This is a genomic window from Pseudomonas azerbaijanoccidentalis, assembly GCF_019145495.1.
GTDB lineage: Bacteria > Pseudomonadota > Gammaproteobacteria > Pseudomonadales > Pseudomonadaceae > Aquipseudomonas > Aquipseudomonas azerbaijanoccidentalis.
Genome location: NZ_JAHSTU010000002.1, coordinates 1 through 56,975 on the forward strand (window position 1 = coordinate 1; position 56,975 = coordinate 56,975).

The window sequence follows — 56,975 nt, forward strand, 5'->3', positions numbered from 1 at the left end:
AAGATCGACGCCGGAATTGTCCGCCTTGACGCGAACCTTAACGTTGTAATCCACAACGCGTTTGACAGCTACAAGAACCTTCATGGATTCCTCGTTACTCTCCGGTGAAAAGAAAGTCGCCTAGGCGAACCTGGCGGTTGATGCTCATCGGGCGCAAGGGCACCTCCAAAAACGCCGGCAAACGTGTCAAGTGAGCGTCGCTCACGATGAAGATGACCGTTCGTCAGTGGTGACTGATGAGTCATTCAATATCGCGGCGTGTAAACTGCGCGCCAAATCCGCGCGGCGCATCACCTTCTACTGCCATCGCCCTGTCTTTAGAGGTGCTCTTGAAACCAACAGTCAGCCTACGGCGAGCGCAAAACCGACCGTATCTTGACCGGAACACCTATTCCGGTCAATACGGCAAAATAGCCGTTCATAAGCCGCGTGACTTTGATTTCTCTGGGTTTGAGCCAATTCAAACAAACGTTTGTATTGGACCCTGACAGTGGTGTAGATATAATGCGCCACCCAAAGAGAAAGGTGGTCACTCGATTGTCCTCTCCCGACCTTACGCCGGGATTCAAGGATGCGACACCTAACCTCCAAAATTAGAAAAAAACTGTTGAGCCTTGAGTAGGAGATAGCCTGTGGAACGCGAATACATGGAATTCGACGTGGTCATCGTCGGTGCCGGCCCCGCTGGTCTTTCCGCCGCCTGCCGCTTGAAGCAGAAGGCCGCTGAAGCCGGTAAGGAAATCAGCGTCTGCGTGGTCGAAAAAGGCTCCGAAGTCGGTGCTCACATCCTGTCCGGTGCCGTGTTTGAACCACGCGCCCTGAACGAACTGTTCCCGGACTGGAAAGAACTCGGCGCGCCGCTGAACACGCCCGTCACCCGCGACGATATCTTCGTTCTCAAGAACGCTGAAAGCGCGCAGAAAATCCCTGACTTCTTTGTGCCCAAGACCATGCACAACGAAGGCAACTACATCATTTCCCTGGGCAACCTGTGCCGCTGGCTGGCCCAACAGGCCGAGAACCTGGGCGTGGAAATCTACCCGGGCTTCGCCGCCCAGGAAGCGCTGTTCGACGAAAACGGCATCGTGCGCGGGATCATCACCGGCGACCTGGGCGTTGACCGCGAAGGCAATCCGAAAGAAGGCTTGTACACCCCAGGCATGGAACTGCGTGGCAAATACACGCTGTTCGCCGAAGGTTGCCGCGGCCACATCGGCAAGCAGCTGATCAAGCGCTTCAACCTCGACAACGATTCCGACGTGCAGCACTACGGCATCGGCCTGAAAGAAATCTGGGAAATCGACCCGGCCAAGCATCAGCCAGGCCTGGTGGTGCACACCGCCGGTTGGCCGATGGACATCATGGGCACCGAAAACACCGGTGGCTCGTTCCTCTACCACCTGGAGAACAACCAGGTTGTCGTCGGCCTGATCGTCGATCTGTCGTACAGCAACACGTACCTGTCGCCGTTCGATGAGTTCCAGCGCCTCAAGCATCACCCGGTGCTCAAGCAGTACCTGGAAGGCGGCAAGCGCATCAGCTACGGCGCACGCGCGATCTGCAAAGGTGGCCTCAATTCGCTGCCGAAAATGGTCTTCAAGGGCGGCGCACTGATCGGTTGCGACCTCGGCACCCTGAACTTCGCCAAGATCAAAGGCAGCCACACGGCAATGAAGTCCGGCATGCTCGCGGCGGAATCGGTGGCTGACGCGCTGTTCGCCGACAAGGATGGCAGCGAAGAACTGACCAGCTACGTCGACGCCTTCAAGAACAGCTGGCTGCACGAAGAACTGTTCGCCAGCCGTAACTTCGGCCCGGCGATCCACAAGTTCGGCGCCATCGTCGGCGGTGGTTTCAACTGGCTGGACCAGAACATCTTCGGCGGCAAACTGCCGTTCACCCTGCACGACACCAAGCCGGATTACGCTTGCCTGAAGCTCGCGGCCGACTGCAAGAAGATCGACTACCCGAAACCGGACGGCAAGATCAGCTTCGACAAATTGAGCTCGGTGTTCATCTCCGGCACCAACCACGAAGAAGAGCAGCCGTGCCACCTCAAGCTGACCGATCCGAGCATCCCGATCAGCAAGAACCTGCCGCTGTACGATGAGCCAGCCCAGCGCTACTGCCCGGCCGGCGTGTACGAAGTGATCACCAAGGAAGACGGCGAGAAGCGCTTCCAGATCAACGCCCAGAACTGCGTTCACTGCAAGACCTGCGACATCAAGGACCCTGCACAGAACATCACCTGGGTGACGCCGGAAGGCGCTGGCGGCCCGACTTACCCGAATATGTAAGCCGAACCGCTGAACATCAAGGCTCCCAAAACGGGGGCCTTTTTGTTGCCCGAAATTCAAGCGTCAACACAAGACTTTGTGGGAGCGGGCTTGCCCGCGATGACGGTCTATCATCCAACATTAAAGTCGACTGACCCACCGCAATCGCAGGCAAGCCCGCTCCCACAGGGATTGTGTTGTCTCAAGCAGCCCGCTCATCCCCGGGATTACGTTCAAAGTAGCGCTTGTACTCACGACTGAACTGCGACGTGCTCTGATACCCCACCCGATGCGCCACCTGCGCCACACCCAACCCCTCGCCCACCAACAACTGCTGCGCCCTGAGCAAACGCAATCGCTTCAGATACTGCACCGGCGACAACAAGGTGCTGCGCTTGAAATGTTCGTGGAACGTCGACGCACTCATGTTCGCGCAACTGGCCAGGGTCTCGACGTTCAGCGGCTCGGTGTAGTGCGCGTGCAGATGGCTGAGGGAAGCGGCGATCCGCGCGAATTGCCCTTGCTGCTCAACCAGCGCCCGCAACACATCGGCCTGCGGACCACGCAAGGCGACGAACAACAATTCGCGTAATCGCGCTTGCCCCATGATCTGGCACTCCAGCGGATCGTGCAGGCAACGCAGCAGCCGCTCGACACACCCACGCATAGCATCGTCGAGCACCGCCGAAGTCATGGACTCCGGCGTTTGTGCCGGAATATGACGGCCCGACGCCAACCCCATCGCCATCACCAACTCCCCCAGCATCACCCGATCGATGGCCACGGAAACACCCAACATCGGCCCGTCCGGTCCGGCAAAGGTTTCACATTCGAACGGCACCGGCAGTGCCTGTATCAGATAGTGCCCGGCGCCGTATTCCAGGGTGCGAGGCCCCAGATACGCGAGTTTGCTGCCTTGGGCGATGATCACCAGGCTCGGTTCGTAAATCTGCGGCCCACGGGCCACATCACGCGTGGCACGCAAAACCTGCACGCCTGGCAACGCGGTGGGGACGAAACCGTCGCGCGTCGACAACGGTTCGATCAGCGAAACCAGCGTGGCATTGGCATCAAGGTGACGGGTCAACAACATCGGAGTTCTTCACAAAAAAGTCGCGGAAAAAGGGATGAAAGCATCATCGCAGATCCACCGGCCAAAACGACGGCTGCCCCCCGCATGCCGGAGGATTAGGCATGACACCCGGAGGAATCGTCATTTTCGGCGCAGGTTTCGGCGCCCAGAATGCGCCACCTCACCCGTCACCGCTCTTGCGAGGTTCACCATGTACACCGCCATCGGATATGCCGCCCAGTCGGCCACCACGCCCCTCGCCCCCGTGAAATTCGAACGCCGCAGCCCACGACCCGACGACGTAGCGATCAAAATTCTCTACTGCGGCGTCTGCCACTCCGACATCCATCAGGCCCGCAACGAATGGGGCATTGCCGTTTACCCATTGATGCCCGGCCATGAGATCGTCGGAAAAGTTACCGCCATTGGTGCGAACGTCACCCAACACAAAGTCGGCGATCTGGTCGGCGTTGGCTGCATGGTCGACTCCTGCCGCAGTTGCGCAGCCTGCCAGGCGGATCTGGAGCAATACTGCCTCGAAGGTCCGACCATGACCTACGCGACCCATGACCGTGTGGATGGCAGCAACACCATGGGCGGTTACTCCGACAGCATCGTGGTCAGCGAGCACTTTGTGGTGCGCATCCCCGAAAAACTCGATCCGGCCAACGCCGCGCCGATTCTTTGCGCCGGCATCACCACCTACTCGCCGCTCAAGCACTACGGTGTGAAAGCCGGCGACAAGGTCGGGATTCTCGGCATGGGTGGACTGGGCCACATGGGCATCAAGTTTGCCAAGGCGATGGGCGCTGAAGTGACGCTGTTCACCCGCTCGGCGAGCAAGGCTGAGGAAGGCCGTCGTCAGGGCGCGGATCACGTCATCGTCTCCACCGATGCCGAACAGATGAAGGCAGCCGCAGGCCGTTTCGACTTCCTGCTCGACACCATTCCGGTGCAGCACGACCTCAACCCCTACCTCGACACCCTGCGCTTCGACGGCGTGCACATCCTGGTGGGCTTGATCGAACCGGTGGAGCCGCCCCTGCATGCCGGCAAACTGGTGTTGGGTCGCCGCGTGTTGGCAGGCTCGCTGATCGGCGGCATCGCCGAAACCCAGGAAGTGCTGGATTTCTGCGCCGAGCACAACATCACCTGCGACATCGAGATGCTCGACATCCGCCAGATCAACGAAGCTTACGCCCGCATGATTGCCGGTGACGTGAAGTACCGCTTCGTCATCGACATGGCGACCCTCAAGGTTTAAACCTTGAGGCCAAGCTCCGCCGACAGCCGGGCTGTGACCCCTTTGATCAGGGGAATCAGCTCGGCCATTTTTTCCAGCGGCATGTAGGGCACGGTGCTGGCGATGCTGATGCCGGCGACGATGCGTTTGCTGGCATCACGGATCGGCGCCGCCACGCAACGGATCGACGGTTCGTTGTCTTCCAGATCGAAGGCGTAACCGCCGGCCACGTACTCGATCATGCGCTGCTGAAACTGCTCCCAGGATTGCTCCGGGTGCTGCGGCCAGAACTGGTTTTTCCCACCCGCCGGCAGGCTGACTTCGTACAGTCGTTGCCACTCTTGCGGCGAGTCATCGAGCATCAGCGCCTTGCCGATCCCGGTGCGCGCCAACGGCATGCGATGGCCGACCCGCGAACGCATTTCCGGACCATTGCGCCCCGGATTCTTGTGCAGGTACAGCACCTCATCGCCTTCACGGATCGCCAAGTGAATGGTGTCGCCGGTCAACGCCGACAGCTCATCCAGATACGGCCCGGCCAGGGTCACCAGCGGCAGTTCTTCGCGCGCCTGAAACCCCAGCTCGATCAACTTCGGCCCCAACAGATAACCCACTTGCGGCACCACGCGCAGATAACGCTCATCCACCAGGCAACTGGCCAGACGATGGGTGGTGCTGCGCGTGGTGCCGATCAACCGGGCGATTTCCTTGAGATCGCGGGCACCGCTGGCCACAGCCTGAACCACACCCAGACCGCGAAGCAGTGTCTGAGTGCCGGTCGGTGCGGCGTCCTTGGCGACTTTTGGGGCGTCTTCCTGCATATCCAGCCTTTACCGTTGAGCGAGTGAACGGGCGGCATTATGGTCGCCCGGATGCCACGACTACAACTTGATACGCTCGACCTTGCCCACCAGCAAGATGTAGGACAGCGCACCGATCAACGCCAGCACCGAGATGTAGGTAATCGCCGGGGCGAAGGAATCACCGCTGGCGAGGAAGCCGATCACGATTGGCGTGGCGATGGCCGACAGGTTGCCGATGAAGTTGAACACCCCGCCGGTCAGCCCGAGCAACCGCGCCGGCGCCAGCGTCGACACCAGCGACCAAGTGATCGAGGCCAACCCGTTACCGAAAAACGCCAGCGCGAGGAATGCAATCACCAACGGCGTCGATTCAACAAAGTTGGCGCCGATGATCGATGTGGAAATCAGCAGTCCGCTGATGATCGGCAACTTGCGGGCGAACCCTACCGAGTAACCGCGACGGATCAAGAAGTCCGAGAAGAAACCGGAGCACAGCACGCCGACGAACGCCGCGAGAAACGGCAGCGACGCCAACAACCCGGACTTGATGAAGTCCATGCCGCGGTATTTCACCAGGTAGGTCGGGAACCACGTCAGGAAAAACCACAGCGTCGAGTTGAGGCAGAACTGGCCGAGGTAGATGCCCCAGAGTTTGCGCTTGGTGAGGACAATGCCCAGGTCGGTCCAGCTGAATTTGGCTTTGACCTTGGCCTGCTCAGACTGGATATCCACCAGCCCGCCGCCCTCGCGAATCAGCTCGATTTCAGCCTCGTTGGCGCCTTTGAAATCCCGTGGCTCGCGATACACCGCGTACCAGATTGCCGCCCAAATGATCCCCACCGCGCCCGTGGCGACGAACACCATGTGCCAGCCGAATTCGTGCTGCAGCCAGGCCAGTACCGGCGTCAGGAACGCCAGGCCGACAAACTGCCCGGACGTGTAGAAACCGATGGCCGTGGCCCGCTCGCGCTCAGGGAACCAGGTGGTGACCACGCGGCTGTTGATCGGATACGCCGGCGCTTCGAGGGCACCAACCGCCATGCGCAACACGAACAGCGCGATGAAACTGCCGGCGAAGCCGAGCATGACCGTGGCAATCGACCACAGGAGCAATGCAGCGGTATAGAGAATGCGCGGCGGCACCCGGTCCACCAGCCATCCACCGGGAATCTGCATGGCGGCGTAGGTCCAGCCGAAGGCCGAGAAAATCAGGCCGACGTGGATCGGATCGATGCCCAGGTCGCTGGTGAGTGCCGGGGCGGCAATCGACAGGTTGCTGCGGTCCAGATAGTTGATCACCACGGTGATGAACAGCAGCACCATGATGAAAAAACGCTTGCGGCTGGGCGCCGCCAACGACGCCTGCCCGGTGAGGGTTTGCGGTTGCATGGGGGAGTGCCTCTTTTTATGTTTATTGAGGTCAATTTAATAACTGGCGCCAACCCCTGTGGGAGCTGGCTTGCCAGCGATGACGGCGACACATTCAATAATGATGTGACTGACAGGACGCTATCGCTGGCAAGCCAGCTCCCACAGGGATTTGTGCAGGGTCAGACGGGTCTCACCACTCGGCAAAACTGCCATCGGCATGACGCCAGATCGGGTTGCGCCAGCGGTGGCCGACGGCGGCGCGTTCGATCACGTATTCCTCGTTGATCTCGATGCCCAGGCCCGGACCGTTGGGGATCTTCACGAAGCCTTTGTCGTAGTCGAACACCCGTGGATCTTTGACGTAGTCGAGCAAGTCGTTGCTCTCGTTGTAGTGGATACCCAGGCTCTGTTCCTGGATGAACGCGTTGTAGCAAACCGCGTCCAGTTGCAGACACGCCGCCAGCGCAATCGGGCCCAGCGGGCAATGCAGCGCCAGCGCCACGTCGTAGGCTTCGGCCATGTTGGCGATCTTGCGGGTTTCGGTGATGCCGCCCGCGTGGGACGCATCCGGCTGGATGATGTCGACGTAGCCTTCGCTGAGCACACGCTTGAAGTCCCAGCGCGAGAACAGCCGCTCACCCAGAGCAATCGGCGTGCTGGTCAGCGGCGCGAGTTCTTTCAGCGCTTCGTAGTTTTCGCTGAGCACCGGCTCTTCGATGAACATCAGCTTGTACGGGTCGAGTTCCTTCATCAGCACCTTGGCCATGGGCTTGTGCACCCGGCCATGGAAGTCCACGCCGATGCCGACGTTCGGGCCGACCGCGTCACGCACGGCGGCGACGTTAGCCAGGGCCAGGTCGACTTTTTCAAAGCTGTCGAGGAACTGCAGCTCTTCGGTGCCGTTCATTTTCACCGCCGTGAAACCACGGCTGACCGCTTCTTTCGCCGCCCGCGCAGTGTCTGCCGGACGGTCGCCGCCGATCCACGAATACACGCGAATCTTGTCCCGCACCTGACCACCCAACAGGTCGCTGACCGACACGCCCAGCGCCTTGCCCTTGATGTCCCACAAGGCCTGGTCGATACCGGCCAGGGCGCTCATGTGGATCGCACCGCCACGGTAGAAACCGCCGCGATAGAGCACAGTCCAGATGTCTTCGATGTTGCGCGGGTCTTTGCCGATCAGGTAGTCGGACAATTCTTCAACGGCAGCAGCCACGGTGTGGGCGCGGCCTTCAACGACGGGCTCGCCCCAACCGGTGACACCCTCGTCGGTTTCAACCTTGAGGAAGCACCAGCGCGGCGGAACGATGAAGGTGGTCAGTTTGGTGATTTTCATCTTTTGTCTCTCTTGTTAGATGCAGCGCTCGCAGCGCCAAAAAAGTCTTAGCGAAGGGCTTTCCAGGCAGCGACGTAGGCCTTGGCATTGGCCGCCACTTGCTCCGGTGTCATGCCCGGTTTGAACAGACCGGAGCCGAGGCCGAAACCTTTGACGCCCGCCTCGATAAACACCTGCATGTTGTCCGGGGTGATCCCGCCAACCGGCACCAGTACCGTTCCCGCCGGCAGTACCGCGAGCCAGGCTTTGACGACGGCCGGTCCCATCTGCTCGGCCGGAAACATCTTCAGCACATCGGCGCCTTCAGCCAGTGCCGCGAATGCTTCGGTCGGTGTCGCCACACCGGGTGACAAGTACAGCCCGGCGGCCTTCGCGGCGCGCAGGACTTTGGGGTCGCTGTGAGGCATGACGATCACCTGGCCGCCCGCCGCTTTCACCTGCTCGACCTGTTCCGGGGTCAGCACCGTACCCGCGCCGATCAGGCAATCGGCGGGCAAGGTATCGCGCAGGATGCGGATGCTTTCGTAGGGCACAGGAGAGTTGAGCGGGACTTCGATAACACGGAACCCGGCGGCGTACAGGACTTCCCCGATGGCGGCCGCTTCTTGCGGATGCAGGCCGCGCAGGATCGCGATCAGACCGTTTTGCGCCAGTGCTTGTTTGAGCATGTCAGGACTCCAGTCAGGTTTAACGGATGAGGTTGGGCCGGATCAGGCCGGCGGCCAGCGCCAGTTGCCACAACCCACGCTCGGTGGCTTGCTCGGCCAGGGTCACGCGGGCAAAGCCGCAAGCGTCGAGGGCTCGGCTGTAACGGGTGCAGAGTTGGGTATTGCCGATGAGGATGATCGCCGGCAGATGAACGCTGTTGCGCCGCCGACGCTGAACGGTGGCCAGGGCCGACAACTCATGGCCGATCAGCAGGCCGGACAGGTAGTCCGGTTGCGCCGTGCCGCTCAGCTCACCGGTCAACCCCAGGCTACGGGCGCTGAACAGGGTCGACAGCACGCCGATCTCACCGTCTGCCGACAACGCGACCTGGACGCCACGATCAAACGCCTCGCCATCAAACGAACCGCCGCGTTGCTGGGTACGCCCCAGAATGCTGTGTTCGCTGAGTACGGCGAAGACTTCGCCGGTCATGAAGGTATCGAAATGCACGATGCAGCCATCGGTCACTTCCACCCATTTCGAATGGCTGCCCGGCAGGCCGATCAGCAGGTCGGCGCCCGCCTCGGCCGGCAGGTTTTGCAGAACACCGAGCACCTGGGTTTCTTCGCCGCGCATCACGTTCGGCAAGCGCGAACGTTGGATCACACCCGGCACGATGTGTACATCGACGCCGCGCAGACTGCGCACGGTTTGGAGGGAAGTTCCGAGATTGGCGACGTTCGCCGGGGTATCGCAGTAGGCCGCTTCGCGCCAGCCCTGGGCGCTGCCGACCATGCCGCAGGCAATCACCGGCAAACCTGGCTGAGCGTCGAGCCAGTCGCCGCAGGCCTCGTCGAAAGCCAGTTCAAATCCGTCGGTGCATTCGCGACCGTTGATGATTCGCGGCGCCTTGGGCAACTGCATGATCCCCGACGACAGCGAGCGCTGTTCGAGAACCTGGCCACCTTCGGCAAGTTTGTAGGCACGTAATGAGGTTGTCCCCCAATCGAGCGCGATCAATTGCGCCAGCATCGCTTCACCTGTTTTGTTTTTTGGCAGTGAGTGAGCGGGACTATAAACCCTAGCGCTGGAATATCTCAATATATAAATATCAATCCCATATTATGAGATGACGTGAAAAAAAGATCGCAGCCTTCGGCAGCTCCTACAGGGAACGCTTTCCAATGTAGGAACTGCCGAAGGCTGCGATCTTTTAAGAAGCGTCAGTTACCCGCAGCAAAATCCCGAAGCACGGCGCCATCCATCCGATACCTCACCCATTCCTCCTGCGGCTGCGCACCCAAGGATTTGTAGAAGTCGATGGCCGAGGTGTTCCACTCCAGCACGCTCCACTCGAACCGCCCGCAGTCATTGGCGCAGGCGATTTTTGCCAGATGCCGCAGCAGGGTCTTGCCGGCACCCCCACCGCGCTGTTCCGGGGTGATGTACAGGTCTTCGAGGTACAGGCAATTGCTGCCCAGCCACGTCGAATAACTGAAGAAGAACACCGCGAAGCCGATCGGCAAGCCCTCGCGCAGGCAGATCAGGCCGTGGGCCGTTGCGCCTTCACTGAACAGGCTGCGCTCGATGTCGGCGACGCTGGCAATGACTTCATGGCGGGCACGTTCGTAGTCGGCCAGTTCAGTGATGAACGCGAGGATTTGCGGCGCATCACTGGGAGTCGCCGGGCGGATTTCGATCGTCATGGACGTGCCTTGTCAGAGGTTGAAAACGCCATACTAAGACGGCACGGGGCTTTAGTCATACCGAATATGTAGCTGCTGGCGAAGTCTGCGTTCGGCAGCGCAGCAGTCGTGAAACCGGCACTCGCGGTTTTCCTGACACACCGCATCGTCTGATTTCACGACTGCTGCGCAGCCGAATGCAGGCTTCGCCAGCTGCTACACGGTTTTACTCCGCTCGTTGCTGATCCTGGCATCGGTAACCTCGGACCTAACATCAAGGGCTTGCGTGGTTAGATAGATGAGCCGCTCATTTATCTGGTCAAGGAACCGCGTCATGTCTACCGCAACACCTCCCGTTTCAAGCAAGTTGTTCGGCCTGTTCTGTCTCGCCAGCTATTTGCTGTCGTTGTCGTATGGCTCGACTTTTTTACTGTCATTGTTGATCGGCTCAAGGGGCGGCAATGAGCACGATGCCGGCAGTGTGATTTCGGCGGCGATGCTCAGTACATTCGTGGCGGTCATTGTCTCAGGTCACTTGTCCGACCTGCTCGGCGCGGCGCGGTCGGTTGCGCTGTTCGGTGTCCTGCTGGTGGCAGCCAGCCTGGGCTTCGCCATGACGCCGGGCTTCGGCCACCTGTTGTTGTTTTTCGGCCTGTTGCTGGGTTTGGGTTGGGGTGTTTTCTACACCCTGGGGCCGATCATCGTGGCCAGCCTGGTTGCCCCCGCGCAACGTGCCAAATATTTTGCCTTGCTGTCGGGCAGCATGATGACCGGCATCGGCAGCGGTCCTTTACTGGGACGCGCAGCAAGTGCGTTGGGCTATCCGGTGACGGCGGCGTTTTATCTGGCGGCGCTGGCAAGTTTGCTGGGGGTATTGCTGTTCTGGCGACTGGATCGGCACTTGAAAAAAGCCGCCGTCGAGTCGACCGCCGTGTCGCGAATTTCCTGGGGCGCAGCGGCGCAAGTGCTGTCGTCCAAAGCTGCGTTTCCGATCGTCATGGTCGGCTTGGGCGGTTGCGTTTTCGGAGGTCTGTCGAGTTTTCAGACCAGTTATGCGGCCGCGCGCTCACTGGATTATTCGCTGTTCTTTCTCGGCTTCATGAGCGCTGCCATCAGCAGCCGCATGCTGATTGCCGGCTTCGTCGTCAAGCGCGATCCGCTGCGGGCGTCGTGCCTGCTGTCCGGGGTGATGATGGCCTCGATCGTGATGTTCGGTTTTGTCGTCGACGGCGGCTTCAGCTACGTCCTCGCGGCGGTGATGCTCGGCGTCGGTTACGGGCTGACCTATTCGGTTATCAACGGCCTGGCCGCCAACGAAGCACCGAGCGGCACCACCGCGCAATCGTTGCTGTTGTTCAGCCTTTCGTACTTCATCGGCGTATTCGGCTTTCCGCTGCTCGCCGGGAAAATCATTGTCGAGCATGGTATGGCGACATTGCTGCTGACGGTGCTGGCCGTCGCAGCGTTCAACTGGCTGATCACGGTCGGGCGTTTGCTCTGGCGTCGAATCACAGCCGCCAGGGCCTTGCAGCGAGCCTGAACCGTTCGTCGTTCATCAGGCACCAATTCGAAACGGGGGCGGACCAACATCAGGTAAGGACTCTAAATCAATGGAGACACCACCATGATCACGTCCAGGCTGACCGCCCTCGCCTTCGCTGCCCTCCTGTCCCCGCTCGCCCTCGCCGCGACCACCGCGTCCGGCACCGGCCCGACCAACCCGGTCGAAAGCCCTAAAGCCCCCGCCATTCAGAGCGCCCCCGGCATGAACACCAACGGCACAGGCGTCGATAGCAGCCTGCCGCCGTCAACCGGCACCGACCCTCGGACCCAGGGTAATGACATGGGCCGCCAGGGCGGTCTGAACATGCCCGACACCAAATCACCCGATAACGCCGGCCCCGGCGTCGGCTCGAAAACCACCACCGGTGGCTCAGGCTCCGAAGGTGGCGCGAGCCAGTAAGTTCGCCGCAAGACCTACCCATCGCCATGAAGAGGTAACCATGAACGTCGATAAAAACCTGGAAAAAGAAGTCCTGACCCGCCTGCTGCACGCCCATCCCAGTGGTTTGGGCAAGGAGGTCCTGGACAATTACCGGGGGGAGAAAGTCGTGGCCAGCACCCTCGCCACATTGCAGGAGCGCGGCTTGATTCAGCACGGCAATGTGCAGTGCAACGAAGCTGGCGAACACTCGCTGAACCTGCCGATCAAACTCAGCGCCGCCGGCGTTGAGGCTGCACGCAAACTGGATGCCTGACCCGTCGATGCGCAGGGCAGGCTAGCGCACAAATCCTTTATCGAATCTGAGGGCCTCATCGCGGGCAAGTCCGCTCCCACAAGGTGCAATGGTGAACACAAAAATTGTGAACACTCTAGGACCCTGTGGGAGCGGGCTTGCCCGCGATAGCGTCAGTTCATTGACTAAATGACTTGCTGATCAACTCATCCACCTCAGCGGTGCCCGGCGAAGTCGCCGGCCCCCACCGGGTCACCGCCAGTGCCGCGGCCGCATTGGCCCGGCGCGCGGCGTCAAACGCCGACAATCCCTGCGCCAACCCCGCCACGAACACACCGGCATGAGCATCGCCGGCACCGTTGCTGTCCACCGCGTCGACCTTGAACCCCGGCACATGCCTGCGCTCTGAACCCTGGCTGATCCAGCAACCCTGCGGCCCGTCGCGCACTACCATCAGCACCTCGCGCGGGAGATAACCGACCAGCCGATCCAGAGCCTCTGCAATATCGGTCGCACCGGTAATCTTCAGCGCTTCAACGCTGTTGCTGGTCCACACGTCGATGCGCGGCAGCAGCGCCTGCATCAGCGGTGCATCCGGCGAGTCCACCAGTGGCCCCGGATCGAACACCACCCTGACCGCTTCCGGTAGCGTCAGCACCCAGTCCACCAGCGGCTGCGCTTTACCGACGTGCAGCAGGCTGTAGCCGCTGACGTAAACATAATCCCCCGCCTCGGCCGGAACGCTGGCCAGGTCCTCGGCACTCAATTCACCCTCGGCGCCGATGTAGGAAACGAAGCTGCGCTCGGCCGAGGCGTCCGTGATCGCCACGCACAATCCGGTATCGCGTTCGGCACGCTCAGTGATGCCGATACGGATACCTTCCGCGTTCATCGCGTCGCGGGCCAGGTCGCCGAAACGCCCGGTGCCATGGCGACCGAGGTACACCACCGGCAAACCGTTGCGCTGGGCGGCAGCCATGACATTGAAGCCACCACCGGCTTCGAAACTGGCGGACTGCGCCAGTACGTCGCCCCCGGCTTGCGGCAATTTATCCACGGCCATGACCAGGTCGATGATGACCTGGCCGGTGTGCAACATCTTAGGCATGCGCATTCTCGCTCAACGCAGCGCGACGATCCTTCGCCCCGCCGAGTAACAAGTAAATCCCGCCAGCCACCACAAAGGTCACGATCCAGCCGAGGCCGTTATGCCCCAGCCACGAGTCGGACAGGAAGCCTTTGAACCAAACGTTTTCTGCCGTGGTGCCAATGGTAGTGAAGCTGAAACCCAACACGATGGCGATGGCCCACGCGCCGAATGCACGCCACTCCACGCCGCCGCGATACCAGTAGGCGCTGCTCGGGCTGACGTCCAGCAAGTCCTTGGGGCTGTAGTAGTGACGGTGAATCAAGTCGACCACGAAGATCCCGACCCACGCCGTGATCGGCACGGCCAGCAAGGAAATAAAGGTGATGAACGGGCCGTAAAAACTGTCGGCGATCAGCATGAAGTAGATCGAACCGGCGAAGATTGCAACGATGTCGACCACCACCGCGTAGACGCGCTTGACCTTGAGGCCGAGGGTCAACGTGGTCAAACCGGCGGAGTACACCGACAGGTTGTTCGACAGCAGCAAGCCACCAAACGCAGTGATCAGGTACGGCACGGCCATCCAGGTCGGCAGCATGTCGCGGATCGCGATGATCGGATCAGTCGCCTGGGCCAAGTCGTTATTGCCCACCGAAAGCAGGCCGCCGAGGGTGATCAGCAACACCAGCGGAATCCCCGCACCGAACGCCGCCGACGCCACCAGGCGTACGGCTTTGACGCTGCGATGCTGATAGCGCGACATGTCCGCACCGGCGTTGGCCCAGCCAATCCCGGTGCCGGCCGCTATGGTGCCGATGCCGATGATCATTGCACTCATCGGTGCCGGCGTGGCGTTGAACACCGCACTCCAGTCGATGGTGGCGCAGAGGAAACCGCCAACCAGAATGTTCAGCGCGCCGAACACGTAGGTCGCCCACTTCTGAATCACCAGCAACGTGGCATGGCCGAGGCCCGACACCGACAAGGTCAACAGCACGAAAATCGCGATGAACACCAGCGTCAGCAACGGCGCGCTTTTGGCTTCCACGGGCGAGCCGAACAGGATCGAACACAACGACAGCAGCACGAATGCGGCGGTGGTGGTGTTGACGGTTTCCCAGCCCAGACGCGACATCAACGACACCAGGGTCGGACCGATATTGCCGCGTACACCGAAAATGGCTCGCGACAGCGTCAGACTCGGTGCGCGGCCACGACGACCGGCAATGGAGATGATCCCGACCACCGCGAATGAACCGGCAGCCCCGAGGATCGCGACAATGATTGCCTGCCAGATCGCCAACCCGCGAAACGCCACGAGGGTCGCGCCCAGCGGCAGGCCGAGGATGGAAATGTTGGCGGCGAACCAGACCCAGAATAGTTGCAACGGATGACCATTGCACTCGGATTCCGGCACCGGTTCGATGCCGCGGGTTTCCAGTTGCCCGGCGTTCTGCCCGGCGTTCGATGAACTCATGAGGAATGCTCCTGTTGCCATTTTTGTGTTTGTGGGCGAGGTAGGAGCTGCCGAAGGCTGCGATCTTTTGATCTTGATTTTCAGCGATAACAAGGCCGCCAAGATCAAAAGATCGCAGCCTTCGGCAGCTCCTACACAGGTTGTATCCGTGTTTCAGCGCAGGTAGAGAAGCCCTGTCACCAACGGCTCAAGCTCCAGATCATTGACAGCCTTGACCGTGTCGATCATCTCCACAGGCCAGCTCTCAAGACCCAGGCAAGCCCCGAGCATCGCGCCGAGAATCGCCGCGATGGTGTCGGTGTCGCCGCCGAGGCTGGCGGCCATGCACAGTGCGTCGAAGGCGTTCATCTCACCGATGGCCACTTGCTGAGCCAAAGCAAAGGACACCACCACCGATTCCTGAGAGGCCACTGACGTGCCGATCACGTCGTACAGCAAATCGGCGAGCAGCTCGTTGTCACGGTCGACGCTGATGCTTCTTGCCCAACTGATGCGCGAGGCAATGCGTCCGCCGGCGACCCAGTGGCCGTGGCTTTCCGCTTGTTGGGCGATTTGCTGGCCGAGGTTCAACGCCTCGCCCAGGTCCATGCCGTTGATCCCGGCGGACACCACCGCCGCCACTGCCGCCGCACTGGATATCCCCAGTGTGGTGTTGTGCGTGACCTGGCAGGCCTGCACAACCGCTTCAATGAAACGCTGCGGGTCGGCGACATTCGCCGCAATCCCGACCGGCGTGATGCGCATCGCCGCGCCGTTGGTGGTGCCGTAGCGCCCGGCCTCTTCCGGTGAATGGCCGGCGAGGATCATTTCGATGGCGCGCTTGGTCGAAGGACCCAGCAGATCCTGCGAGCCCTTGGCCTGCATCTCGGCTTCCCATTCGATCAGGCGCTGGGCGAGCACCGCCGGTTCAATCTTGCCTTCGCCATCAATCAACAACTGGCCGACCAGAATGGCCTGTTCGGTGTCGTCGGTGATTGAGCCTTTGGGCATGTTGGCGGCGATCGGTTGGTCAGGGCCGGCATCTTCCAGGTGGGTGATTTCGCCGAAGCGCGCCTGGATTTCCACGCGGCTCAACGATTGGGTCGGCATGCCCAGGGCATCGCCCAAGGCCAAGCCATAGAACGCGCCCAAGGCACGATTGAGCGCAGTCATTTCGAAGTTCCAAATTGCAGGTGCAGGCGGAAATGCACAGGGTCCAGCAAGCTTTCCACTTGCTCCATGAAACGGTTTTGCCGGTCGTACGTCGTACGCAAGGCCTTGAGGAAGACCGTGCCGACCGGGCGCCCCAGCAGTTGGGCATCCTGTTCATTCAGCGGCTCGGCGCCGATCCATTGATCGCCACGCTCACCGATGTAGCCATAGGCGGCCAGGGTGATGGTCAGAGAGTTATCGATCAGCCCCACGCGCGGCAGGCTTTCCAGGCCTCCGGTGGCGGGCATCAGTGAGCGTTCAAGGGAAACCAGCGTGCCGTCATTGGAACGGCGGCGACGGTCGAGGCTGATGAACTGGTCGGTACCGAACCGCGACAGCAGGTCTGGGCGGGTCACCGCCTCCAGCCGCAGCACTTCGGTATTGACCAGCGCCCCGCTGTCGGCCAGGGCTTGGGCCCAGCCGCTGCGCTGGTCCAGCACCACGCCATCAAACGTGACGATCGAGCCCACCCCGCTTTGCGTCGCGATGTAATTGCGCCGTTTCAATTCGGCCAGGGCTTCACGCAAAGTGCCTCGGCTGACTTTGAATTCTTGAGCCAACTGATGCTCGCCCGGCAACTGATAACCGTCCTCCAGAAGGCCGCTTTCAATGCGCCGGATGAGTTCGTCGACCACCCGTTGTTTCTTGTCAAATCGAACCTGTCTAATCATGTACAAAGTGATAACCGAAACAGGTCAGAACGGGCAAGGGATTTTTAAGGGAAGTGACGGAAGGGATGGCAAAAAAGCCGTGACCGCTGCGCGGTCTATCGCCAGCAGGCTGGCTCCCACAGGGGATTTGCGGCGAACCCGGAATATCCATACAACAAAAAACTAACTGTGGGAGCTAGCCTGCTGGCGATGAGGCCGGCACATCCAACATTTAAGTTGGCTGAAAGTCCGCCATCGCCAGCAGGCTGGCTCCCACAGGTGTAATGGGTGTCAGCGCTGTTTCAAGCGGTCGATCACCACCGCCAACAGCAAAATCGATCCACGAATCACGTACTGGTAAAACGTGTCGATGTTCTTCAGGTTCATCGCATTCTCGATGATCGCCAGAATCAGCACCCCGGCAATCACATGCCTGATCATGCCGATCCCGCCACTGAGCGATACGCCGCCGAGCACGCAAGCCGAGATCACCGTCAGCTCGAAACCCTGGCCGATCATTGGCTGGCCGGAGGTCATGCGTGAAGCGAGGATCACCCCGGCCAGTGCGCCGATCACGCCGTGCACGGCGAAGATGATGATCTTGGTCCGGTCGACGTTCACCCCGGCCAGCAGTGCCGCTTCCTGGTTACCGCCGATGGCCATGGTGTTGCGGCCGTAGGTCGTGTAGTTCAGCAGCCAGCCGAAGAACAGGAAGCAGACGATGGTGATCAGGATCGGCACCGGCACACCGAACAACTGGCCGTTGCCGAACACGAAGAACGATTCCTGCGACACGCCCACCGCTTTGCCGTTGGCAATGATGTACGCCAGACCGCGAACGATCTGCATGGTCGCCAACGTCGTGATCAACGCATTGACCCGCAACTTGGCAATCACAATGCCGTTGATCAGACCAACGATCAGCCCCATCACCAACGCCGCGCCGACACCGAGAAACACGCTGTCGGTATCGCGCATCACCACCGCCGCGACCACCCCGGCGCAGGCAATCACCGAACCCACCGACAAGTCGAAATGCCCGGACGCCAGGCAATACAACATGGTGCACGCAGCGATGCCGGTCGTCGAAATGGCCAGGCCCAAACCGCGCATGTTCAGTGGCGAAAGGAAGTTATCGATCAGCAAAGTGCAGGCCACAAAGATGCCGACAGCCGCCAGCAGCATCACCCAGTCATCGAGAAAGCGCCGCAGGTCCAGTGGTTTGCGCGCGGTCGGCAGGGTTTCGTTTTGGGTTGTCATCATAGTCACCTCTCAGTTCGCCACGCCGTCAGCGCGTTGGCGCGGCAAAGCCAGTTGCAGCAGGTTGGATTCATTGGCCTGTTCGCGGCTCAGTTCGCCACGCAGCGCGCCTTCGCACAGCACCAGGATGCGGTCGGAAATACCCATCACTTCCATCAAGTCGCTGGACACCACGATCACCGCGATGCCGTCCGCCGCCAGGTTGTGGATGATCTGATAGATCTCGGCCTTGGCGCCGATGTCGATACCGCGGGTCGGCTCATCGAGCAGCAAAACTTTCATCGGCATCGACAGCCAGCGACCGAGAATGGCCTTCTGCTGGTTGCCTCCGGACAGAAACTTGATCTGTTGCCCGGCGTGCGGTGTTTTTACCTTGAGTGCCTTGATCTGCTTATCGGCGTTGCCCTTTTCCCACAGGCCACGCAGCAGGCAACCGAAAGTGGAATGCGCGCCACGGGCGCTGATATTGATGTTTTCGGCAACACTCGCCAGCGGCAGGATGCCCTCTTTCTTGCGGTCTTCGGGACACAGCAGAATCCCGGCCGAAATCGCATCGCGCGGCGAGCGCAATTTCAGCTCATGGCCGCGCAGTTCAAGGCGTCCGGCGCTGTTACGCTCCAGACCGCTGAGCAAGCGAAACAGCTCCGTACGCCCCGCGCCGACCAGACCGAACAACCCGAGAATCTCGCCCTTGTGCGCCTCGAAACTCACCGGTTCGCGAAGGCCAGGCCCGAGCAGTCGGTCGACTTTCAATGCCACCGCGCCACGCGGGCGCGAGCGATAATCGTAGATGTCCTGGATATCGCGACCGACCATGCACGTGACCAATTGATCGTGGGTCAGCTCGCTCATGTCTTCGAAAGTTCGCACGTAGCGGCCGTCCTTGAACACCGTCACCGCGTTGCAGATGCGGAACACTTCTTCCATGCGATGGGAGACGTACAGCACCACTTTGCCTTCGTCACGCAGACGGCCGATGATCGCCATCAAGCGATCGATCTCCCGTGCCGAGAGGCTGCTGGTGGGTTCATCGAAGGCAATCACATGGGCGCCACGGGACAAGGCCTTGGCGATTTCCACCAATTGCCGTTGACCGAGGGACAGGCGCCCGACCTTCTCCTGCGGATCGATTTCGTCAGCCAGACCCTTGAGACACGCCAGCGCCTGTTGACGCAAAGTGCCGCGATTGATCAGGCCGAAACTGGCCGGCAAATGGCCGAGAAACAGGTTTTCCGCCACGGTCATTTCCGGCACCAGATGCAGCTCCTGGTGGATCACCGCGACCCCACTGCCGATGCTGTCGGCGGTGGATTTGAACGCCATCGTCTGCTCACCGATCTGCAGGTCGCCGCTGCTCGGGATGTAGGCGCCGCCGAGGATTTTCAGCAGCGTCGATTTGCCGGCGCCGTTCTCGCCCATCAACGCGTGAACCTGTCCCGGATGGGCGACGAAGCTGATGCCGTCCAGCGCCTTCACACCGGGAAAGGTCTTGCCGATGCCATTGAAGCGCAAGCTGCCGCCTGCCGGATGTTGTTGTACTTGTGTTTGCGCGTGCATAACCACCTCATCACACAGATCAGGCAACCCCGTTGCCGGGGCTGCCGATGAAATCAACCGGCCTTCAGTTCCACAGGCCGATTTTTTCCAGTTCCTGCTTGAAGTTGTCGCGGGTGATCAGCGTCACGTCATCCATGGCGGTGTATTTCGGCGGCTCTTTGCCGGTGGTGACCCACTCGTACATCATGCTGGCGGTGTTGTAGCCCTCGATGTGCGGGCTCGGCAACATCGATCCGAAGAAACCGCTGTTGGGTTTTTTCAGTTCGCCGATGGCGTCGGTGCCGTTGATGCCGATACCGATCACGTTCGCCGCAGCGAAGCCCGCCGCTTCCGTGGCACGCACGCCGCCGAGCACGGTGTTGTCGTTCATGCCGCCGATGATCAGGTTTTTCGCCGCGCCTGGCAGTTTCACCAGCGCCGAGTTGGTGGCGTCCATGCTGCCTGGCACGTCAAGCGTCTTGAGGGCCGAGAACAGGATGTGGTCTTTCGGCATGCCAGCGTCTTCCAACGCTTTGACCGAACCGTCGGTGCGTTTCTTGCCGGTGTCGAGTTCGTTGTAGGTGTTGATCACCGCGTAGGTGTCTTTCCAGTCCCAACCGCGTTTTTTCGCCTCGGTGGCCATGGCGCTGCCCTGCTTCTGGCCCACTTCAAAAGCAGCCATGCCGAGGTACGGCACGTCTTCCATGAACTTGCCGTTGGCATCGACGAAACGGTCATCCACGGCGATCACTTTGAGGCCGTTGAGCTTGGCCTTGGCCATGATTGCAGGGCCGAGGGACACGTCCGGTGGGCAGATCACGAAGCCCTTGGCGCCGTTGGCGGCCAGGCTGTCGATGGCAGACAAAGTTTTCTCGCCGTCCGGCACGGCAATCTTGATCAGGGTGAAACCCTTCTCTTTGCCGGCCTTTTCGGCGAACGCCCATTCCGTCTGGAACCAGGGCTCTTCCGCTTGCTTGACCAGGAAACCGATTTTCACCTCTTCAGCCGCCAGCAGCGTGCTGCTCAGGCTGACCGCCGAAACCGCCAGAGCGGCACAGCACAGGGTTCGGATGGCATGACGACGATTCATAAGCTGACTCCTTGTTATTTTTTTGAGCGTTCTTTGAAAGCCATGGAGCGGTGTAGCCGTGCTGCTAATAGTCATATCGTATGATGATTGGATTTCAAGCGTATTAACCCGCCTCTATCCGGTCATTCAGTCGTGGTACATCACCGAGCGACCACCATCGAGGGTGATGCAGGAAGCGTTGATGAAGGGTGCTTCATCACTGGCCAGGAACACAGCGGTCATGGCCACTTCGATCGGCTGGCCAATACGCTTTGGCGGATGCAGGTCCAACGCGCGCTGACGCTCGGCGTGTGGGTCGGCAAAACCATTCCAGTAGTCGACGTTCAATTGGGTTTCGATGTAGCCGGGCGCGATGGCGTTGACGCGAATGCCCTTGGGCGCGTACTCGACCCCCAGGGCGCGGGTCAGGCCGAGCAAGCCGTGCTTGGCCACCGGGTAGGGAAAGCAGCCGGGAATGATGTGTGAGGAATGGGTGGATGCGATGTTGATGATGCTGCCGACACCTTGTTCGATCATCTGCGGCAAGACAGCCTTGCAGCCGAACCAGGCGCCGTCGAGGTCGATGGCAAAGCAGCGGCGCCAGTCGTCTTCGGTCATTTCCAGTGGATCACGGAACACGTTGACCCCGGCGCAGTTGACCAGCACGTCGATGCGGCCATGACGCTCGACGGCCAGTCTGGCCATGGCGTGCAAGTCTTGCTGTTGCGAAACGTCGGCCTTGATCGCCAGCACATCCGCACCCTTTTCTCGCCAGGACGCGGCGACGGCTTCGACTTTTTCGGCCTGGATATCGCTGATGACCAGCCGCGCCTGCTGCGACGCAAAGGCGGCAACAATCGCTTCGCCGATGCCTTGGGCGGCACCGGTCAAGAGCACGACTTTGTTTTTCAGGCGCTCGCCCTTGGGCGGTTCGGGCACCGCTGGCAAAGAAAGGGGTTCAGCCATGGATCGCTGCATCACTTCACCTGTTTTGTTTTTTTAAGTGTGAGTGCGTGTAACTGATGGAGCCGACTATAAACCCGGCCCGCATTTAATCTCAATATATATATTCACATCCCATATTTTGGGATTTAACCTGCAAATCTAACACACGACTTTCCCGGTACATCGACGCGAACCGCCAATACGGCTCCATCCAGCGAATGCCCCTTCGGGCTGGCGGCGCTGGTGATGTACAGGGTTTTCAAATCAGAATCGCCAAACACACAACTGGTCGGCCGGCTCACGGGCAACTCGATCACCCGATCGACTGTGCCGTCCGGGCTCAATCTGAGCAGGCAACTGCCATCCCAACGGGCGTTCCAGATAAAACCCTCGGCATCCATCGCCGAACCATCCGGGCCACCGCGGCCATGGGGGCCAAACCACACTTGTGCCGGTTCAAGGTTGCCGTCGGTGCGAATGAAATGCCGATACAGCGTGTCATTGAAGCTGTCGCCGAAATAAACGCTGGTGCCGTCATCGCTCCACAGCAACGTGTTGGGAATGCCCAACCCACGCAGCAGCGGCGTCACCCGCGCATCGCGATCAATGCGGAACAACCCGCCGGAACGCCGTTCGATGGGCAAGTCTTCGCCCTGCTCGCCGATGTTGTTTTGCATGGTGCCGAGCCAGAGCCGGCCCTGGTTGTCACAACGGGCTTCATTGGCGCGGTTGCCCGGTTGCGGATCGGCAACGCAGAACAGCGTCAGTCGTGGCTCCAGCCCGGGAGAGTCCAGATCAAGGCGATACACGCCGCTGCTCAACGTCACCAGTGCATCACCGCTGTCACAGGGGATAAACGCAGAAACGTGCTCCGGCATCTGCCAGATCTGCACATTGGCACCGATCAGCCGCAGCGCTTGCTTGCCGGCGATGTCCACCCAGTACAGCGCCTGGGTCGGCGCATCCCAGAACGGGCCTTCGCCCAGTAGCGCCCGGTGCTCGGTAACCGCAGTCGACGTCATGAAACCTCCTGCATTGTTGTTGTTTTTATGTGGTTCTGTTTTTGTCAGCTGGCCTTTTTGTCGGCCATGACTTGCGGGTAATAGCGTTTGATCGCCAGGTCGGCGTTATCGATCAGGGTCATGCAGGCCCAGACTCCCCGCGCAGCATCCCGGGCAGCGATGGCTTCGGCCATGTCTTTGTGAATCGGCAAGGTCCGGCGCAGCTCATCGGGGTCGGCAGCGGACACTTCGAAACACACCGCCAACAGCGCACCGAGGGCCGGGATCATCTGTTCGATAAATTGGTTGTGGCTGGCAGCGAGAATGCACTCGTGGAAAATCTGGTCGGCGCGGTTGTAATCGACTCCGCTGTCCACCGCCCTTTCCAGCGCGTTGTAGGCCAGCAACACGGCTTTCACCTGCTCGGCATTCGCTCGTTCACAAGCCCAGCGCACGGCCATGGGTTCGATGGTGCGGCGCAGGTCGAGCAAGTCGTCGACGAAGTTTTCCGGCAAGCCGCTACGTGACAGCCAGCCGACGACTTGTGGGTCGAAAAGATTCCAGCGTCGTACTGGCAACACCCGGGTGCCGACTTTCGGCCCGACTTCGAGCATGCCTTTGGCAACGAGGGTTTTGATGGCTTCGCGGATCACGGTGCGACTGACACCAAGTTGCTCGCCGAGATCGGCCTCGACCTTGAGCGCTTCGCCGGGCTTGACCTGCCCGGTGGCGATCCAGCCGCCCAGCCAATCGACCGTCGACGCATGAAAGCTGCTGGACATGGACACCTCAAAGCCGTTCGCAATGGATGCCAAAGCTAATCATCATACGATTGGGTGTCAATCGAAAAGATCGCAGCCTGCGGCAGCTCCTACAGGAGAGTATTTATGTTCTGTAGGATCTGCCGCAGGCTGCGATCTTTTCAGGGTTCGAGGCCGATACGGAAAAACTCGCCGCCACTCCAGACACCGAGCCAACGCTGCCCATCAATCTCCCGGCTCACCGCCAGTTCCACCAGTTGATAGAACACATTGCGATGAATCAGGGCTTCGAGATTGGTGCGCACGTGCACATACGGCGCGGGCTCTTGGGTGTCGGGATCGATCACCACGCGAATGGGATGCTCGGGGCCGGCTTCAGTGGTTTCGTCGACGTTGGTGGTAAAGCGCAGCAGCTGAGCCTCACCCTCGCCTTCCACGTCCACCGAAATGGCCACGAAAGGCGCGTCATCGACCTTGATTCCCACCTTCTCCACCGGGGTGATGAGGAAGTAATCATCGCCGTCGCGGCGGATGATGGTGGAAAACAGCTTGACCATCGGCTTGCGTCCGATCGGCGTGCCCAGGTAATACCAGGTGCCGTCGCGGGCGATGCGCATGTCGATGTCGCCGCAGAAGTCGGGGTTCCATAAGTGGACCGGCGGCAAGCCTTTGGTCTTGGGGATTTGCCCCAACAGGTCGTTGGCTTTTTGCGGGCCACTCATGGCGTACTCCTTGAAATTACTGGTCGCTGAGACCCAACAGGCTACGCGCGTATTGCTCCAGCGGCGGCCCCATCAGGTCTTCGGGTTTTTCGTCGTGGAACGTCAGTAAACCGCCACGACTCTTGATACGTGCAGTATCAATCAAATACTGGGTGCTGGTCTCGATCAACATGATTTGAATCACGCCGGTATCGACACCCAGGCGATCGAGGGCTTCCTGATCCAGCCACTCGTCCGAGTTGCCGATACGGTCATCGGACTTGGCGAAACGCGTGTAGAGCAGGTAATGAGCGCCGACGGCGCGGGCTTCGCTCATCGCCTGATCGAGGCCTTCGGGCACGCGCGCGCGGCGGACCATCGGGAAATATTCGATAAAGCCGTCGAACGCGACTTCGGCAATCACATTGGGCCGTGGGTAAACGGCACTGCCCGGCGGCATGAATGCGCCCTGAGCGATGTAGACGAACGAGTCCGGCTGAATGCGCAGGTTATTCACACGACGGCTGTCGCTGTGATCCAGCAGGCCTGCATCGCTCATATGGTAGCGAGTCCCTTCGGCCATATCGCTGACGTTCATGCAGCCACCGAGCGCCAAAACGGCCAGCAGCAAAACCAGGCTACGCATCCTATCCTCCAGAGGCCGGTGACGGAAAACCGGCGAATGGCCGTGGGATGCAGCTTTTAAGCCAGCTCAATATCTTCGTTGCCTGATGGAATGTAATCGCGGGCAAGCCCGCTCCCACAGGATTACGCAAACCCTGTGGGAGCGGGCTTGCCCGCGATTGGGATTAATCAGCCGCCAATAATCTTCATGACTGTCGCGCCACCGGAGAACGCCACTTCCTGCTTGTCGCCCAAGGCTTTCACCAGCAGTCGCTGGAGGGCCGGCAATGCCTGATGGCGCGGTTTGTCGAGCAGGTCGCCGACATAGTGGCGGTTGCTCGACGACAGGCAGCCATGCAGCCATCCCGTCGACGAAAGACGCAACCGCGAACAGGTCCGGCAGAACGGCACGCTTTCATTGGCGATCACGCCGAAATGCCCCAACCCGGGAATCTCGTAACGTACGGCAGTGGCATCGACCGGCGCATCGGCCTGCAGATACTCATAGCGCTCACCGATCAGGCTCAACAGCTGCTGAAGGCTGACGAACTGTTGCAGGAAGCTATTGGAGTCGCTGGCCAGGTGGCCCATGCGCATCAACTCGATGAAGCGCAACTCGTAACCCCGCTCCAGGCAGTAATCGAGCAACGGCATCACCTGATCGAGGTTCTGCCCCCGCAGCGGCACCATGTTGACCTTGATCTTCATGCCGGCCGCGCGGGCCTGGTCCATGCCGTCGAGCACGGTCGCCAGGTCGCCGCCACGGGCAATGGTGCGAAACGCACTGGCGTCGAGGGTATCGAGGGAAACGTTGATGCGCCGAATCCCGGCCCCCACCAGCAGCGGCAGCTTTTTCGCGAGCAACTGGCCATTGGTGGTCAGGCTGATGTCTTGCAGGCCCATTTGCCCGACTGCGGTCATGAACGTTTCGAGTTTGGGGCTAACCAGCGGCTCGCCACCGGTAATACGCAAACGCTCAATGCCGGCGGCTTCGATCAGATAGGCCACACCGCGCGCCATGGCCTCGGCCGACAGTTCATCCTGCGCAGCCACCAACCGCTTGCCATTGGGCACGCAGTAGGTACAAGCGTAATTGCAGGCTGAGGTCAGGCTGACTCGCAAATTGCGAAAACGCCTGCCTTGACGGTCAACGATCATGGCCACTCCGGCGAAAGAATATTCGGATTGCTAAAACTTGACTCACAAATCAAGTTTTAGCAAGTCCTATGCCTGAGTATATTCCTGCGGTACTGCCCCATATAGCGAAATTACGGGGCAATAAGGCGGCTGAATGGTTCAGCTGCTCGGGGTGTCGGTATCGCGCTTGCGCTTGTTGCCCATGCGCACGCCAATGTCCATCAGGAACTGGAAGAAACCTTCCTGATCTTCCAGCACATTGCTCCAGAACGGCGAGTGATACAGCGCCACGGCACCGTGCACCAGCGCCCAGGACGCGCAGTAGTGAAAGTACGGCGGCACGTCTTCGAGCTTGCCTTCGCTGATCCGGCCCTTGATCAGCAGCGTCAGGCGTTCGAAGTTCGAGGCGCGGATCTTGTGCAGCTCCTCGATCATCTCCGGTACCTGGTTGCCCTTGACCACCTTCTCTTCCAGGCGATCGAACAAGCGATAACGCTGCGGATCGCGCATGCGGAATTCGAAATAGGCGCGGGACAGGGCTTCCTTGTCCTTATCGACGTCGGCGGAGTGCAACAGTTCGTTCAAATCGCGCTCGTAGTCGAGCATCAGGCGCAGGTAAATCTCGGCCTTGGACTTGAAGTGCTTGTAGATCGTGCCTTTGCCGATACCGACGGCATCAGCAATCATCTCGACGGTGACACTGTCTTCACCTTGTTCGAGGAACAGCTTGAGCGCGGTATCGAGAATTTCTTGCTCGCGGCGACGAAACTCACGGACCTTACGAGGTTCTTTATGCATAAGAAAAGGTCTGTAGGGGTCAAAATTCGAAGCCGCGTATTATGCCTAACTTGCGCCAAAATGCACGGATCATCCGACCATATCTGTGTTTTCTGGTCATTTCGCGCACGCAAACAGGTTGATGAGAACTCTTCCGAAGCGCCCGTATTCCAAATTTGTTTAAAAACCCCCGTTATCCAACTGGACTGGGCGAAATACTGATCAATACTTGAACTGTCGGCGGGGCATCTCCCCCAAGTGTCACGCCGATATTGGTACCAACGGACCGCGTACCATTGTTTTACTCCTAATGGTCTTAACCCGGATTCACCCCCCAGAACCCGGGTTTTTTTTGCCTGCGATTCAGGGCCAAAGCCCCGTAGGAGCTGCCGTAGGCCGCGATCTTTTCTGGCGTTAAGCCAGAGCCCTGACATGCGCCAGCGGAAACAATCGCTTGAAGTTTTCAGTGGTCTGCTCAGCAAATCGCTCGTAGGACTCTCCGCGCAACATTGCCAGAAATTCCGCAACTTCACGCACGTACTGCGGCAGGTTCGGCTTGCCGCGATGGGGGATCGGCGCCAGGTACGGTGAATCGGTTTCCACCAGCAAGCGGTCGGCCGGCACCTTGCTCGCCACATCACGCAGCGCGTCCGCATTGCGGAACGTAACAATCCCGGACAGGGAAATGTAATAGCCCATGTCCAGCGCGGCTTTCGCCATGTCCCAGTCCTCGGTGAAGCAATGCAGCACGCCCGCCTGGGGCAGCGCCGCTTCACGCAGCAGGTTCAAGGTGTCGGCGCGGGCGCCACGGGTGTGGATGATCACGGGCTTGCCGGTCTGTTGTGCGGCCTCCAGGTGAAGCCTGAACGACGCCTGCTGCAACTCGGCCGCCTCCGGCTCGTAGTGATAATCCAGGCCGGTTTCGCCGATCGCTACGACGCGCGGGTGGTTGAGTTCCTGCAACAACCAGTCCAGCGCAGGGGCGGCACCGGGTTGCACGTCCAGCGGATGCACGCCGACCGAACAATCCACGTCGTCGTACTTTTCGGCCAGGGCTTTGACGTCGGCGGCGTTGTCGACGCTGACGCCGATACACAGGAAGTGCCCTACCCCGCGCTGGCGGGCCGCATCGAGGGCGGCATCGAGCGAGCCGTCGTGGGCCGCAAGGTCTAGGCGATCAAGGTGGCAATGGGAATCTACGAGCATAAAAATGGCTGCAACTTACATCGTATGAGTGGGACGGTCGGACTTCAGGGCTCCGGCCAGATGGGTTTCGATTCGACTGCGCGCGGTGTCGTCACCGTCGTTGAACTGCACGCCAACCCCGGCGGCACGGTTACCCTGTGCGCCCTTGGGGGTGACCCAGGTGACCTTGCCGGCCACCGGGATTTTTTCCGGTTCATCCATCAAGTGCAGCAGCATGAATACCTCATCGCCCAACTTGTAGCTTTTGTTGGTCGGGATAAACAGGCCACCGTTCTTGATGAACGGCATGTAGGCCGCGTAAAGCACGGACTTGTCCTTGATGGACAGGGACAAAATGCCGTTGCGCGGCCCCGGGCTGACAGGTTCGTTCATGCTGACCTCCACTGCTGATGCACAGAGTCTAGGCGCAGACGGTCACCTCTGGGTAGGCAAGGACGCCCATTGCACCAGCAGGGCCTCCAGCAGCAATACCCGGTTGAGGTTGGCCTTGCTCAATACTTTCTGGCGCTGGGCGAGGATCCAGTCCTGAATGTTCAGGACCTTGTCCTGGCCGGATTTCTGCGCCAGGTACTGAATTACCTTGCGCATGTCCATCAGCCCCAGGCCCTGTTCATCCTGGGTCAATTGATAGCGCAGGATCAGGCTCGACCAGTCGCAAAACCAGTCGAACAGCAACAATAACGGTATCGCATTCCAGCCCTCGGCCAGTTGTGTCGGCGATTGCTGCTGCTTGAGTAACTTCTTCACGCCTTCGACCACTTGCGCGCGCTGTTCGCGGACACCTTGCGCCTGCAAGTTGACAGCAGCCAAAGGAGAGCCGGCCGCCAACGTCAGCAGTTCGGCCCGTTCTTCATCCGTGCAATCGGGCAAGGCCTTCGCGAGCCAGGCCTGGCTCATGGCTTCACTTGGCAGCGGACAGGCCTGCTGCACGCAGCGACTCTTGATGGTTGGCAGCAAGCGGCTGGGCTGGTGGCTGACCAACAGCAACACCGTGTCGCCGGACGGCTCTTCAAGGCTTTTGAGCAAGGCGTTGGCGGCGTTGATGTTCATCGACTCGACCGGCTCGATCAGCACCACTTTGCGCCCGCCCAACTGTGCGGTCTGCACCACGAAACTGACCAGATCCCGAACTTGGTCGACCTTGATCGCCTTGTCCGCTTCTTCCGGTTCCAGGATGTAGTTATCGGGGTGGCTGCCGGCCTTGAGCAACAGGCAGGATTTGCACTCGCCGCAGGCATCCAGCGCAGAGGGACGCTGGCACAGCAGGCTGGCCATCAAGCGCTCGGCCAACGCCCGCTTGCCGATCCCCGCCGGGCCGTGCAGCAAATAGGCGTGCGCATGCTGAGTGCGACCGGCCAGTTGCTGCCACAGGCTGTCCTGCCACGGATAGGCTTCAGCCACGGGTCAACTCCAGCAGACGCGGCAGCAAGGCATCCAGGGACTGCTGAACCTGCGCCAATGGCTGCGCGGCATCGACCAGCACATAGCGCGCCGGCTCTGCGGCTGCGCGCGTGAGAAACGCACTGCGCACAGCATCGAAAAAGGTTCGGCCTTCCAGCTCGAAACGGTCCAGCCGCCCACGTGCACTGGCACGCGCCAGGCCAACTTCCACCGGCAGATCGAAGATCAGCGTCAGGTCGGGGCGCAGGTCACCCTGGACAAAGGTTTCCAGCGTCGCAATTCGCTCCAGAGACAAGCCGCGGCCACCGCCCTGATAGGCATAGGTCGAGTCAGTGAAACGATCACACAAGACCACTGCACCACGGGCCAGCGCCGGGCGGATCACCTCGGCCAGATGCTGGGCACGCGCCGCAAACACCAGCAGCAATTCAGTGTCCGGATTCATCAGTTCATCGACCGGGGCCAGCAGCACTTCACGAATGCGCTCAGCCAACGGTGTACCACCCGGCTCGCGGGTCAACACGACCTCGATACCGGCGGCGCGCAGGCGCTCGGCCAGGTATTCACGGTTGGTGCTCTTGCCGGCGCCTTCCGGGCCTTCCAGCGTAATAAACAAGCCAGTCACAGGCAGTCCTTAGTCAGAGTCATTGCGAGCTTTGCGGCGCGGCTTCATCGGGGATGGCGGCCGGCTCAGCTGCGGGTTCTTGCGGCGATGCTTCGGGGCTGGCCTCGGGCGCAGCAGCCGGTGTTGGCACCGAAGTCTCCGGCGCCGTGTCTTGCGGCTCGCCGGAGTCCAGCGGCGGAGCATCCGGCGTTTCGGGTGCAGGCAGCGGAGCCGGGCTGGAACGGTAATCGGCGCGACGCTTGAGCTGGTACTCTCGCACCGCGTTGTTGTGCGCATCCAGATCATCGGAAAACACGTGGCTGCCATCACCGCGAGCGACGAAATAGAGGCTGCTGCCGTCTACCGGATTCAGCGCCGCGTGGATCGCTTCGCGACCGACCATGGCTATCGGCGTCGGCGGCAGGCCGGCAATCATGTAGGTATTGTAAGGCGTCGCTTCTTTGAGATGCGCGCGTGTCAGCTTGCCGCTGTAACGGTCACCCAGGCCATAGATCACGGTCGGATCGGTTTGCAGCATCATGCCGATGGCCATGCGCCGCACGAATACCCCGGCAATCTGCCCCCGCTCCTGAGGCACGCCGGTTTCTTTCTCCACCAGCGAGGCCATGATCAGGGCTTGATAAGGGCCACTGTAGGGCAGATCGGTCGCGCGCTGACTCCATTCCTTGGCCAGGACTTCGTCGAGTCGGTCGTAGGCGGTTTTCAGCAGCTCGACGTCGCTCATGCCACGCACGAAACGATAGGTATCCGGGAAGAATCGCCCTTCCGGGAAAATCCCGGTATGACCAAGCTTGTCCATGACCTGACTGTCGCTCAGACCGTTCAGGGTTTGCTCGATCTTTTCCTCTTTCGCCAGTGCCGCTCGGACTTGATGGAAATTCCAGCCCTCGACCAGGGTCAGGCTGTATTGGACCATCTCCCCACGCTTCCACAGGTCGATCAGTCCTTCGACCGTCATGCCGGGCGTCATGCGATATTCGCCGCTGTGCAGCGGCTGTTTAGGCAGGTTGAAGCGCCAATAGACGCGCAGCCAGAACGCATCCTTGATGACGCCATCGGCTTCCATTCGCAGGAAGGTGCGGTTGGGTGTGGTGCCTTTGGGCACCTCCAGCAGTTCTTCCTGAGTGATATTCAGCGGTTGCACCAGTGCCGAATGAATTTTCCAGGCAGAAGCACCTAACATCAGCCCCGCCAGAACCAATCCGGTTTCCAGCAGCAGCAAGAATTTACGTCTCACGTATCAAGCATCCAGTAGCGCGCGGGCAATGGTTTGGAGTTTACGGGTGAGCGGCCCAACCGACCAGCTCAGTGCACCATAGGCATGCACCGGCCAAACGCCATACACGCTGTTGCAGACAAAGACTTCATCGGCCGATTGCAGCTGTTCCAGAGGGATGTCGGTGATTTGCACGGGAATGCCAAGTGACTCGGCTTGAAACAATAATTCTGCGCGCATCACCCCTTCCACGCCGCAGCGTTTGAGATCCGCTGTAATCAGCGTGCCATCGCGCACCAGGAACAGGTTGCTGAACACGCCTTCGATCACGTGGCCCGCCTGATCGAGCATCAAGCCTTCGGCATGCCCTGCATCTTGCCATTCGGAACGGGCGATGACCTGCTCCAGGCGATTGAGGTGCTTGAGGCCTGCCAGTAGCGGTTGGGTGGCGAGTCGCGTTGCACACGGGAACAGGCGAATGCCCCGCTCACCATGGACGGCAGGATAAGCGGCAGGAGGGTTGCCTTGCAGAATACGTCGAGCCTGGGCTGAAGGATCGGGGGCATAACCGCGAAGCCCGTCGCCGCGAGTGAGAATAAGCTTGAGTACCCCGTCACCCAATGCGGTGGCGTAGGCCAACACTTCCCTTCGAATCAGCTCGTGATCGGTGGCGAGCCGCAAGCGCGAACAACCGCCTGCCAGACGCGACAGATGTCGGTCCAGCAACAGTGGTTGCCCGCCGCACACAGCGATGGTCTCAAACAAACCATCGCCGTAAGCCAGGCCGCGATCCTTCAGCGACAGAGCGTCAGCCGGTTGACCGTCGACCCAGCTGTCCATCAGCCTGCGAACCGGCGGAACACCAGCGAGCCGTTGGTACCGCCAAAACCGAACGAGTTGGACAGGACCACATCGATTTCCATGTTACGCGCAGTGTGCGGTACGAAATCGAGGTCGCAACCTTCATCCGGCTCATCGAGGTTGATGGTCGGTGGTGCAACCTGGCTGTTGATTGCCAGTATGCTGAAGATGGCTTCTACCGCGCCAGCCGCGCCGAGTAGGTGACCGGTCATCGACTTGGTCGAGCTCACGGCCAGGTTGTAGGCGTGCTCGCCGAACACCGACTTGATCGCATTGACTTCCGCGAGGTCGCCCGCAGGCGTCGATGTGCCATGGGCATTGATGTACTGCACTTGATCGCCATTGATCTTGGCATCGCGCAGTGCATTGGTGATGCAGCGGGCAGCACCGGCGCCATCGGCGGGCGGCGACGTCATGTGGTAAGCGTCACCGCTGGTGCCGAAGCCGATCAGCTCGGCATAGATGGTCGCACCGCGAGCCTTGGCGTGTTCCAGTTCTTCGAGAACCAGCGCACCGGATCCGTTGGACAGTACGAAGCCATCACGACCCTTGTCCCATGGACGGCTGGCGCGGGTCGGCTCGTCGTTGCGGGTCGACAAAGCGCGGGAGGCACCGAAGCCGCCCATGCCCAGGCCACAAGCGGCCATCTCGGCGCCACCGGCAATCATCACGTCGGCTTCGTCGTACATGATGTTGCGGGCAGCCATGCCAATGCAGTGCGTACCGGTGGTACACGCTGTGGCGATGGCATAGTTAGGCCCCTGTGCACCCAGGTGGATGGACAGGAAACCGGAAATCATATTGATGATCGAGCCAGGCACGAAAAACGGAGAAATCCGTCGTGGACCGGTCTCATGCAGCGTGCGGCTGGTTTCTTCGATATTGGTCAGTCCGCCAATACCCGAACCCATGGCCACGCCAATGCGCTCACGGTTGGCGTCGGTGACTTCCAGACCGGCATTGCGCACTGCCTGAAAACCTGCGGCCAGACCGTACTGAATGAACAGGTCGAGCTTGCGTGCTTCCTTGACCGACAGGTATTCCTCGACATTGAAGCCCTTTACCGAGCCGCCAAAACGGGTGGAATAGGCAGAAAGGTCGGTGTGTTCGATCAGACCAATGCCACTGCGGCCAGCCAGAATGCCCTGCCAGCTGCTTGGCACATCCGTGCCCAGTGGCGACAACATACCCATACCGGTGACTACGACGCGTCTACGCGACACAGCACTCTCCTTTTTTCAAATGACGACTTTGCATCAGGCCTAAAGAAAAAACCGCACGCCATGATGGCAGTGCGGTTTTTCCATGACAGCAAGCAACGATTACAAACTATTACGCCTGGTGGCTAGTAACGTAGTCGATTGCAGCTTGTACAGTAGTGATCTTCTCAGCTTCTTCGTCAGGGATTTCGGTCTCGAATTCCTCTTCCAGAGCCATCACCAGCTCAACGGTGTCAAGGGAGTCAGCACCCAGGTCTTCAACGAAGGAAGCAGTGTTGACCACTTCTTCTTCTTTAACGCCCAGTTGCTCGGCAACGATTTTCTTGACGCGCTCTTCGATGGTGCTCATACCTTGTTTTCACTCCTAATGGACAAATTCAGGCAGCTGGCCAGTGGGTAAGTGTATAGAAAGACTTTTCAGCTTTTCAACTGAAAGCTTCACTCCTCAAACCCGGTGACCCTCTGCCTATAAATAGATTGCAGCTTTATAACGGATTTTAGACAGCTCGTATGACATTTTTTTGAAGCAATCCGTCACATTTAACTCATGTACATCCCGCCGTTCACCGGGATTGTAGCCCCAGTAACGTAAGCCGCACCGTCAGAGGCAAGAAAAGCGACCACAGACGCGATCTCTTGAGCTTGTCCCAGACGACCCAGCGGAATCTGCGTCTGCAAGGCTTCACGCTGTGCCTCGGGCAGTTCGCGAGTCATATCGGTATCGATGAACCCAGGGGCCACCGAGTTTACCGTAATCGAACGCGAACCGACTTCACGCGCCAGTGCACGGCTGAAACCTTCCAGACCGGCCTTGGCGGCAGCGTAGTTTACTTGGCCTGCGTTGCCCATGGCACCCACAACCGAGCCAATACTGATAATTCGTCCCCAACGGGCTTTGGTCATACCGCGCAAAACGCCCTTGGACAGGCGGAACAGACTGTTCAGGTTGGTATCGACAACGTCATGCCACTCGTCGTCTTTCATGCGCATCATCAGGTTATCGCGGGTGATGCCGGCATTGTTGACCAGGATCGCCGGCGCACCGAACTGCTCCTGAATGCTCGCCAGGACAGCCGCCACGGACTCGTCGCTGGTGACATTGAGCTCAAGGCCGGTGCCCTGGATGCCGTTTTCTTTCAAAGTGGCAGCAATGCGCTCGGCACCCGACGCGGAGGTCGCGGTGCCAACGACGATGGCGCCCTGACGACCCAGTTCCAGGGCGATAGCCTGGCCGATGCCACGGCTTGCACCGGTGACCAGTGCGACTTTACCTTGCAGACTCATGCAAGTTTCTCCTGATTCAGGCCTGCGCTGCACGGGCGGCAGCGAAGGCGTCTGGGGTATTGAGGTTGGAAGTCGATACGCCTTCGGCGCAACGTTTGTTCAGGCCGGCCAGCACTTTGCCCGGGCCGCATTCAACCAGATTGGTCGCGCCCTTGGCTGCCAGTGCCTGGACCGACTCGACCCAGCGTACAGGCTTGTAAAGCTGCTCAAGCAGATCGCGCTTGAGGGTTTCCAGATCGGCAGGCACTTCGGCGCTGACGTTCTGCACCACAGGAATCTGCGGAACCTGCCAGTCGATCGCAGCGATCGACTCGGCGAAACGCTCCGCTGCCGGGCGCATCAGTTCGCAGTGCGACGGCACGCTCACCGGCAACGGCATGGCACGCTTGGCGCCACGGGCCTTGCAACCTTCGATGGCGCGCTCGACCGCCGCTTTCGCACCGGCGATAACCACCTGGCCTGGCGAGTTGAAGTTGACCGCACTGACGACTTCGCCTTGCGCCGCTTCGGCACAGGCTGCCAGCACATCAGCATCGTCCAGACCGAGGATCGCGGCCATGCCGCCCTGCCCGGCCGGAACGGCTTCCTGCATCAACTGGCCACGACGCTCGACCAGTTTCACCGCGTCGCCCAGGCTCAGGCTGCCAGCGGCAACCAGTGCGCTGTATTCACCCAGGCTGTGACCGGCCACGTACGCCGGACGCGCGCCGCCTTCCGCCAGCCACAGACGCCACAGGGCGATCGAAGCGGTCAGAATGGCCGGTTGAGTTTTATCGGTTTGATTGAGTTGCTCTTCCGGCCCTTGCTGGGTCAGTGCCCACAGGTCGTAACCCAGAGCATCGGAAGCTTCTTTGAATGTTTCGAGGACAACCGGATGTTGCGCGCCCAACTCGGCCAGCATGCCGAGGGACTGCGAACCCTGTCCCGGAAAGACGAATGCGAGGGAAGCAGACATGTAACAAGCCCCTAATGATCTTGTCGTCGGAGAGTTGACGTCCCGCTATGGGGGACGCAAGAAACTGACAGTTGGATGGCCAATTGAACTGAGCGGTCACATTTAAGCATTGTCCGACGAAAACGCCTAAAGCAACAAATCCTCCAGACGACCGTGAAGCCGTTCCGGCAGATTTTCCTGAATCTCGATCAAGGCGCGGGAAATAGCACTCTGAAAGCCCTGCACCCCGGCGGAACCGTGGCTTTTCACGACAATACCCTGCAGACCGAGAAAGCTCGCGCCGTTGTGCCGCGCCGGCGCCAGATCAGCCTGCAGGCGCTTCATCAGCGGTAACGCCAATGCCCCCACCATGCGCGAAGGCAGGCTTTTCTTGAACAGCGCTTCGATTCGCCCGGCAATCATGGTCGCCAGCCCTTCGCTGGATTTGAGCAGGATATTGCCGACAAAACCGTCGCACACCACGACATCCGCTTCGCCCCGGTACAAACCATCTCCCTCGACGAAGCCGATGTAGTTGATACCACGGGCACTTTGCAACAAGGTTGCAGCCAGCTTGACCTGCTGATTGCCCTTGATGTCTTCGGTGCCGATGTTCAGCAGCGCCACCCGGGGACGAACGATACCCAGCGTTTCCGCTGCAACCGACCCCATCACGGCAAACTGCAACAGGTGCTCGGCGCTGCAATCGACATTCGCGCCCAGATCGAGCAGCTGGCAATAACCTTTCTGCGTCGGAATCGCCGCGACCATGGCGGGACGATCGATGCCCGGCAATGTCTTGAGCACGAATCGCGACAACGCCATCAGCGCCCCGGTATTGCCAGCACTGACACACGCCTGGACCTTGCCGTCTCGCAGCAACTCAAGCGCCACGCGCATCGATGAGTCGGGCTTGCCACGAAGGGCCTGGGCAGGTTTTTCGTCCATGGTGATGACTTCGGACGCCGCCGTTATCGACAGGCGCGCGCGATCCACAGCCGATTGGCCAGCGATCAATTCTTCAAGGAGGGAGGGTTGACCGACGAGGGTCAGGTGCAGCGAGGGGGTAGCAGACAGGCAAGCAAGGCTGGCCTGAACAATGCTGCGGGGACCGAAGTCCCCGCCCATTGCGTCAATCGCGATGACTTGAGCGGACAAGTGATTACTCGTCAGCGCCCTTGTCGATCACTTTACGGCCACGGTATACGCCTTCTGGCGATACGTGGTGACGCAGGTGAACTTCACCAGTGGTTTTTTCTACAGACAGGGTGCTAGCCTCGAGAGCGTCGTGCGAACGGCGCATGTCACGGGCAGAGCGGGATTTTTTGTTCTGCTGAACAGCCATAATTGATTAACTCCTAAACGTTTGGGTCACGCTTTAACTGCGCCAATACACTGAACGGGTTGGACCGCGTTACCTCGTCCTCGCTCGGTTCGGGCTCATCTGCTCCCGCCGGCTGCTGGCATTCTTCCGGATGATGAGCAGGCACAATGGGCAAGGCGAGCAAAAGCTCCTCCTCGATCAGTGACTGCAGATCCAATGGATCTTCGCCCAGTTCCAGCACGTCATAACCTTTCGGCAACGACTGGGTATTCGCACCCTCCTTCACCACAGCATAACTGCATTCGCTATGGATCGGCAGGGTGACCAGCTCAAGACAACGCTGGCAAACCATTTTGACTTCAGTGTCGATAAAGCTGTGAATTACCACAGATTTACGTTCATCTCGTTCAAAAACGAATTTAGCCTGCACCGTACCGACATTGTCGGAAAGCGGGTCGCAGAGTCTCTCCAAATCGGCCAGCAGCATTTCACCTTGAAGGGTGGTGCCACGATCAGCCAATTTGCGCGGGTCAACGTGAGGTGGAATCGGGTCATTCAACATAGGCGCAGCATTATAGGGATGCCCCCGCCCATGTCAAAGGAAATTCAGCCCTGTCCGTCACTTGGAAGCCTCGCTAGAATTCGCGCCTGCCATTTGGAGTTGCGCATGCTGCCTTTATTACTCGCTTCCAGCTCGGTTTATCGCCGGGATTTACTGGCCCGCCTGCGGCTGCCATTCACCTGCAGCTCACCCGATATCGACGAAAGCCATCGTCCGGGCGAACCTGCCATTGATCTGGTAAAACGCCTCGCCGAGCAAAAAGCCCGCGCATTGGCGCCCAGCCATGCCGCTCATCTGATCATCGGTTCCGACCAGGTCGCCGTGCTCGGAGACCGGATCATCGGCAAACCTCACACCTTCGAAAAGGCCCGCGAGCAATTGCTGGCCTCCAGCGGTGCCAGCGTGACCTTCCTCACCGGACTGGCACTGCTCAATAGCCAGACGGGCCATTGCCAGGTCGACTGCGTGCCTTTCACTGTCCACATGCGCACACTCGACGCCGCATGCATCGAACGCTACCTGCACGCCGAACAGCCCTACGATTGCGCAGGCAGCTTCAAGGCCGAAGGTTTGGGTGTGAGCCTGTTTCGAAGCACAGAAGGCCCTGACGCGACCAGCCTCGTCGGCCTGCCGTTGATTCGCCTGGTCGATATGTTGCTGGCCGAGGGCGTGCAAACCCCTTAAAGCAAAAGATCGCAGCCTTCGGCAGCTCCTACAGGGTTCGCGTCATTGGACATCGAACGTGTAGGAGCTGCCGCAGGCTGCGATCTTTTGAGCTTTAAAACGGCTTAACGCAGCGATGGACCGTTGAAGCCCATCCACATCGCCAAATGCTCAGCCACGCTGGCACCGAGTTTTTTCGAGAAGCGGTCGAATGGCGACTCCTGAACCGTGAAGTCCACCAGTTCTTTTTCACCGATCACATCTCGCGCAACCGAACTGGCGTTACCCAGGCCATCCACCAGCCCCAACGGCAGCGCTTGCTCGCCGGACCAGACCAATCCGGAAAACAGCTCCGGATGCTCTTTGTCCTTCAGGCGATCGCCACGGCCCTGCTTGACGCTGTTGATGAACTGCTTGTGCGTCGTGTCGAGCACGCCCTGCCAGAACGCCGTCTCTTCAGGCTTTTGCGGCTGGAACGGATCGAGGAACGACTTGTGCTCGCCCGAGGTGTAGGTGCGACGCTCAACGCCCAGTTTTTCCATGGTGCCGACAAAACCGTAACCGGCCGCGGTCACACCGATGGAGCCCACCAGACTCGCCTTGTCGGCATAGATCTGATCTGCCGCACTGGCGATGTAATAGGCACCGGAAGCGCCCAGATCGGAAATCACCGCGTAGAGCTTGGTGTCCGGATGCAGGCCACGCAGTCGACGGATCTCGTCGTAGACATAACCCGACTGCACCGGACTGCCGCCCGGACTGTTGATGCGCAGGATGACACCCTTGACCTTTTTGTCTTCGAACGCGGCGCGCAGGCTGCCGACGATATTGTCAGCGCTGGCCGGCTCCTTGTCGGCGATCATGCCAGTGATGTCGATCAGTGCGGTGTAATTACCACTGCGGGTAGCGGCTTTTTCCATGTCCATCAGCGGCGAAAACAGCAGCAGCGCGCCAAACAGGTACACGAAGGTCAGCAACTTGAAGAAAATCCCCCAGCGCCGGGAGCGACGCTGCTCCTGCACGCCCGCCAGCAGGGTTTTTTCCAACAGCTTCCAGCTCTTTTCGTCACCGTTCTCTGCGCTCGCCTTGGCGGGCGCTTTCCATTCGTCGGTCATGCCATCTACCCCAGCAAAAACGTATTAAGCCCGCTGACTCAGCCAGGCATGCAATTCTGAAAAGTGATCAATCGCCAAGCGTGGCTCAAACAGTTTCAACGCCTCGATCGACTGGGCGCCGTAGCTGACCGCCACCGAGTCCATGCCGGCGTTGCGCGCCATCTGCAAGTCGAAGGACGAATCACCGACCATCAACGCCTGCTCCGGACGAACCTCGCAATGGGCAAGAATCTGCTCGAGCATCAACGGATGAGGCTTGCTGGCGGTTTCATCGGCGGCACGGGTGATATCGAAATATTCCGCCCAGCCATGCGCGCTCAGCACTCGATCCAGCCCGCGGCGAGCTTTGCCCGTTGCGACCGCCAAGTGATAACCCTCGGCGCGAAACGCTTCCATCGACTCGACCACACCGTCGAACAACGGTGAAGGTACCGCCTCAGAGGCGATGTAGTGATCGGCGTAGTGCTCGCGAAAGGCGATCAGCTCAACATCGCTGATGTCCGGGTACAGCGTTCGAATGGCTTCCGGCAAACCCAGCCCGATGATGCCCTTGACGGCAAAATCATCGCGCAGTTGAAAGCCGGACCGCTCGGACGCCACATGCATCGCTTCAACAATCCGACCAATGGAATCGGCCAGCGTGCCATCCCAATCAAAAATAAGAAGCTTGTAATCAGATGGGTGCACTCAAGCGCTCCACGGTTTTGGCCCACATCTCATCGACCGGCGCCTGCAACTTCAGCTCGCCGCCATCCGGCAACGGCACGGTCAGCATGTAAGCGTGCAGGAACAGGCGTTTGCCGCCCAGGTCGCGAATTTCCTTACTGAAGTCGTCATCGCCGTACTTGGTGTCACCGGCAATGCAGTGTCCGGCGTGCAACGTGTGGACACGAATCTGGTGAGTGCGGCCGGTGATTGGCTTGGCTTCGATCAAGGTGGCAAAGTCGCCAAAGCGGCGCAGGACCTTGAACACGGTCACCGACTCCTTGCCCTCCTCCTCGTCGACCTCGACCATACGCTCGCCGGAACGCAGATTGCTCTTGCCCAGCGACGCTCGAACCTGCTTGATCGAAGAGGCCCAGTTACCGCGAACCAGCGCCATGTAGCGCTTATCGACGCCGTCACCGCGCAACGCTGTGTGCAAGTGACGCAGCATGCTGCGCTTCTTGGCGATCATCAGCAGGCCAGAAGTGTCACGGTCGAGACGGTGAACCAGCTCAAGCTCCTTGCAATCAGGGCGCAACTGACGAAAGGCTTCGATGACCCCGTAATTCAAGCCGCTGCCGCCGTGAACCGCGATGCCGCAAGGCTTGTTGATCACGATCAGCGCCTTGTCTTCGAAGACAATCGAGGCTTCGAGTCGCTGCAACAGACCCTGCGCCAATGGCACCGGCTCGTCCCGTTCAGGCACGCGAACCGGCGGCACGCGCACGATATCGCCCGCCTGCAGCTTGTATTCGGGCTTGATCCGACCTTTGTTCACCCGCACTTCGCCTTTGCGCAAAATGCGATAAATCAAGGTCTTGGGCACGCCTTTGAGCCGAGCGAGAAGGAAGTTATCAATACGTTGGCCGGCATATTCCGGCGAGACCTCAAGCAGTTGTACGCCTGGGGTCGAAGGGGCAGTAGTCGTCATGGCGCGGATGATAACAATTTTTTATGGAATTGAAGCACTTAATCATTGCTGCTATAGTCGCGAACGCCGCCAAAAGCGGCCTGGACAGCGGACCAACGGTCAAAAACCGACCCTGACCAACGCAATTCACCAGGACGCGAGGCCGTCCTACGGGGCTTTCGCTACGTAACGGTGGAGTTTGCAGGTGTAACGAGCGCAGGTGACATGAGGCCTGAATCACGCCGTAAAGCAGAGTGTTCACTCGTTTTGCGAGCCATATTCACGGCCAGTTCACAAAGTGCAGTCAGCTGCGAATGACCCCGAGCGAGCGCTTCGGAAACAACGCCTAAATTAGCCATGATGCGTGACCTCCCCTTTCGGAGCTCACGGTAAATGCCAACCCGCTGCGGATTCTGCGCGCGGCAGCACCCGAATTATCAGGGATACGTGTAGGGTGGAGATGCACAACCGCTGGACTGTGTAGCAATAGGCTTTATCAAGACGCTTCATCTCGTCCACAGCCGCCGGTTGATTCCTCCTCCTGACTGAGTGCTTAAGTAGCCACAGCAAGCAGGACGCGTACGTCGCGATGCAGGCCCACATTGGCCGGACATCGCTGGACACGGGAATGGCCAACCACTCCCGACGCACCTGACACCGACCGTGAGAAGTCGTGTGTGCCGAACGCCGTTTCCGGCAGCCCGGAAACCGACGGTACTACATGAAAAGAATGCTGATTAACGCAACTCAACCCGAAGAGTTGCGTGTTGCACTGGTAGATGGCCAGCGCCTCTACGACCTGGACATCGAATCCGGTGCACGCGAGCAGAAGAAGGCCAACATCTATAAAGGCCGGATTACTCGCATCGAACCAAGCCTTGAGGCTGCCTTTGTCGATTTCGGCTCCGAGCGCCATGGCTTCCTGCCCCTCAAAGAAATCTCCCGCGAATACTTCAAGAAAGCCCCGGAAGGTCGCGTCAACATCAAGGACGTCCTGAGCGAAGGCCAGGAAGTCATCGTTCAGGTCGAAAAAGAAGAACGTGGCAACAAGGGCGCTGCCCTGACCACGTTCATCAGCCTGGCCGGTCGTTACCTGGTGCTGATGCCGAACAACCCGCGTGCCGGCGGTATCTCCCGTCGCATCGAAGGCGAAGAGCGCAACGAACTGCGTGAAGCGCTGAACGGCCTGGTTGCCCCTGCCGACATGGGTCTGATCGTGCGCACTGCCGGCCTGGGCCGCAGCAGCGAAGAAATGCAGTGGGACCTCGACTACCTGCTGCAACTGTGGACCGCCATCAAAGAAGCCTCGCTTGATCGCGCCGCGCCGTTCCTGATCTACCAGGAAAGCAACGTGATCATCCGCGCCATCCGTGATTACCTGCGCCAGGACATCGGCGAAGTGCTGATCGACAGCGTTGAAGCCCAGGACGAAGCCCTGACCTTCATCCGTCAGGTGATGCCGCAGTACGCCAGCAAGATCAAACTGTATGAAGACAGCGTTCCGCTGTTCAACCGCTTCCAGATCGAAAGCCAGATCGAAACCGCCTTCCAGCGCGTCGTCGAACTGCCTTCCGGCGGCTCCATCGTTATCGACCCGACCGAAGCCCTGGTGTCCATCGACATCAACTCGGCGCGCGCCACCAAAGGCAGCGATATCGAAGAAACCGCACTGCAGACCAACCTTGAAGCCGCCGAAGAAATCGCCCGTCAGTTGCGCCTGCGCGACATCGGCGGCCTGATCGTCATCGACTTCATCGACATGACACCCGCCAAGAACCAGCGCGCCGTGGAAGAGAAAGTCCGCGAATGCCTGGAAGCCGACCGCGCTCGCGTGCAAGTCGGTCGCATCTCGCGCTTCGGCCTGCTGGAAATGTCCCGTCAGCGCCTGCGTCCATCCCTGGGCGAAAGCAGCGGCATCGTCTGCCCGCGTTGCAACGGCACCGGCATCATTCGTGACGTTGAATCGCTGTCCCTGGCGATCCTGCGCCTGATCGAAGAAGAAGCCCTGAAAGACCGCACCGCCGAAGTTCGCGCACAAGTGCCAATCCCGGTGGCCGCGTTCCTGCTCAACGAAAAACGCAACTCGATCACCAAGATCGAACTGCGCACCCGTGCCCGTATCGTCATTCTGCCGAACGATCACCTCGAAACGCCGCACTTCGAAGTTCAGCGTCTGCGTGATGACAGCCCGGAAGCCGCGACCAACCAGTCCAGCTACGAAATCGCTGCTGCCGCTGCCGAAGTCGAAGAAGTCCAGCCAGCCGCCGCGACACGCACCCTGGTTCGCCAGGAAGCCGCGGTCAAGACTGCACCGGCCCGCGCCAACGCTCCGGTTCCGACCGAAGTTGCCGCTCCGGCCCCTGCTCCGGTTGCTGCGCCCGAGCCAAGCCTGTTCAAAGGCCTGGTGAAGTCGCTGGTCAGCCTGTTCGCGACCAAGGAAGAGCCAGCCGCTCCGGTTGTGGTTGAAAAACCGGCCACCGAGCGTCCAGCCCGTAACGAAGAGCGTCGCAATGGTCGTCAGCAGAGCCGCAACCGTAATGGTCGCCGCGATGAAGAGCGCAAACCGCGCGAAGAACGTGCACCGCGTGAAGAGCGCGCACCACGTGAGCCACGCGAAGAGCGTCAGCCACGCGAAGCCCGTGAAGAGACGCCAGCCGTAGCCCGTGAAGAACGTGCGCCACGCGCACCGCGTGAAGAGCGTGCACCGCGTGCTCCACGTGAAGACCGCAAGCCACGTGGCGAGCGCGAAGAACGCGTACGTGAACTGCGTGAGCCTCTGGATGCCGCTCCGGCCGCCGCTGCTGCCGTTGCTGCCACCACCGAAGAACGTCCGGCCCGCCAGCCACGTGAAGAACGCGCTCCACGCCCACCGCGTGAAGAACGTCAACCACGTGCAGAGCAAGCCGCTGCGGCCGTTGCCGATGAAGAGCTGACTACCAACGAAGAGCAACTGCAGGATGACGGTCAGGAAGGCGCCGAAGGCGATCGTCCACGCCGCCGCTCCCGTGGCCAGCGTCGTCGCAGCAACCGTCGCGAGCGTCAACGTGATGCCAACGGTAACGTGATCGAAGGTTCGGAAGAGTCCGAAGGCAACGAAGGTGCCGAAGGCATTCAAGCGCCAAGCACTGCCGATCTGGCCGCCGGCCTGGCTGTGACCGCAGCCGTTGCCAGCACCGTGATCAGCGCGCCGGCCGAAGCACAAGCCAACGAGCAAGCCGAACGCGCCACTGCCGCCACCCTGGAAACTGCTCCAGTTGAAGCGCCAGCCGTTGAAGCGCCTGTTGTTGAAGCGCCTGTTGTTGAAGCCACTGCGCCGATCGAAGTCACCGCTTCGCCGGAAATCGAAGTAGCCCAGGCGCCAGAAGCTCAGCCTGTAGTTGAAGCAGCTGCTGAACCGGTTGTCGCTGCCGAAGCGTCAGCCGTGGTTGCAGAACCGGTTGTTGAAACCGTGTCTGAGACTGTGACTGAAACCGTTCGTGAAGTTCGCGAAGAGCAAACCGCATTCAACTGGGTCGCCGAGCCAGCCGTTGCTGAAACCCCGGCTCCGGTTGCTGAAGCTGAAGTGGCTGAAGCGAAGGTCTCCGAGCCGGTTATTGCCGCTGCCGAGCCTGCTCCGGTGGTAGAAGCACCGGTTGTCGCCGAAGCGCCAGCACCTGTCGTTGAAGCCGCTCCGGTTAGCGCCCTGACGCCAAGTGGCCGCGCACCGAACGACCCGCGTGAAGTGCGTCGTCGCAAGCGTGAAGAAGAGCGCCTGCAGAAGGAAGCCGAACTGGCTGCCGCTGCTGCTCCGGTTGCTGCAGCCGTTGTCGCTGAAGAACCAGCACCGGTTGTTGCTGAAGTAGTCGAGGCAGCACCTGCCCCGGTTGCCGAAGTCGCCGCCGAGCAGGTTGAATCGGTGATCGAGGAAGCACCACGCTCCGTTCAGGAAGCGGTAGAGCAACACGAACAAGCCGAGGAAAAAGAACACGAGCCTAAACCACTCGTCTAACTCCGACGCTCAATAAAAAGCCCCGCCTGGCGAACCCAGGCGGGGCTTTTTATGCATAAAAATCAAAAGATCGCAGCCTTCGGCAGCTCCTGCATTTGAATCTCGAACATCCTGTAGGAGCTGCCGAAGGCTGCGATCTTTTTGCTTTCACCCAAAGATCAGTTTCTCCGGCACATCCACATCCCACAACACCCCGGGATCATCCACCGTCACTTCAACCACCCGCCCCTGCGCAAACAATGGCTTCGCCCCGCGATCACCCGATAACGCCATCAACCCCGATCCAAAGCTGCGGCCGAAACCCACCGGGTGCCCGTATTCGCCGTCCTGCACTGGCACGCTGATACAGTCATCAGCGACCTTCGCCACGACACTGTCGATGCTTGAAGGCAGGATGAACGGCATATCCCCCAACACCATTAGCCAGCCATCGAGCTGTGCACTCGCAGCGACGCCAGCAGCAATGCTGTCACCCATTCCCGTGGATTCGATCAGCACGACGTCACAACCATATGCCTTGGCCATGCGAATCACCTGCGGACGATCCGCGATGGTGACCAACACACGCTTGTCCAGCGTGGCCGGCAGACTCGCCAGCACCTGCTCGATCACCGAACGGACAGCGCCATCGCGCCCCGTACAGTCCGCCAGCAACTTGTCCTTTTCCTCGCCTGCGACTTGCCGAAACCGGCTGCCCTGCCCCGCCGCTAGAATGATGACTCCGATGGACTCACTCATACGCCCTCCCGCAACGGCTTCTTCTGTTTCAGCTCGACGCCGTTCTTGATCGCGACAATCTCGGCCATCAGCGACAACGCGATTTCCGCCGGGCTGTGGCTACCAATATGCAAGCCAATCGGGCCGTGTAGCCGTTCAATAGCCTGTTGCGACAAGCCTAGTTGAACCAGGTTCTCCCGACGTTTCTGGCTGTTGACCCGCGACCCCAGCGCGCCCACGTAGAAGGCTTTGGAATCCAGGGCGGTGAGCAGCGCCATGTCATCCAGACGCGGGTCGTGGGTCAGGGCAACGATTGCCGTGCGCTCGTCGGTCTGGATGTTCAGCACCGCATCGTCGGGCATGCCCGAGACAAAACGGCCATGCTGTTCTTCCCAGCCGTAGACGAACTCGGTGCGCGGATCGCAGATCAACACTTCGAAATCCAGCAACCGGGCCATCTCGGCGACGTACCGTGACAATTGACCCGCGCCAATCAGCAGAAGGCGCCAGCGCGGACCATAAATGGCGCGCAGCGTCTTGCCATCAAATGTCAGCACGTCCGACTTGTCGGCCGGCTGTAACGTCACTTCACCCGTCGCCACATCCAGCGTACGCGAGACGATTTGATGGTCCTCGCAGCATGCCAGCAACTCGGCGACCCAATCCGCATCGCCAACCCGCTCTTCGGTCAAACGCAGCGTGCCGCCGCACGGCAAACCGAAACGTGCGGCCTCTTCACGGGTGACGCCGTAGGTGATCAGTTGCACCGGCGGCCCATCGGAAGGAATACGACCGTCATGCAACCGCGCAATCAGATCATCCTCGACACAACCGCCGGACACCGAGCCGATCACCACCCCGTCCTCGCGCAGCGCCAGCATGGCGCCAGGCGCCCGGGGCGCGGTGCCCCAGGTCTGCACCACGCTGTACAGCACCACTCGCTGACCGGCGCGGCGCCATTCCAGCACGCTGCGCAGGACGTTCAGATCGACGCTGTCCATCAGGCCTGTGCCTTCTGCCAGTCCTGCAGCTGATAGCGAACCGGCAAGTTGCGAATTCGCTTGCCGGTGGCGGCGAAGATCGCGTTACACAGCGCCGGGGCGATCGGCGGCACACCCGGTTCACCCACACCGCCCAAGGGGACGGTGCCGGGCGGTGTTACCAGATGCACAGCGACTTGCTTCGGTGCCAGCGACATGCGCGCCACTTCGTACATGTGGAAGTTGTCCTGCTGGACCTTTCCGTCTTTGAAGCTGATTTCACCCAGCACCGCGTTGCCCAGCCCCATCACGCAAGCGCCTTCAAACTGCGCGCGAATGCGTTCGGGGTTGATCTGTGGTCCGCAATCCACGGCGATATCAGCCTTGTGCACGATCAATGTGCCGTCGTCTTTGACTTCGACCTCGATCACTGCCGCCACGTAGGTGACGAAGCTGTAATGCACCGCCAGGCCCAGACCGCGCCCTTTCGGCAACTCGCGCCCCCAACCAGCGGCTTTGGCGGCGGTTTCCAGGACCGTACGCAGGCGCCCGGTATCAATCGGATAGCGCTCGGGCGATTCGCCGTAGTTCCACTCTTCGCTCAAGGTGCGCGGATCAATCTGGCGGTCCGGGCCGAGCAGTTTGATCTGGTACTTGAGCGGGTCTTGTCCGGCCTTGTGCGCCAGCTCATCGATAAAGCTCTGGATCGCAAAACCGTGCGGGATGTTCGACACCGAGCGATACCAGCCCACGCGGGTGTGGACGGTCGCCTCCGGGTTTTCCAGACGCACGTTCGGGATGGCGTAGGCCATATTGGTGAAGCCCATGCCCAACTCAAACGCCGCCTCGTGGTTCATGCCCGGTGCGAACAACGCAGTGATGCTCGGCGCCACCGTGCGATGCAACCAGCCCGACGGCAGGCCATCTTTATTTAGACTGGCCTTGAGGTATTCGGCCGACACGGTGTGGAAGTAGGAACAATGGATATCGTCCTCACGACTCCATTGCACGCGCACGGCTTTGCCGGGAAATTCCTTGGCCAGAATCGCGGCCTCGATAATGAAGTCAGGCTTGGACTTGCGCCCGAAACCGCCACCGAGCAAGGTCACGTTGAAAGTGACCTTATCGAATGGCAGCCCCAGACGTTCGCCGATCCGCTCGCGGGTGACTTGCGGCGCCTGGCTCGGCCCCCACGCTTCGCACACGCCATCCTTGAAACGGGCGATGGCGACCATCGGCTCCATCGGTGACTGCGACAGGTGCGGCAGATAATAGGACGCCTCCAGCGTGCTGTCGGCACTGCTCATGGCTTCGTCGATGTTGCCGGTGTTGCGTATCACCTTGCCGGGTTTGAGGGACGCGGCTTCCAGCTCCTTGCGGTAAGCGATCGAGTCATAGCTGGCATTGGCACCGTCATCCCACTCGATTTTCAGCGCTTCACGACCCTTGAGCGCGGCCCAGGTATTGTTCGCCACGACGGCAATGCCGCCCAGCGGTTGAAACTCCGACGGCAGCGGACGGCTTTCGATCTGCACCACCTTGACCACGCCCGGCACTTTCATCGCCGCACTGGCATCGAAGGTTTTGACCTTGCCGCCGTAGACCGCAGGCCGGGCAATGGTGGCGAACAGCATGCCGTCGAAGTGCACGTCGGCGCCGTACACCGCGCGCCCGTTGACGATGTCATCACCGTCGATCGCCTTGGTGCCTTCTTTGCCGATGTAGCGGAATTCGGACGGTTGCTTGAGCTTCAGGCTGTCACGCGCCGGCACGGCCAGGGCGCCGGCAGCGGCGGCCAGCGCGCCGTACTCCAGTTCGCGACCGGAGGGTTTGTGGATGACTTTGTGCAATTGCGCATGGCATTCGCTGACCGGCACTTTCCACTGCTCGGCAGCGGCCTGTTCCAGCATGGTCCGCGCGGCGGCACCACAGCGACGCATTGGCTCGTACCAGTGGCGCATGCTGCGCGAACCGTCGGTGTCCTGGTTGCCGAAGCGCACTTCGTCACCCGGTGCCTGCTGCACTTTGACCCGCGCCCAATCAGCTTCCAGCTCATCGGCCACTACCATGGTCAGACTGGTGCGCACGCCCTGGCCCATTTCCGAACGGTTGCACATTACGGTCACTGTGCCATCGGCGGCGATGCTGACGTACACCTTCGGATCATCGATCCAACCATTAGGCATGCCGTCGGCACCGAACTTCTTCTCTTTCTCTTCGGCGAAAACGTCCTGCCAACCCCAGCTCGCAGCGACCACCAGGGCACCGGTCGCGCCCACACCTTTGAGGAAACCACGGCGACTGAGGTTGCTCAGGGCGAAATCCATCGGTAACTGGCTCATGCCTTGGCCTCCTTCAGGTGAGTGGATGCCTGGCGGATGGCGATCTTGATGCGGTTATACGTGCCGCAACGGCAGATGTTGCCAACCATCGCCTCTTCGATCTGCTCGTCGCTCGGGTTCGGATTGGTCTTGAGCAGTGCCGTGGCGGACATGATTTGCCCGCCCTGGCAGTAACCGCACTGAGCCACGGCGGTATCGAGCCAGGCTTGCTGCACGACTTTGCCCACCGGGTCGGCGTGCAGGTTGTCGATGGTAGTGACGTTCTGGCCGACGACCGACCCGATCGGGGTGATGCAACTGCGTGCAGGTGCGCCTTCGATATGAATGGTGCACGCGCCGCACAAGCCCATGCCGCAGCCGAACTTGGTGCCGTTGTAACCGGCCACATCGCGGATCGCCCAAAGCAGCGGCATGTCCTCGGTGACGTCGAGTTGATGGTCTTGACCATTGAGTTTCAGGGTAATCATGGGCACGCCCGCATAGTTCTTGAGTTATGGGGTCGAGCAATCTGCCGTTGGATCTTGGTTCGGAACGCAGATCGGCTCAGGCTAATGGGCTCTCTTGTGCAAACGCAGGCGTCTGCACCGGGCCTTTGGTGAAGCAAATGGTTTGCATCGTTAGCCCACTAAGTTAACCCAGCATTAACAAAAAAGCCCTGCTTAAACAGGGCTTTTAGTTGCAAGCTTCAAGCTGCAAGCTTCAAGTAGAAGCAACAGATAATTCGGTACTTTTAGATTGTAGCTTGCGGCTTGAAGCTAGCAGCTTGCCGCTGCTTCACTAATAGCGGTTCGGCTCCATCTCCAGCTCGACATGGAAACGTTCTGAAATGTCTTTCTGGATACGCTGCGCCAGATCGAGCAACTGCAAACCGGTGGCGCTGCCGTAATTGACCAGCACCAGTGCCTGCAATTTATGCACACCAGCGTCGGCTTCGCGAAAACCTTTCCAGCCTGCCCGCTCGATCAGCCAGCCGGCGGCGATTTTCATCTGCCCGTCGGGTTGCGCGTAGGCCACCAGGTCGGGGTATTCGCCTTTGAGCTGCGCAACCAGCGCCGCTGGCACCAACGGGTTCTTGAAGAAACTGCCGGCATTGCCGAGCACCGCCGGGTCCGGGAGCTTTTCGTTGCGGATGCTGCAAATGGCCCGACTGACATCAGTGGCAGTCGGGTGCTCGATGCCCTGCTCGGTCAGGCGCTGGCGCACCGGACCGTATTCCAGATGCAAATGTGCAACCCGGTTGAGGGTGAAGCGCACCCGCAGGATGAGCCAACGCCCCGGCTCCTGTTTGAACAGGCTGTCGCGGTAGGCGAAGTTGCATTCTTCCAGGCTGAAATCGCGCAGTTCGCCGCTGTGACGATCAAGCGCCGTCAGGCCGGCGAACACGTCTTTGATCTCAACCCCATAGGCGCCGATGTTCTGCATCGGTGCAGCGCCGACAGTGCCGGGAATCAGGCTGAGGTTTTCCAGGCCGGACAAACCCTGGGCTAGCGTGTGCTGCACAAACGGATGCCAGGGTTCGCCCGCCTCCGCCTCGATCACCACTTTGCTGCCATCATCGCTCAGCACACGAATCCCGCGGGTGGCCATGCGCAGCACCAGCGAATTGATGTCCGCCGTCAGCAGCAAATTGCTGCCGCCGCCGATCACCAGCACCGGAACATCATGCGCCTGCCCATAGGCCAGGGCTTCTCGCACATCGGTGTCGCTATAGGCCTCAGCGAACAAGCGAGCCTGAACATCCACGCCAAAGCTGTTGAACGGCTTGAGTGATACCTGCGACCGAACCTGCAAACTCATAACCGTCCCTTCAATTCGATCACCAGCAAATCACTGGCGCGCTCGATCAGATCCAGCACCTGCTCGAAGCCCTGGTCACCGTCGTAATACGGGTCCGGGACTTCGTCGATTTCCGCCTGATAACGACGCAGGAACAAATCCAGCTCGGCCTTGCCCTTGGCCGGTTGCAGGGCCTTGAGGTTGCGCAGGTTGCTGCTGTCCATCGCCAGGATCAGGTCGTAGGTGGCGAAATCGGCGCGGGTGACTTGCTGGGCACGTTGCGTGGACAAGTCGTAGCCACGCAGCTTTGCCGCCGCCTGACTGCGTTTGTCCGGCGCCTTGCCAACGTGCCAGTCACCGGTGCCGGCGGAGGCGACTTCGACCTGACCGGCCAGCCCCGCCTCACGCAGTTTGTGCCGCAACACCCCTTCAGCCGTGGGTGAACGGCAGATGTTACCCAGGCAGACAAACAGAACCCGCATCAGGCCTCCAGCAGGCGACGAACGCGCTCTAGGTCTTCAACGGTATCGACGCCCGGAGGCGGTGCGATCAGCGCATCGGCGACGTGAATCCGCACGCCGTGCCACAGGGCTCGCAGCTGTTCCAGGCACTCGGTATTTTCCAGCCAGCACGGGCCCCAGCTGACGAAGTCATGCAGGAAACCGGCGCGATAGGCATAAATGCCGATGTGGCGGCGATAAGGCACGCCTTCGGGCAATTGCTCACGGTTCACCGCGAACGCATCCCGTGCCCAAGGCAAGGTCGAGCGACTGAACGTCAGCGCCAGGCCATTGAGGTCGCTGACCACTTTGACCACGTTGGGGTTGAACAGGGTTTCCACGTCTTCGATCGGCTCGGCCAGGGTGGCCATGCGCGCTTCGGTGTGGGCGGCCAGGTTGGCGGCGACCTGGTCGATCACGCTCGCCGGGATCAACGGCTCGTCACCCTGAACGTTGACCACGATGGCGTCGGGCGCCAGGCCTAGCTTGGTCGCGACTTCCGCCAGCCGATCGGTGCCGGAGTTGTGGTCTTCACGGGTCAGTACCACTTCGGCGCCAAAACCCTTGCAGGCCTCGACGATGCGCGCGTCGTCAGTGGCAACCACGACACGCTGTGCGCTGCTTTTGCTCGCCTGTTCCCAGACGTGCTGGATCATCGGCTTGCCGGCGATCAACAGCAGCGGCTTGCCCGGCAAACGGGTGGAGGCGTAGCGCGAAGGAATGACAACGGTAAAGGCTGTGGTCATTTATCCAGACGCTCGTCGGTGGTCAGGGTGCGGGCCTCGGTTTCGAGCATCACCGGGATGCCATCGCGGATCGGGTACGCCAGGCCTGCGCCTTTGCTGATCAGCTCGGTCTTGTCGGCGCTGAGCTTGAGCGGGCCTTTGCAGACCGGGCAAGCGAGGATGTCGAGCAATTTGGTGTCCATGAGCATTCCCTGGATAAAAACGGATTTAAGGCAACAGACGAGCCGGCAACAGGCGCATCAACTGCGTGTCGAACCAGGCCACGAAGGCCGGCGACGGCACAGCATCGACCGCCAGGTACCACCAATCGGCAGCAGCAAAGGCACGGCACTTCACCGCGTCCTTTTCGGTCATCACCAACGGCAACGACGGGGTAAAATTCAAGGCCTGCACGCTGTATTCGGCGTGGTCGGCGAACGCGTGCGGGACTGGCTGCCAGTGTAGCGTTTCGAGGGTCTTGAAGAAACGCTGCGGGTTACCGATTCCGGCTACGGCGTGCAGCGCCTGGCCTGCGGGAAAGAGATCGAAAGGTCGTCGTTCGCCGCTTTTCAGGTTGACCAGTGCCGTGGGTTGCAACTGGAAGGCGAAACCATCGTCGCGATCCGCCGCAGCGCCGTTGTAGAGCACCGCGTCGACGCTTTGCAGGCGTTCGACCGGTTCACGCAAAGGCCCGGCCGGCAGGCAGCGGCGATTGCCCAGGCCACGGGCGGCGTCGATCAGCACCAACTCCAGATCCCGCGCCAAGCGGTAATGCTGCATGCCGTCATCGGAGAGGATCAGGTCCAGCGGTTCGCTGGCCAGCAAGGCTTTGACGGCGCTGCTGCGATCAGGGTCGATCATCAGCGGCACGCCGGTACGTTGAACGATCAGCAAAGGTTCGTCGCCGGCAATCTCCGCGCTTTGATCCGCCTCGACTCGCCATGGCAACTGCGGCGGCTTGGCACCGTAACCACGGCTGACCACGCCGACCCGCAAACCGCTGCGCTGGCAATGCTCGATCATCCACAGTATCAACGGCGTCTTGCCGGTGCCACCGACGGTGATGTTGCCGACGACGATCAGCGGCACCGGCGGCTGGTAGATATCACCCTCGCCCGCCAGAAAGCGTTTGCGTTTGTTGTTGACCACGCGCCGGTAAAGCCACTCCAGCGGCTGCAACAGCTTCAGGGCCGGATGACCTGTGTACCACGCGGCGAGCAGACGATCGGACATGGCCATCAGGGCGCGGTCGGCGCCGCCTCGACTGTGGTCATGCGCAAATGGCTGAAACCGAGCTTGCCGGCGGCGTCCATCGCAGTGATGACGGACTGATGCTGTGACTTGCCATCAGCGCTGATGGACAGCGGCATTTTGGTATCGCCATTGGATTCTTTCTGCAGTGCTTCCATCAACGTGGCCAAGTCGCTTTTCGGCAATATACGGTTGTTCACCGAGAACACGCCATCGGCGCTGATGGCGACATCCAACTGCCGGGTCTGGTCGTCGGCGGACGCGCCGCTGACCGCTTCCGGCAACTCAACACGCAACTGGGTTTCACGGGTGAAGGTCGTGGTTACCACGAAAAACAGCAGCAGGATAAACACCACGTCGATCAGCGACGCGAGGTTGATGTCCACGTTCTCCCGTTGCTTGCGGCGGAATTTCACGCTTTGCTCCCCGCCAGATCCACATCACGGTCGCCCTGCACGACTTCAACCAGTTTGATGGCTTCCTGCTCCATGCCCACCACCAGCTCATCAATGCGCCGTTGCAGGAATCGGTGGAAGAACACCGACGGGATGCCGACCATCAGACCTGCGGCCGTGGTGATCAAGGCTTTGGAAATACCGCCAGCCAGGACCGAGGCATTGGTGGTCATGCCGGTGCCCATGAACGCACTGAAGATATCGATCATGCCCAACACCGTACCCAGCAGCCCCAGCAACGGCGCCATGGCGGCGATGGTGCCCAGCGCGTTGATGTAGCGTTCCAGTTCATGGATGACGCGTGCGGCAGCCTCTTCAATGCACTCTTTCATGATCTCGCGACCATGCTTGGAGTTGGCCAGGCCCGCGGCCAGGATTTCACCCAACGGCGAGCTGGCGCGCAGTTCCTTGAGCTTTTCTTTGTTGAGTTGCTTGTCCTTGATCCAGACCCAGACCTGCCCGAGCAAGTGCTCCGGGGTCACGCGACTGGCTCGCAGGGTCCACAGACGTTCGGCAACGATCGCCATGGCCGCGATGGAACTCAGAATGATCGGCAGCATCATCCAGCCGCCGGATTTGACCAATTCCCACACAGTGTCAGTCCCCTCGAAAAAGTGCGCCACTCTAACATAGGGGGTGGGCGCACCGAAGACCGTGATGTCGCATCCGGTCGGGCTTTAATAACGCTCGGTTATTGATTGACGAGCGGCGGATCGCGCCAGAACCGCCGGTCCTGACGCATCGAGCGTGCAGGTTCAAACCGTCCCAATTGCAGATGAATGGCGCCTTGCTGCGCACTGTCGTGGATTTTAATGCCGCGCTTGCGATAACGCGCCACGACCGTTGGATGCGGGTGGCCGAATGAGTTGCCATGCCCGCGCGAGATCAGCACCGCTTTGGGTTGCAAGCCCTTGAGCAGCGCCATCGACGACGAGCTGCGACTGCCATGATGCGGTGCCTGCAACCAATCGGTGGGTACAGCCAATGGACTGTCGAGCAATGATCGCTCGGCAGCGGCATCGATATCACCGGTCAGCAGCAACCGTTCGCCATTGGCCTGGATCTGCAAGACACAGGACTTTTGGTTGCTGTCACCGGCTGACGACCATTGCCAGAGCCCGAACTGAACGCCGTCCCAGATCCATTGCCGGTCGGTTTCACAGGCCTGGGCTTGCAACTCGACAGGCAGCGCCGCCGGGTCGCCACTGATGACACGCTTGACCGGCACCCCTTTGGCAACCGCGCGGGCACCGCCGGCGTGGTCGGCGTCAGCGTGGCTGATCAGCATCAGGTCGAGTTCTTTCACCCCCAGTTTGCGTAACGACGGCAGCACCACCCGCTCGCCCAGGTCGAAATCACCGAAACGCGGGCCCGTGTCATACAACAGCGTGTGATGGCGAGTGCGCACCAGGATCGCCAGGCCTTGGCCGACATCCAGTTGCCAGATGTCGGCGATGGCTTCCGGCAGCTCTGCCTTCGGTGGAAACACCAGCATCAGCAACATCGGCCATCCCAATGGGCGCATGGGTACGCCTCGGGGCAACAATAAAAGAACGGCCCCCGTGGCGCCCACACACCAGACCCAGAGCGGCATCGCCATCGGCACCCACGCCGGAACCTGGCCAGCGACCAGCGCCAGCCCCTTGAACAATACATCGATCAAACCGCCCGCCAGCCACAGCAGGCCTTCGCCCACGTACGGCAGCGGCAACAATGCTGTGCCGAGCAAGGCGGGAGGCAGCACCACCAGACTGATCCACGGCACCGCCAGCAAGTTGACCAGCGGCCCGCTGACACTGATCGGCAACCCCAGCACCAGCAGCAATGGCAACAAGCCAATTGCGATCAGCCATTGGGCGCGAGTCCAGGTTTGCCACCAGCGCCAAGGCCCCAAGCGACCGCCAAAGGTAAAGATCAACACCGCGACTGCCGCGAAGGACAACCAGAACCCCGGCTGCAAACTGGCCAACGGGTCCAACAGCAACACACCGTTGAGCGCCAGCAACAGTGGCCACCAGGCACCGAGGTGACGAAAACGCAGGCGCCACAGCAGGACCAACCCGATCATCAAACAGGCTCGACGCACCGGAACGTCGAACCCGGCCAGCAAGCCGTAACCGAGGGCCGCTGCGAACGCCAGACCACAGGCCCACGGCAGCCACGGCAGACGGCTTGGCCACAGACCATAGCGGGCCAGACCGGCGATCAGCAGGTACACGACACCCGCCAGCAAACCGATGTGTTGCCCGGAAATCACCAACAGGTGCACGGTGCCGGTGTCTTGCAGCACTTGCCAGTCTTCGCGGCTGAGCCCGCCGCCATCCCCCAACACTAACGCTGCCAACGCACCTGTTCGGCCCTGAGCATCCACCGCCAGCAATCGTTGGCGGATACCGTCGCGCCAAGCCCATCGTGCCTCCGCCAGTCGCTCACCGTCCTTGACCGTGCCTGTTGCCCCGATGCGTTGCGCCAGTAGCCAGGCCTCGTAGTCGAATGCCTGCGGGTTGAGCAAACCGACGGGCCTCTTCAATTTGACCGCCAAGCGCCAGCGCTCGCCGCTTTTCACCGGTGGACCGTCATACCAGGCCAGCCGCATGAGCGAGGGCACTTTCGCGTGTCGCGAAGTAGCCTGCGCCAACTCAAACCGCACAACCGCTTCACCGTTCTCGGGCAACCCTGTCACCCGCCCTTCGACCCAGCGAGTTTCACCGTCCAGGCCCAACGCTAACCTGTCATCCAGCGCCCACTGGGCCTGCGCGCAGGCCCAACTCAAACCGAACAGGAAAAACGCCAGCGGATACGTTCGAAACGGCAACAACATCAACCCCAAGACCGGCATCAACAGCAATAACCCGACCGGCGGCAATGCCGGTAAAAAACGCAAGGCCAACAAACCCAGCCCCAGCGCCATCATCCCTGTGCGCATAAGCCCGTCCTTGAGAGTCCCGAACTTAGGCATAGACGCCCGGGCGCACGGTCGTCGTTATCAATTGTCACAAAGTCTGAATGGGCGCTTCATAGAATCCAGACATACTTGCCGCCTTGACCGACCGAGAAGCCTTATGCCCCGGCGATTATTCAAACGTTACATGCCAGACCCGACCAGCATCAGGGAACACAAATCCTTACGCTTTCTCGGCAAACTGCTGCATGACCCGAACCTCTGGCACCTCAATCGCCACTCCGTCGCACGGGCCATGGCGGTGGGTTTGTTCGCGGCATTCCTGCCCATTCCCTTGCAGATGTTACTGGCCGCTGCCCTGGCCATCGTGGTGCGCGGCAACATGCCGATAGCCGTGAGCCTGGTCTGGCTGACCAATCC

At 60.3% G+C, this 56,975-nt stretch carries 57 protein-coding genes and 1 pseudogene (1 of these 58 running past the window's edge); 8 read left to right on the plus strand and 50 right to left on the minus strand.

What is annotated here, in order from left to right; genetic code table 11:
• A pseudogene (locus KVG88_RS06495) lies at positions 1-84 on the minus strand (electron transfer flavoprotein subunit beta/FixA family protein); the annotation flags it as partial.
• A 548-nt stretch (positions 85-632) separates the two neighbouring features.
• Between KVG88_RS06495 and KVG88_RS06500 the strand changes: the two are divergent.
• On the plus strand, positions 633-2,297 hold the full coding sequence (locus KVG88_RS06500) for an electron transfer flavoprotein-ubiquinone oxidoreductase (protein WP_150704451.1): 1,665 nt from the start codon (positions 633-635) through the stop codon (positions 2,295-2,297).
• A gap of 181 nt (positions 2,298-2,478) precedes the next feature.
• Here KVG88_RS06500 and KVG88_RS06505 read toward each other — a convergent pair whose 3' ends face one another.
• Entirely contained in the window at positions 2,479-3,369 is an 891-nt protein-coding gene (locus tag KVG88_RS06505; protein WP_217870898.1) for an AraC family transcriptional regulator, read from the minus strand.
• Positions 3,370-3,559: 190 nt separating this feature from the next.
• On the opposite strand from KVG88_RS06505, the gene KVG88_RS06510 reads away from it, so the two are divergent.
• The gene (locus KVG88_RS06510) at positions 3,560-4,612 is read left to right on the plus strand and encodes an NAD(P)-dependent alcohol dehydrogenase (RefSeq protein ID WP_217870899.1); all 1,053 of its coding nucleotides are present in this window, start codon (positions 3,560-3,562) and stop codon (positions 4,610-4,612) included.
• Here KVG88_RS06510 and KVG88_RS06515 read toward each other — a convergent pair.
• From KVG88_RS06515 to KVG88_RS06540, 6 genes are all read right to left on the minus strand, one after another.
• A complete protein-coding gene (locus KVG88_RS06515) occupies positions 4,609-5,412 on the minus strand; it encodes an IclR family transcriptional regulator (RefSeq protein ID WP_150704454.1) in 804 nt (267 codons plus the stop codon). The two genes, KVG88_RS06510 and KVG88_RS06515, sit on opposite strands and share 4 nt — an antisense overlap.
• Positions 5,413-5,472: 60 nt before the next feature.
• Positions 5,473-6,783 carry an MFS transporter gene (locus KVG88_RS06520; protein ID WP_075947389.1) on the minus strand — a complete coding sequence of 437 codons (1,311 nt, stop codon included), beginning with the start codon at positions 6,781-6,783 and terminating at the stop codon, positions 5,473-5,475.
• 172 nt (positions 6,784-6,955) lie between these two features.
• Positions 6,956-8,104 carry a galactonate dehydratase gene (gene dgoD, locus KVG88_RS06525; protein WP_007903915.1) on the minus strand — a complete coding sequence of 383 codons (1,149 nt, stop codon included), beginning with the start codon at positions 8,102-8,104 and terminating at the stop codon, positions 6,956-6,958.
• A 47-nt stretch (positions 8,105-8,151) separates the two neighbouring features.
• On the minus strand, positions 8,152-8,772 hold the full coding sequence (locus KVG88_RS06530; protein ID WP_150704456.1) for a 2-dehydro-3-deoxy-6-phosphogalactonate aldolase: 621 nt from the start codon (positions 8,770-8,772) through the stop codon (positions 8,152-8,154).
• A 19-nt stretch (positions 8,773-8,791) separates the two neighbouring features.
• Entirely contained in the window at positions 8,792-9,784 is a 993-nt protein-coding gene (locus tag KVG88_RS06535) for a 2-dehydro-3-deoxygalactonokinase (protein ID WP_217870900.1), read from the minus strand.
• 191 nt (positions 9,785-9,975) lie between these two features.
• Positions 9,976-10,458, minus strand: coding sequence for a GNAT family N-acetyltransferase (locus tag KVG88_RS06540; RefSeq protein ID WP_217870901.1), 483 nt, complete (start codon positions 10,456-10,458; stop codon positions 9,976-9,978).
• Positions 10,459-10,771: 313 nt separating this feature from the next.
• On the opposite strand from KVG88_RS06540, the gene KVG88_RS06545 reads away from it, so the two are divergent.
• The 3 genes from KVG88_RS06545 to KVG88_RS06555 all read left to right on the plus strand — a co-directional run bounded on the left by KVG88_RS06545 (position 10,772) and on the right by KVG88_RS06555 (position 12,695).
• Positions 10,772-11,977: an MFS transporter gene (locus KVG88_RS06545; protein ID WP_217870902.1), complete on the plus strand. Its 1,206-nt coding sequence runs from the start codon at positions 10,772-10,774 to the stop codon at positions 11,975-11,977.
• An 84-nt stretch (positions 11,978-12,061) separates the two neighbouring features.
• Entirely contained in the window at positions 12,062-12,400 is a 339-nt protein-coding gene (locus tag KVG88_RS06550; RefSeq protein WP_217870903.1) for a hypothetical protein, read from the plus strand.
• Between the two features lie 40 nt (positions 12,401-12,440).
• Positions 12,441-12,695: a hypothetical protein gene (locus KVG88_RS06555; protein WP_075947394.1), complete on the plus strand. Its 255-nt coding sequence runs from the start codon at positions 12,441-12,443 to the stop codon at positions 12,693-12,695.
• Positions 12,696-12,852: 157 nt separating this feature from the next.
• Here the strand turns inward: KVG88_RS06555 and KVG88_RS06560 are convergent, their stop codons facing one another.
• From KVG88_RS06560 to KVG88_RS06690, 27 genes are all read right to left on the minus strand, one after another.
• The gene (locus tag KVG88_RS06560) at positions 12,853-13,782 is read right to left on the minus strand and encodes a PfkB family carbohydrate kinase (RefSeq protein ID WP_217870904.1); all 930 of its coding nucleotides are present in this window, start codon (positions 13,780-13,782) and stop codon (positions 12,853-12,855) included.
• On the minus strand, positions 13,775-15,241 hold the full coding sequence (locus KVG88_RS06565; protein WP_217870905.1) for a purine-cytosine permease family protein: 1,467 nt from the start codon (positions 15,239-15,241) through the stop codon (positions 13,775-13,777). Before KVG88_RS06565 ends, KVG88_RS06560 begins: the two co-directional genes overlap by 8 nt.
• Positions 15,242-15,394: 153 nt before the next feature.
• Complete coding sequence (locus KVG88_RS06570) at positions 15,395-16,393, minus strand: ADP-ribosylglycohydrolase family protein (RefSeq protein WP_217870906.1); 999 nt, start codon at positions 16,391-16,393, stop codon at positions 15,395-15,397.
• Complete coding sequence (locus KVG88_RS06575; RefSeq protein WP_150704464.1) at positions 16,390-17,103, minus strand: GntR family transcriptional regulator; 714 nt, start codon at positions 17,101-17,103, stop codon at positions 16,390-16,392. Before KVG88_RS06575 ends, KVG88_RS06570 begins: the two co-directional genes overlap by 4 nt.
• Positions 17,104-17,373: 270 nt before the next feature.
• Positions 17,374-18,342, minus strand: a complete 969-nt coding sequence (araH, locus tag KVG88_RS06580) for an L-arabinose ABC transporter permease AraH (protein ID WP_150704465.1) — start codon at positions 18,340-18,342, stop codon at positions 17,374-17,376.
• A 12-nt stretch (positions 18,343-18,354) separates the two neighbouring features.
• Positions 18,355-19,899 carry an L-arabinose ABC transporter ATP-binding protein AraG gene (gene araG, locus KVG88_RS06585; RefSeq protein ID WP_150704466.1) on the minus strand — a complete coding sequence of 515 codons (1,545 nt, stop codon included), beginning with the start codon at positions 19,897-19,899 and terminating at the stop codon, positions 18,355-18,357.
• 64 nt (positions 19,900-19,963) lie between these two features.
• On the minus strand, positions 19,964-20,968 hold the full coding sequence (locus KVG88_RS06590) for a substrate-binding domain-containing protein (protein ID WP_150704467.1): 1,005 nt from the start codon (positions 20,966-20,968) through the stop codon (positions 19,964-19,966).
• Between the two features lie 126 nt (positions 20,969-21,094).
• Entirely contained in the window at positions 21,095-21,913 is an 819-nt protein-coding gene (locus tag KVG88_RS06595) for an SDR family oxidoreductase (protein ID WP_150704468.1), read from the minus strand.
• A gap of 125 nt (positions 21,914-22,038) precedes the next feature.
• Positions 22,039-22,914, minus strand: coding sequence for an SMP-30/gluconolactonase/LRE family protein (locus KVG88_RS06600; RefSeq protein WP_217870907.1), 876 nt, complete (start codon positions 22,912-22,914; stop codon positions 22,039-22,041).
• A gap of 44 nt (positions 22,915-22,958) precedes the next feature.
• Complete coding sequence (locus KVG88_RS06605) at positions 22,959-23,675, minus strand: FadR/GntR family transcriptional regulator (RefSeq protein ID WP_150704470.1); 717 nt, start codon at positions 23,673-23,675, stop codon at positions 22,959-22,961.
• Positions 23,676-23,815: 140 nt separating this feature from the next.
• Complete coding sequence (locus tag KVG88_RS06610; RefSeq protein WP_150704471.1) at positions 23,816-24,376, minus strand: DUF1285 domain-containing protein; 561 nt, start codon at positions 24,374-24,376, stop codon at positions 23,816-23,818.
• Between the two features lie 16 nt (positions 24,377-24,392).
• On the minus strand, positions 24,393-25,001 hold the full coding sequence (locus tag KVG88_RS06615; RefSeq protein WP_150704472.1) for a DUF4823 domain-containing protein: 609 nt from the start codon (positions 24,999-25,001) through the stop codon (positions 24,393-24,395).
• A gap of 167 nt (positions 25,002-25,168) precedes the next feature.
• A complete protein-coding gene (locus tag KVG88_RS06620) occupies positions 25,169-26,137 on the minus strand; it encodes a GTP 3',8-cyclase MoaA (protein WP_150704473.1) in 969 nt (322 codons plus the stop codon).
• Positions 26,138-26,275: 138 nt separating this feature from the next.
• Positions 26,276-26,914, minus strand: a complete 639-nt coding sequence (locus KVG88_RS06625; protein ID WP_034149949.1) for a TetR/AcrR family transcriptional regulator — start codon at positions 26,912-26,914, stop codon at positions 26,276-26,278.
• 393 nt (positions 26,915-27,307) lie between these two features.
• The gene (locus tag KVG88_RS06630; protein ID WP_217870908.1) at positions 27,308-28,099 is read right to left on the minus strand and encodes a TatD family hydrolase; all 792 of its coding nucleotides are present in this window, start codon (positions 28,097-28,099) and stop codon (positions 27,308-27,310) included.
• A 15-nt stretch (positions 28,100-28,114) separates the two neighbouring features.
• Positions 28,115-28,471 carry a PilZ domain-containing protein gene (locus KVG88_RS06635; RefSeq protein WP_150704475.1) on the minus strand — a complete coding sequence of 119 codons (357 nt, stop codon included), beginning with the start codon at positions 28,469-28,471 and terminating at the stop codon, positions 28,115-28,117.
• Between the two features lie 42 nt (positions 28,472-28,513).
• Entirely contained in the window at positions 28,514-29,500 is a 987-nt protein-coding gene (locus KVG88_RS06640) for a DNA polymerase III subunit delta' (protein ID WP_150704476.1), read from the minus strand.
• Positions 29,493-30,125, minus strand: coding sequence for a dTMP kinase (gene tmk / locus KVG88_RS06645; RefSeq protein WP_217870909.1), 633 nt, complete (start codon positions 30,123-30,125; stop codon positions 29,493-29,495). Before tmk ends, KVG88_RS06640 begins: the two co-directional genes overlap by 8 nt.
• A 19-nt stretch (positions 30,126-30,144) precedes the next feature.
• A complete protein-coding gene (mltG, locus tag KVG88_RS06650) occupies positions 30,145-31,362 on the minus strand; it encodes an endolytic transglycosylase MltG (protein ID WP_217870910.1) in 1,218 nt (405 codons plus the stop codon).
• Positions 31,363-31,365: 3 nt separating this feature from the next.
• Entirely contained in the window at positions 31,366-32,181 is an 816-nt protein-coding gene (gene pabC, locus KVG88_RS06655) for an aminodeoxychorismate lyase (protein WP_217870911.1), read from the minus strand.
• Positions 32,181-33,425 (minus strand): beta-ketoacyl-ACP synthase II, encoded by a 1,245-nt coding sequence (gene fabF, locus KVG88_RS06660; protein WP_217870912.1) that lies wholly within the window; start codon positions 33,423-33,425, stop codon positions 32,181-32,183. The genes pabC and fabF overlap by 1 nt, the downstream gene beginning before the upstream one ends.
• A 109-nt stretch (positions 33,426-33,534) precedes the next feature.
• Entirely contained in the window at positions 33,535-33,771 is a 237-nt protein-coding gene (gene acpP, locus KVG88_RS06665; protein WP_003175607.1) for an acyl carrier protein, read from the minus strand.
• Between the two features lie 191 nt (positions 33,772-33,962).
• Positions 33,963-34,706 carry a 3-oxoacyl-ACP reductase FabG gene (fabG, locus tag KVG88_RS06670; protein WP_007942004.1) on the minus strand — a complete coding sequence of 248 codons (744 nt, stop codon included), beginning with the start codon at positions 34,704-34,706 and terminating at the stop codon, positions 33,963-33,965.
• 16 nt (positions 34,707-34,722) lie between these two features.
• Positions 34,723-35,661 carry an ACP S-malonyltransferase gene (fabD, locus tag KVG88_RS06675; protein WP_150704481.1) on the minus strand — a complete coding sequence of 313 codons (939 nt, stop codon included), beginning with the start codon at positions 35,659-35,661 and terminating at the stop codon, positions 34,723-34,725.
• A 126-nt stretch (positions 35,662-35,787) separates the two neighbouring features.
• Positions 35,788-36,798 carry a phosphate acyltransferase PlsX gene (plsX, locus tag KVG88_RS06680; protein WP_217870913.1) on the minus strand — a complete coding sequence of 337 codons (1,011 nt, stop codon included), beginning with the start codon at positions 36,796-36,798 and terminating at the stop codon, positions 35,788-35,790.
• Positions 36,799-36,802: 4 nt separating this feature from the next.
• Positions 36,803-36,985 (minus strand): 50S ribosomal protein L32, encoded by a 183-nt coding sequence (rpmF, locus tag KVG88_RS06685; RefSeq protein ID WP_003179396.1) that lies wholly within the window; start codon positions 36,983-36,985, stop codon positions 36,803-36,805.
• A gap of 13 nt (positions 36,986-36,998) precedes the next feature.
• The gene (locus KVG88_RS06690) at positions 36,999-37,526 is read right to left on the minus strand and encodes a YceD family protein (protein WP_007942001.1); all 528 of its coding nucleotides are present in this window, start codon (positions 37,524-37,526) and stop codon (positions 36,999-37,001) included.
• A 105-nt stretch (positions 37,527-37,631) separates the two neighbouring features.
• Here KVG88_RS06690 and KVG88_RS06695 point away from each other — a divergent pair, with 105 nt between their 5' ends.
• Entirely contained in the window at positions 37,632-38,210 is a 579-nt protein-coding gene (locus KVG88_RS06695; protein ID WP_150704483.1) for a Maf family protein, read from the plus strand.
• A 104-nt stretch (positions 38,211-38,314) separates the two neighbouring features.
• Here the strand turns inward: KVG88_RS06695 and KVG88_RS06700 are convergent, their stop codons facing one another.
• From KVG88_RS06700 to rluC, 3 genes are read right to left on the minus strand one after another with little or no spacing between them, the layout of a single operon-like run.
• Positions 38,315-39,304, minus strand: coding sequence for a S49 family peptidase (locus tag KVG88_RS06700; RefSeq protein WP_217870914.1), 990 nt, complete (start codon positions 39,302-39,304; stop codon positions 38,315-38,317).
• 24 nt (positions 39,305-39,328) lie between these two features.
• Positions 39,329-39,991 carry an HAD-IA family hydrolase gene (locus KVG88_RS06705; protein ID WP_217870915.1) on the minus strand — a complete coding sequence of 221 codons (663 nt, stop codon included), beginning with the start codon at positions 39,989-39,991 and terminating at the stop codon, positions 39,329-39,331.
• Complete coding sequence (rluC, locus tag KVG88_RS06710; RefSeq protein WP_150704486.1) at positions 39,978-40,940, minus strand: 23S rRNA pseudouridine(955/2504/2580) synthase RluC; 963 nt, start codon at positions 40,938-40,940, stop codon at positions 39,978-39,980. The genes KVG88_RS06705 and rluC overlap by 14 nt, the downstream gene beginning before the upstream one ends.
• A 700-nt stretch (positions 40,941-41,640) precedes the next feature.
• On the opposite strand from rluC, the gene rne reads away from it, so the two are divergent.
• Complete coding sequence (gene rne / locus KVG88_RS06715; protein WP_217870916.1) at positions 41,641-44,907, plus strand: ribonuclease E; 3,267 nt, start codon at positions 41,641-41,643, stop codon at positions 44,905-44,907.
• Positions 44,908-45,054: 147 nt separating this feature from the next.
• On the opposite strand, the gene KVG88_RS06720 is transcribed toward rne, so the two are convergent.
• The 12 genes from KVG88_RS06720 to KVG88_RS06775 form a co-directional block, all read right to left on the minus strand.
• Positions 45,055-45,645, minus strand: a complete 591-nt coding sequence (locus tag KVG88_RS06720; RefSeq protein ID WP_217870917.1) for a nucleotidyltransferase family protein — start codon at positions 45,643-45,645, stop codon at positions 45,055-45,057.
• Complete coding sequence (locus tag KVG88_RS06725; RefSeq protein ID WP_217870918.1) at positions 45,642-46,625, minus strand: XdhC family protein; 984 nt, start codon at positions 46,623-46,625, stop codon at positions 45,642-45,644. The genes KVG88_RS06720 and KVG88_RS06725 overlap by 4 nt, the downstream gene beginning before the upstream one ends.
• The gene (locus tag KVG88_RS06730) at positions 46,625-48,946 is read right to left on the minus strand and encodes a xanthine dehydrogenase family protein molybdopterin-binding subunit (protein ID WP_217870919.1); all 2,322 of its coding nucleotides are present in this window, start codon (positions 48,944-48,946) and stop codon (positions 46,625-46,627) included. Before KVG88_RS06730 ends, KVG88_RS06725 begins: the two co-directional genes overlap by 1 nt.
• A complete protein-coding gene (locus KVG88_RS06735; protein WP_217870920.1) occupies positions 48,943-49,413 on the minus strand; it encodes a (2Fe-2S)-binding protein in 471 nt (156 codons plus the stop codon). The genes KVG88_RS06730 and KVG88_RS06735 overlap by 4 nt, the downstream gene beginning before the upstream one ends.
• Before the next feature lie 310 nt (positions 49,414-49,723).
• Positions 49,724-50,743: a UDP-N-acetylmuramate dehydrogenase gene (gene murB, locus KVG88_RS06740; protein WP_217870921.1), complete on the minus strand. Its 1,020-nt coding sequence runs from the start codon at positions 50,741-50,743 to the stop codon at positions 49,724-49,726.
• Positions 50,740-51,204, minus strand: coding sequence for a low molecular weight protein-tyrosine-phosphatase (locus KVG88_RS06745; RefSeq protein WP_217870922.1), 465 nt, complete (start codon positions 51,202-51,204; stop codon positions 50,740-50,742). Before KVG88_RS06745 ends, murB begins: the two co-directional genes overlap by 4 nt.
• Entirely contained in the window at positions 51,204-51,968 is a 765-nt protein-coding gene (gene kdsB, locus KVG88_RS06750; RefSeq protein ID WP_217870923.1) for a 3-deoxy-manno-octulosonate cytidylyltransferase, read from the minus strand. The genes KVG88_RS06745 and kdsB overlap by 1 nt, the downstream gene beginning before the upstream one ends.
• Positions 51,965-52,150, minus strand: coding sequence for a Trm112 family protein (locus KVG88_RS06755; RefSeq protein ID WP_007945752.1), 186 nt, complete (start codon positions 52,148-52,150; stop codon positions 51,965-51,967). Before KVG88_RS06755 ends, kdsB begins: the two co-directional genes overlap by 4 nt.
• A 25-nt stretch (positions 52,151-52,175) precedes the next feature.
• Entirely contained in the window at positions 52,176-53,186 is a 1,011-nt protein-coding gene (lpxK, locus tag KVG88_RS06760; RefSeq protein WP_217870924.1) for a tetraacyldisaccharide 4'-kinase, read from the minus strand.
• Complete coding sequence (locus KVG88_RS06765) at positions 53,186-53,614, minus strand: ExbD/TolR family protein (protein ID WP_150705354.1); 429 nt, start codon at positions 53,612-53,614, stop codon at positions 53,186-53,188. The genes lpxK and KVG88_RS06765 overlap by 1 nt, the downstream gene beginning before the upstream one ends.
• On the minus strand, positions 53,611-54,246 hold the full coding sequence (locus KVG88_RS06770; protein ID WP_191630582.1) for a MotA/TolQ/ExbB proton channel family protein: 636 nt from the start codon (positions 54,244-54,246) through the stop codon (positions 53,611-53,613). Before KVG88_RS06770 ends, KVG88_RS06765 begins: the two co-directional genes overlap by 4 nt.
• Before the next feature lie 98 nt (positions 54,247-54,344).
• Positions 54,345-56,579 carry a DNA internalization-related competence protein ComEC/Rec2 gene (locus tag KVG88_RS06775; RefSeq protein ID WP_217870925.1) on the minus strand — a complete coding sequence of 745 codons (2,235 nt, stop codon included), beginning with the start codon at positions 56,577-56,579 and terminating at the stop codon, positions 54,345-54,347.
• Between the two features lie 136 nt (positions 56,580-56,715).
• Here KVG88_RS06775 and KVG88_RS06780 point away from each other — a divergent pair, with 136 nt between their 5' ends.
• Positions 56,716-56,975, plus strand: the 5' portion of a protein-coding gene (locus KVG88_RS06780; RefSeq protein ID WP_150705357.1) for a DUF2062 domain-containing protein. The gene runs 256 nt beyond the window's last position; only the first 260 of its 516 coding nucleotides appear in the window; its start codon is at positions 56,716-56,718; its stop codon lies off the right edge, out of view.

Coding starts and splice junctions, on each gene's coding strand:
- KVG88_RS06505 (WP_217870898.1), bottom strand. CDS start 3,369: ATGTTGTTGACCCGTCACCTTGATGCCAATGCCACGCTGGTTTCGCTG.
- KVG88_RS06510 (WP_217870899.1), top strand. CDS start 3,560: ATGTACACCGCCATCGGATATGCCGCCCAGTCGGCCACCACGCCCCTC.
- KVG88_RS06515 (WP_150704454.1), bottom strand. CDS start 5,412: ATGCAGGAAGACGCCCCAAAAGTCGCCAAGGACGCCGCACCGACCGGC.
- KVG88_RS06520 (WP_075947389.1), bottom strand. CDS start 6,783: ATGCAACCGCAAACCCTCACCGGGCAGGCGTCGTTGGCGGCGCCCAGC.
- dgoD (WP_007903915.1), bottom strand. CDS start 8,104: ATGAAAATCACCAAACTGACCACCTTCATCGTTCCGCCGCGCTGGTGC.
- KVG88_RS06530 (WP_150704456.1), bottom strand. CDS start 8,772: ATGCTCAAACAAGCACTGGCGCAAAACGGTCTGATCGCGATCCTGCGC.
- KVG88_RS06535 (WP_217870900.1), bottom strand. CDS start 9,784: ATGCTGGCGCAATTGATCGCGCTCGATTGGGGGACAACCTCATTACGT.
- KVG88_RS06540 (WP_217870901.1), bottom strand. CDS start 10,458: ATGACGATCGAAATCCGCCCGGCGACTCCCAGTGATGCGCCGCAAATC.
- KVG88_RS06545 (WP_217870902.1), top strand. CDS start 10,772: ATGTCTACCGCAACACCTCCCGTTTCAAGCAAGTTGTTCGGCCTGTTC.
- KVG88_RS06550 (WP_217870903.1), top strand. CDS start 12,062: ATGATCACGTCCAGGCTGACCGCCCTCGCCTTCGCTGCCCTCCTGTCC.
- KVG88_RS06555 (WP_075947394.1), top strand. CDS start 12,441: ATGAACGTCGATAAAAACCTGGAAAAAGAAGTCCTGACCCGCCTGCTG.
- KVG88_RS06560 (WP_217870904.1), bottom strand. CDS start 13,782: ATGCCTAAGATGTTGCACACCGGCCAGGTCATCATCGACCTGGTCATG.
- KVG88_RS06565 (WP_217870905.1), bottom strand. CDS start 15,241: ATGAGTTCATCGAACGCCGGGCAGAACGCCGGGCAACTGGAAACCCGC.
- KVG88_RS06570 (WP_217870906.1), bottom strand. CDS start 16,393: ATGACTGCGCTCAATCGTGCCTTGGGCGCGTTCTATGGCTTGGCCTTG.
- KVG88_RS06575 (WP_150704464.1), bottom strand. CDS start 17,103: ATGATTAGACAGGTTCGATTTGACAAGAAACAACGGGTGGTCGACGAA.
- araH (WP_150704465.1), bottom strand. CDS start 18,342: ATGACAACCCAAAACGAAACCCTGCCGACCGCGCGCAAACCACTGGAC.
- araG (WP_150704466.1), bottom strand. CDS start 19,899: ATGCACGCGCAAACACAAGTACAACAACATCCGGCAGGCGGCAGCTTG.
- KVG88_RS06590 (WP_150704467.1), bottom strand. CDS start 20,968: ATGAATCGTCGTCATGCCATCCGAACCCTGTGCTGTGCCGCTCTGGCG.
- KVG88_RS06595 (WP_150704468.1), bottom strand. CDS start 21,913: ATGGCTGAACCCCTTTCTTTGCCAGCGGTGCCCGAACCGCCCAAGGGC.
- KVG88_RS06600 (WP_217870907.1), bottom strand. CDS start 22,914: ATGACGTCGACTGCGGTTACCGAGCACCGGGCGCTACTGGGCGAAGGC.
- KVG88_RS06605 (WP_150704470.1), bottom strand. CDS start 23,675: ATGTCCAGCAGCTTTCATGCGTCGACGGTCGATTGGCTGGGCGGCTGG.
- KVG88_RS06610 (WP_150704471.1), bottom strand. CDS start 24,376: ATGAGTGGCCCGCAAAAAGCCAACGACCTGTTGGGGCAAATCCCCAAG.
- KVG88_RS06615 (WP_150704472.1), bottom strand. CDS start 25,001: ATGCGTAGCCTGGTTTTGCTGCTGGCCGTTTTGGCGCTCGGTGGCTGC.
- KVG88_RS06620 (WP_150704473.1), bottom strand. CDS start 26,137: ATGATCGTTGACCGTCAAGGCAGGCGTTTTCGCAATTTGCGAGTCAGC.
- KVG88_RS06625 (WP_034149949.1), bottom strand. CDS start 26,914: ATGCATAAAGAACCTCGTAAGGTCCGTGAGTTTCGTCGCCGCGAGCAA.
- KVG88_RS06630 (WP_217870908.1), bottom strand. CDS start 28,099: ATGCTCGTAGATTCCCATTGCCACCTTGATCGCCTAGACCTTGCGGCC.
- KVG88_RS06635 (WP_150704475.1), bottom strand. CDS start 28,471: ATGAACGAACCTGTCAGCCCGGGGCCGCGCAACGGCATTTTGTCCCTG.
- pabC (WP_217870911.1), bottom strand. CDS start 32,181: ATGGACAGCTGGGTCGACGGTCAACCGGCTGACGCTCTGTCGCTGAAG.
- acpP (WP_003175607.1), bottom strand. CDS start 33,771: ATGAGCACCATCGAAGAGCGCGTCAAGAAAATCGTTGCCGAGCAACTG.
- fabG (WP_007942004.1), bottom strand. CDS start 34,706: ATGAGTCTGCAAGGTAAAGTCGCACTGGTCACCGGTGCAAGCCGTGGC.
- fabD (WP_150704481.1), bottom strand. CDS start 35,661: ATGTCTGCTTCCCTCGCATTCGTCTTTCCGGGACAGGGTTCGCAGTCC.
- rpmF (WP_003179396.1), bottom strand. CDS start 36,985: ATGGCTGTTCAGCAGAACAAAAAATCCCGCTCTGCCCGTGACATGCGC.
- KVG88_RS06690 (WP_007942001.1), bottom strand. CDS start 37,526: ATGTTGAATGACCCGATTCCACCTCACGTTGACCCGCGCAAATTGGCT.
- KVG88_RS06695 (WP_150704483.1), top strand. CDS start 37,632: ATGCTGCCTTTATTACTCGCTTCCAGCTCGGTTTATCGCCGGGATTTA.
- KVG88_RS06700 (WP_217870914.1), bottom strand. CDS start 39,304: ATGACCGACGAATGGAAAGCGCCCGCCAAGGCGAGCGCAGAGAACGGT.
- rluC (WP_150704486.1), bottom strand. CDS start 40,940: ATGACGACTACTGCCCCTTCGACCCCAGGCGTACAACTGCTTGAGGTC.
- rne (WP_217870916.1), top strand. CDS start 41,641: ATGAAAAGAATGCTGATTAACGCAACTCAACCCGAAGAGTTGCGTGTT.
- KVG88_RS06720 (WP_217870917.1), bottom strand. CDS start 45,645: ATGAGTGAGTCCATCGGAGTCATCATTCTAGCGGCGGGGCAGGGCAGC.
- KVG88_RS06725 (WP_217870918.1), bottom strand. CDS start 46,625: ATGGACAGCGTCGATCTGAACGTCCTGCGCAGCGTGCTGGAATGGCGC.
- KVG88_RS06730 (WP_217870919.1), bottom strand. CDS start 48,946: ATGAGCCAGTTACCGATGGATTTCGCCCTGAGCAACCTCAGTCGCCGT.
- KVG88_RS06735 (WP_217870920.1), bottom strand. CDS start 49,413: ATGATTACCCTGAAACTCAATGGTCAAGACCATCAACTCGACGTCACC.
- murB (WP_217870921.1), bottom strand. CDS start 50,743: ATGAGTTTGCAGGTTCGGTCGCAGGTATCACTCAAGCCGTTCAACAGC.
- KVG88_RS06745 (WP_217870922.1), bottom strand. CDS start 51,204: ATGCGGGTTCTGTTTGTCTGCCTGGGTAACATCTGCCGTTCACCCACG.
- kdsB (WP_217870923.1), bottom strand. CDS start 51,968: ATGACCACAGCCTTTACCGTTGTCATTCCTTCGCGCTACGCCTCCACC.
- KVG88_RS06755 (WP_007945752.1), bottom strand. CDS start 52,150: ATGGACACCAAATTGCTCGACATCCTCGCTTGCCCGGTCTGCAAAGGC.
- lpxK (WP_217870924.1), bottom strand. CDS start 53,186: ATGGCCATGTCCGATCGTCTGCTCGCCGCGTGGTACACAGGTCATCCG.
- KVG88_RS06775 (WP_217870925.1), bottom strand. CDS start 56,579: ATGCGCACAGGGATGATGGCGCTGGGGCTGGGTTTGTTGGCCTTGCGT.